The organism is Helicobacter aurati, assembly GCF_003364265.1.
Lineage (GTDB): Bacteria > Campylobacterota > Campylobacteria > Campylobacterales > Helicobacteraceae > Helicobacter_A > Helicobacter_A aurati.
The window spans coordinates 1-57,671 of sequence record NZ_NXLW01000012.1; the positions used below are offsets into that span (position 1 = coordinate 1).

Below are 57,671 nucleotides of genomic sequence, written 5' to 3' on the forward strand. Positions count from 1 at the left end.
CAACCGCTCGGATGCAAATAGTATTATCATAAGTGCGATTATCGCCCATTACCCCCACACTTCGGACATTGAGCAACACGCAAAACGCCTGCCACACTTTGTCATAATATCCCTGCTTTTGCAATTTCATTAGTATTAAAATTCTCATTATCATATATTGTTGCATGGAATTTTCAGTTTTTCTAATATCATTTTAAAATCATTCAATGAGCTTGGATTATTCTTAAGCTCTAAATATTCAATCCCTAAAGACTTCAATTGGTTTTTATTTTGAATACTTAATGTATCGGCTATAAAAATATTCGTATCTCTTGCGATCACTGCATCCGCAGATTCTGGATTACCTCTGCCCATTAGTTTGACTTCAATCCTATATTCTTTGCTTTTATCAAAGTTATAAAGCTTAAAATCTACTTCTCTATCAAAATCTAATTCCCCATTTTTTCTAAAAACTTCACTATTAATAAAATCCTTTTTAATTCCACATTTTTCACACAAAGCCAACATTAAAGGCTTTTCTACTCTTTTACCTATACTACTCCAAGCCCCACCCCTTAAAGCGATTTTCTTTGTTGCCAAAGCATTAATGACTAATAAACTCTCATTTAAGTTTAACTCTACCGAAATTCCCTTATAAGAAATCTTTAAATTAATCCCGATATTTCCACTGCTATCATCCAAAGAATCTAGCAAAGATTCTAGATAATCAATATTGGTATTCGCCACATTTAGTACGATTTCTTTTGTTGCACTCCCATAAATATTTGCAATAGTTTTTTTATTCATGCCCGCAAAAATTGCTGCTTCACTTGGTTTAATATTTGCATTATTAATGAAATGTTGTTTATACCATTCTAAATTGATGCTCCTATCATTTAATTTTACTTCTAAAATTTGCCTGAAAAAATCTAAAGCAAAATCTAAAAACTCTAAATTAATTGCATTGATAACTTCTTCTCTGTAATCCTCTCCTTTTAAAAGTTTTTCTATAGTCTTATTTATAACAATAGAATCAAATCTCATGAAAGCCTCTTTGTCTTAATTTTTCTGCATAATCCAAATTTTGCTCGCATAAAAGCGGAATCCTACCCATTATATTTGCAACCTTTCCAAATGTTCCACTTCCAGCAAATGGGTCGCATACGACATCGCCTTCAAAAGAATAATATTTCAATACTTTTTGGCAAAGTTCTTCCGGAAAAACTGCTGGGTGATTTTTATCAAATTTTGGTGTAATATACCAGCAATTTGTCGAATCTATTTCGTCATCATTCTTTAACTTTTTATCATAATCCTTAATGTTTTTATCTAGTAAAAAAGGAGAATTTTTGCGATATACCATAATGCTCTCTGTAATGCAATTTGGCTTATAGCTTAGAGGCTTTTTTGTTTGCAAATAACCTGCTATACGATTGGGTACAGAGTATTCAGGCTTTATCCAAATAATTTCATCTATAAAGTAAAATCCACTTTCACATAAAATCTTATGAAAATCGAAATGTATGGGATAGCGAATACTCTCGAACTCACGACCAACTCTTTTAGTAATTACAGGTGAAACATTAATAAGAATAAATCTACCATCTTCTAAAATCCTATAACATTGCTTCAAGGTTTCTCGCATAGAATCTAAATATTCCTGATAGCTTTTATAATCACTATAAAGCCTTGCATTATAATATGGCGGTGAGGTAAAAATGAGTTGAATTTGTTGTTCTTGTATTTTATTAAGAGTAATGCAATTGTCTCCCACAAGCAAAGAGGGTTTTAGAATCTTTCTTTGAGGTTTTAGAGCTATCTTTTTTTGTTGCCTAAATATAGAATATTCAAGCATTTTTTGCATGACTTCATTATTATAATGTTTTAAGATTCTATCTCTCAAATCTGCAAATCTTGCTTCCTCTTTTGACTTATAAAGACAAGTACGAAACATTTGATAAATAACTTCCATATAGTGATTATTAAAGGCTTCTTTAGATAAAAACTCATAAATTTTATCATTATTTTTTTGCCGACCGATAGAAGAGACTATCTCCCTTTTAATATCAATACTTAATTTCTCTTGCATAAATAGTTCCAAAAGAATAACAAAACTAGAATCTGATTTTTCAAGTCCCAATCTTTTAATAGATTCTATGGTGGGAGTATCGATAAAAAATGTTTGCGTCATTCCCTACTCCCACTCAATCGTTCCTGGGGGTTTGCTAGTAATATCATACACCACGCGGTTAATACCCTCAACCTCATTAATAATGCGGTTAGAGACAGATTCTAAAAAGCTATGGGGCAAAAAATAATTGTCTTTAAAATTCATCTTTAATGCTCTCATAATTCCTCTCTTTAAGAATTTCTGGCAATTCTTTGACGGAGGGAAATTCCTCTGTAATTTCTAAACAAAGTGTTTCAAGGAGCTTATCACCAAGTAAGTTAGCATATTTACCGCGCATTGCCTTTTCATACCAAGCAATCAAATCAGATTCTGTAATAATGCTTTGGATTCTGCTCTTCCAGCCAATTTGTGTAAGCAAGGATAGAATAACAGATTTTTCTGCTTCTTTACACACAATAATAATTCTATCGCTTTGAATATTAGACACAATGCTTTCTGCTAATTCACTATCAAGACTTAGATGCTTAATTTGTATTGCCACACCCCAATTTGCATACATATCAAGTCCTCTATCTGCTGCATTTGTTACACCAACCCTATAAATACGTGCTTGCTGTGTAGTAAAAAGATTGCTAGAATCCAAGCACATTACAGATTTTGTAAAATCTTCAAATTCTTTTAAAATATTAAGTTTGTCTTGATTGATTGAAAGGGTAATGTTTAATTCTAAAATTTGTGCTAATGTGTCAAAAAGCGAATGCGTGATAATCTCATAAACTTTATCTAAGCTGCGCTTTAATCCAGCCTCACACCAAAACAAATTAATAAAATGCGAAATCTCAAAACTTGCCTTATTTGTATTTAGGCAATATTGTAGCGCATTGTTAAGCTGTGTATATTTGCCGATAAATTTATTATAGATATAGCTTTCAACTGTTCCATTGTGTTCTCTATTAAATTTCCCTAATTCTGCTATGAGTTTAGGAGGAATTACATTGAATAAATCATCTTGGAATTTTGCCGAACTTGTAGAGATTCTGCCAAGTAGCGCAATGCAAACTTCATCTCTCCACGTTTTGCTTTTAGTTCTGTATGTTTCAAGGTTGTTTAAATCTATATCGCCAAAAATTCTATCACGGTAAAGAATCTCTGCGATTTGAATCGGTTTATAGAAGTGGATTCTTGATTTTGCAATGACTTTATCCAAAGCCTGTTTTGCTACTTTTAGCATACTTTTTCCTTACATTGTGTTGGAGCAAACTCACTCAATGCTTTGAGTATTTGTTTAGCGACTGCTTCTATGACAGGCACTGCTACACTATTACCTGTTTGTTGTTTGATTTGCGTATAGGAAACTACGATTTTATAGTCCTCAGGAAATCCTTGCAATCGCAACATTTCTCTTTCTGTTAATCGCCTCTCATTATTAACCAAAAGATAATTTGCTGAAGCTCCAGCCCTAAGAGCACAAGAAAAATGATGAGGCGTAATAGAACCACCTACATTCTCGTGGGTAATGTAAGGTTTTGCAATTTCTTTCTTCATTCTTTTCTGTCTAGATTCTTTAATATGATCCTTAACATAATATTTTTTCTCTACATTAGATTCTAAAATCTCTTTGAGTGTTTTTCTGCGATGGATTGAATATGGAAAAACAAAATCTACTTTTTCCCTAAAACCACAGATAATAATTCTCTCTCTTTTTTGTGGAAGCCCAAAATCAAGAGCGTTTAACACTTTACTATAAACACAATACCCTAAGAATTCTAAATGTGAAATAATCGTTTTAAACGTTTGTCCATTGTTGTGGGTAGTTAAGTTACGCACATTTTCTAACATAAAAGCCTTGGGTTGCTTATCTTTCAAAATGCGTTCAATCTCAAAAAATAATGTCCCTTGAGTCTCATGTTCAAACCCCTCTTTATTCCCTATAATACTAAAGGGCTGACAAGGAAAACCAGCTAACAAAATGTCAAAATTTGGGATAATTTTAGAATCTATTTTGGTAATATCGCCTTTTGGATATTCTCCAAAGTTTGCAAAATAGGTTTTAGCGGCTTCTTTATCCCATTCTGATGAAAACACGCAGATTCCACCTAGTTTTTCAAATCCTAGCCTTATCCCTCCAATTCCAGCAAATAGGTCAATGAAGGTAAAGTCTTTGAATGTGTATTCTTTTTCTTTTCTCTGCTCTAAAATCATCTTAGAAAACAAATTCATTCTCTACTCCCACTCAATCGTTCCTGGGGGTTTGCTAGTAATATCATACACCACGCGGTTAATACCCTCAACCTCATTAATAATGCGGTTAGAGACAGATTCTAAAAAGCTATGGGGTAAGTGCGAAAAAGTCGCCGTCATTCCATCGATTGCCTCAACCGCTCGGACGCAAATGGTGTTATCATAGGTGCGATTATCGCCCATTACGCCTACATTTTCAATACCAAAACAATAGTTTTTGCGGTAATAGGATGAAGTGTTCACTATTTCTTCCATACAATATGCCCATTGATATTATGCTTTTCATAAACCTTTAGCACATCTTCTAGGAAGTCTATCAATTCTTTTTCATTGGTATCTTTTGCGCTCTCTAGCATCCTTAAAAACATTTTCTTTCCTGTTTCGGTTTGTTTTAAATTTTTCTTTAAGAAATTATGCTTACTACAAAGCGTTTGCCCATTTTCTAAGGTAGCTTTACCACCTAAATCTTTGGGCTTAATATGGTCAATATGCAATTCCACACCCTCCTTTTTCCCCATTCCACAGATAACACATTGATAATTATCTCGCTCTAAAATTTGCTTTTTAAGTGTGGGGATAAAATCCTCTAAATCCTCTCGCAAAACAACAAAATCAGGATCATAGCGATAAATTCCTTTTGCAATTTTTTGCAAATAACCCTTTTGATGCAAGCTCCTAATCCCTCTATCTGGGTCCCTAAAAACTTTTCCTGTGCGACTCTGCCATTCTTTCACAACCCAATCCACAACTTCGGGGTGTGAAATATCCCTTTTGGGATTTGCTTTAAAAAATTCCATTATTAAATCAAGTTGACTACCTGCTTTATTATTCATTCAAACAATCCTTCCTCTTTTTTAATTATTTCTAAGAAACGATTTTTTGAAAGTTTGCAATAGTTAGAATCTAGCTCAATGCCTACAAACTGACGCTTATTGAGATAAGATTCTATCATCGTTGTGCCGCTTCCACTAAAAGGATCGCATACCACATCGCCCATATAAGAAAAAAGCTTAATACATCGTTTGGGTAATTCTCTAGGGAAAGGAGCGGGGTGTCCAATGCGTTTTTTAGATTCTCCATTAAAAGTCCATAGCCCATTTGTCCAAGTCATAAACTCTTCTTTGCTTATATTGCTTTGCCCTTTATGTTTTTTCTTCCACTCGCCTTTATAAAGCACGAGGATTAGTTCCACAGGAGCAATCACATAAGGAGCAGAAGCAGAGAGCCAACTTCCCCACGCAGTGCGCCTTGAAATGTTTCCCTCATTCCATATTATCGTACTGTGGTATTTCCAGCCTACTTTTTTGACAAGAGTTGTGATGTCTGCTCCTATACTTTGCTGCCCACCTTTGTTTTTATCAAGCGGAATATTAAGGCAAAATCTTGCTCCATCTTTTGCCCAAAAATAGCAGTTTTCTATCCATTGCCTACTAAATTTCAAATATTCTTTATAATCCTTAGAATCCGCATTAGAATTATATTCTATGCCTACATTATAGGGAGGAGAAGTAATAATTAAATCAAGACTTTGAGATTGCAACAATTGTCTGTTGAGCACAGAATCATTGTGTAGCATTATATTTTTATAGTTGAATATAGTATTGTTTTTCTTTAAATTATTATGTATATCATGTGCTATTGTCATTTGCATTTCTTGAATATCATATATTTTTGAGTTTTTGATTTTTTCTATTAGCATTTATATGCCTTCATTAAACTTTGCGTCATTCTCTACTCCCACTCAATGGTTCCTGGGGGTTTGCTAGTAATATCATACACCACGCGGTTAATACCCTCAACCTCATTAATAATGCGATTAGAGACAGATTCTAAAAAGCTATGGGGCAAATGTGCAAAAGTCGCCGTCATTCCATCGATTGCCTCAACCGCTCGAACGCAAATGGTGTTATCATAGGTGCGATTATCGCCCATTACCCCCACACTTCGGACATTGAGCAACACGCAAAACGCCTGCCACACTTTGTCATAATACGCAAAATCTACCATGCTATAACATTTTCAACTTTTCTTGATTTATTATTCAAACTTTCTCCTTTTTTTCGTTGCAATTCTCCATATTCACATTGAATGAGATTTTGTTGATTATATTCCTCCATCCATTTTTGGTTAATTTTTATGGCTTCCTTGCTTTCATCTATTCCTATGAATTTACGTTCTAGCAAAAATGCTTCCTTAAGAAAACCTCCACTTCCACAAAAACAATCCATGACAAGAGAATCTACATGGGAAGACATTTGGATAATGCGTTTTAGCATGACATTATTTTTTTGCGTAGGATAAATGGGATTCTGTGTGTCTTTAAATTCCCAAATATCTTGTATTTTTTTACCTCGAGAATCTTTCGCATACACCTTTTTTCTAGGCACTCCATTTTTGCTCCATTCAATCAGCCCCTCATTATTTAATCTATTAAGATCCTTAAGACTACAACGCCAATGTCGTCCTTGCGGAGGTTTTAAGCCATTCCATGCTTGCCCACTCTCGCCATTTTGTGTCACTCCTGGTGCATGAAGTGGGATAGTTGTGTAAAAGCCTTTGTCGTCTTGTTTTGTGAATCGTTTGCCTAAATCATCAAAGGAAATGTCCTCATGAATCTCATTCCAAATGTATTGACGACTTTTTGCATAGAATAGAATCATATCCTTAATATTTCCATATCCTTTTTTAGAGAAGTTTTTAGGATTACATTTGATACGCGTAATATCATTGATGAAATTCTCTCTTCCAAAAATTTCATCACATAGAATTTTGACATAATGTCCCATTTTTGTATCAATATGGATATAGAAACTCGCTCTCTCGCTCATTAATTCTTTGATTAGAATTAATCGGTAGTAGAGGAACTCTAAGTAAGATTCTAAATTAAACTTATCTTGATAGGCAACTCTTGAATCCAAGCTCGCACTCATTGTGCTACCCATTCTAAAAATATTATTTGTTCCAAAAGGAGGGTCAATATAGACTAAATCGATAGCGTTTTTAAAAGTTTTCCCCTGATTAAAGGCTTTATTCTGCAAGAGATTCTGCATTGCATTGAGATTGTCATCAAAAATAAGCAAGTTTTCTTTTGCAAAATTCCCTTGCAATTCTTTGCTAAATGAAACCTGTAAAAACTCTTTTTGAGATTGAAAATGATTAAATAAATTAAGCATTGTTACACCTGATAAAGAAAGTCTCTTAAAAGTAAAGCAGATAGAATGTTGTAATCCTTATATGTTTGCGTTAGGATTTCAAACATTTTGTTTCTGCCATGAATATAGCATACTCCATCTAAGATTGCAATTTTAATAATATCTGTATTTAAAGTCACATTGAGCAAACTCATTGCATCTTCGAGTTGAGCATTTTGATGTCCTCCAAAATCGCTCAAAAACTTTGCTTCACCAATAATTATTTTTCCATTGAATCGTGCAATAAAATCCAAGCCCTTTGAGCGTGTATAGCCTAAATTTTCCCTTGCAAATTTTTGCATAGCCAAATCGGAAGCATTCAAAATAGCATTTCCATTAGTATTTTTGAATACCTCTAGGCTAACAGGTTGGATTCCTAAAATGCCACTATTCACCCATCGCTTGAATAGCGGTCCGATTTGTCGGTTGGTTTCTTTGGGCTGTGAGATATTCTCATAAATTTTCTTGAGCCCCATTTCTCTTAATCTGCCACAGATTCTCGCTATTGTCGCTGGATTGCGTTTGATAGCAGTTCTGTCACGCCTTAAATAGGCAATATATGAATCTTTAATTGGAAACAAATCAAAATCAAGCAGAGATTCTATAATTTTTTCTTGCTGATTACAATTAAATGCTTCTTCAAAACTATTCCATTTTGTAGAGTCTATATCCCTGATATTATCGGGACTCATGGGATAGACTCTAAAAAGCTGGTCTAAATAATCTCTCTGGTTGGCTAATTCTATGCTTTGATTAAGAAAATAATTCATTCTCTACTCCCACTCAATGGTTCCTGGGGGTTTGCTAGTAATATCATACACCACGCGGTTAATACCCTCAACCTCATTAATAATGCGGTTAGAGACAGATTCTAAAAAGCTATGGGGCAAATGTGCAAAAGTCGCCGTCATTCCATCGATTGCCTCAACCGCTCGGACGCAAATGGTGTTATCATAGGTGCGATTATCGCCCATTACCCCCACACTTCGGACATTGAGCAACACGCAAAACGCCTGCCACACTTTGTCATAATACCCCTGTTTTTGCAACTCCTCTATAAAAATACAATCCGCCTCACGCAACAAATCCAAATCCCTCTTATTCACCTCTCCCATAATGCGAATGGCAAGTCCGGGTCCGGGGAAAGGGTGTCGCATTAGCATCGACTCTGGCATTCCTAGCTCCCTGCCTAACGCCCTCACTTCGTCTTTAAAAAGCTCCCGCAATGGCTCAATCAGCTCAAATTTCATCCACTCGGGCAAACCCCCGACATTATGATGGCTTTTAATCGTCTTGCTAGGTCCTTTTACGCTAACAGATTCAATCACATCAGGATAAAGCGTGCCTTGAGCTAGGAATTTTATCTCACCCTTTTGATTATGCTTTTTTGCCTCTTTTTCAAAGACTTCAATAAAAGTCTCGCCAATGATTTTACGCTTAAGCTCGGGGTCTAGCACACCTTTAAGGCGACTTAGAAATAGCTTGCTTGCATCTGCGGTAATGAGCGGGACTTTTAAGTTTTCTCTAAACATTTTCTCTACCGCCTCTCTCTCGCCCTTGCGTAAAAGCCCTGTATCGACAAACACAGGGATAAGATTCTCCCCAATGGCACGATAGAGCAAGGCGGCGACAACGCTAGAATCTACCCCGCCACTAACGGCACACAGCACTTTGCTCGGCGTCTCTTTGTCGCTTTTTGTGGAGTCTGCACTCTCAACTTCGGTCATTAGCGATGAGCTAACTCCCTTGTTTAGAGCTTGACAACCACAAAAATTGTCTAAAGATACTTCCGAGCTAGATTCTAAATGATTTTGCTCACTCACATTTTGTCTCTTTATGTTTTGCTTTTCGTCTAGTATTCTAAGGTTTTGCAAGTGTGGGTTTGTGGCTTTGCCACTGCACGCGGTAGTGCTTTCGTGGTCTTTTATGGATTTTGTGTGTGAGGCTAGACTAATGGTCTGCGAACCTGCAAAATCCACAAAATCTGCGGAATGATTGCCCGAAGCTGAATGCCTCCTAAAGCACGAATTAAGGTGGTCATTCACCATTCCCACACTTTGCATAAACGCATACATCATTGTGCTACCTACAAACTTAAAGCCTCTTTTTTGCAAATCTTTGCTAATCTTGTCTGAAAGCGGGGTTTTTGTCGGTATCTCACTCATAGACGCAAAATGATTGATGATTGGCTTACTATCTACAAAGCCCCAAATATACCTATCAAAACTCCCAAACTCGCTTTGAATCTCCAAAAACAATTTCGCATTATGGATTGCGGATTCAATTTTTGCACGATTGCGGATAATGCCCTCATTACTCATCAACTCTTGAATCTTTGCTTCATCATAGTGTGCGATAATTTTTGGGTCAAAGCCATCAAATGCTGCCCGAAATGCCTCGCGTTTTTTGAGAATGCTAATCCAGCTAAGCCCTGCTTGAAAGCCCTCTAAAACAAGCTGTTCAAAGAGTTTTTTGTCATCGTGTAGCGGCACCCCCCATTCTTTATCGTGATAATCCTCATAGAGCTTTCTTGCCACTTCGTCTTTATCTCTCGCCCAAGCGCAACGCGTTTTCCCTAGCACTTTTTCGCGTAGTTTTATAATCTCATTTTCGGCAAAGTTTCGCATATTCCAACTCGTGTCGCTTTTGCAAATATCAATGGCAAAATTTTGCAAAATCTGCCCCCCACACTCGCTATGCACGACTTCGGGGTGGAATTGCAAAGCATAGATTTGTCGCGAAAAATCCGCAATGGCACAATAATGCGTATTACCCGATTTTGCAAGCTCCACAAAGCCCTGCGGGATAGATTCTACCTTATCAGCGTGGCTCATCCACACGATAGAATCTTGCTTGATGTTTTTAAAAAATGTCTCGATAATAATTCTCTGCTCTTTTGCTTGCTTAGTTAACTGCGCGATATGGTTATCTGCCGAATCGATTAAAGAATTTAGATAAATATCGTTATGTGTGGAAGGAAGTTTTGATTGCAAGGCATAAATAAGCTGCTGTTTATCTATAACGTATAACAAATAATTCTCGTTATAAATGGCTAATTGATTGCTGTTGCGCGCAATATCATGACGATTTATTAACGTAAACCCTAGAGTTTCATAGAAATTGCAAGCCTCTCTTTCCTCCGATAAACAAGCCGTATAGAGCTTCTCCTGTGTACATATTGTTACAAAAACATCAAGTAGTGCTTTGCCCTCTACTGCAAAACTTGTATTTTGAGAGGTTAAAAAGATTTGAAAAATATCCGTCCCAAACACATCGCTTACCAAAAAACCAAGTGTTCTATTCTCTTGATCGTCTCGTTTTTGTTGTCTATTGTTATTCACACTTAAGCAATGTTTGCAATTATCGAGAATTTTTTGCATAACAGTAAGACTAGAATCTAGCATTTCTTGAGGTAGGTCATGATGTGTTTGCGTAAAATATTCATACCATATCGCACTTAGATCTAATACCTCCTTAGAATCCGTAAGATTAATTGCAGAAATTTTTAATGGACTTTCAGAATTGCGAGATTGTGTATTCTCTTGAGAAATATAAAAATGCTTATAAGCAAGAGGCATGATTCTACTTATCGTGCGAAATTCATAATAACGAACGTTCTCTTCTGCATTAACAATTTCCCTTGTCTTATCCATACCAATGCGTCTAGCAACATTCTGTGAAGCAAGATTGTCTTCTCGACAAATGCAATATATTTCCTTTGCTCGTAAATGCTTAAATGCATAATCCTTACAAGCCTGTCCTACTTCTAACGCATAACCTTTATGCCAATAATTTTTGTGAAACATATAAGAAAGTTCAAGATAAGTCGTATAACACAGCCCCGCTTGCCCAATAACTTCGCCGCTTTGTTTTTCCACGACAACCCACCAACCAATGCCAAACTTCTGGTAATTTGTCCTTTCATTCTCTATCCATTCTTGTACTCCTTCATCGCTTAAAGCCCCTTTCCATGCTTGCATTGTTTCAGAATCTTGTAGCATAGCCTTTAAAGCCAAATAATCAGATTCTTGTAATGGACGCAAAATTGTACGTGGCGTTTGCAAGCTAAAATCATTGGTTAAAGTGTTCTTGATTCTATAAACAAGTCGTTGCATTTCACGTCCGCGATAACTCCAGATTGTTTCACCAATCAGAGTCGCTTGCAACTTGCTTGCCACAGACAAAGAGGCTTCATTACCTTCTTTAATAAGGAGATAAACTTCATTTGTACGCAACACCTTAAAAGCATATTCCTTGCATCCTTCTGCAATCTCTACGCCATAGCCTTTATGCCAATGACTCTTTTTAATGATATAAGTCATACCGAGCACTTTCTTATCATGATACTTTTGTAGGCTAAGTCCAGCTTGTCCAATCATTTCGCCGCTTTGTTTTTCGATAACAGCCCAAAGTCCAAAGCCAAATCGTTTGTATCTCTCTTGTTGCGTTTCTAGCCATTCTTGCACACTTGCATCATTAAAATTATATTCCCACGCACCCATTACTTCATAATCAAAGAGCATGGCATTAAGACTAGATATATCACTCTGCTTCATTTCGCGCGCAATCAGCCTTTGTGTGTCAAAAATAGGCATATTATAAACCAAACCAAAATGACGCATAAGATTCGGAACTTTCGCTCGAAAATGCACAAGCGGGAAATCTCTGCCTTGTCTATCTTTCGCGCTACGTGAATAAAGATAAAATCCCATAGAATGATAAAACTTAATCGCATCGGAATTTTCCTCATTGCAATCTAACAATACTTCCTCATAGTCTCCCAATCTCGTTTCTAGGGCATGCCGCATTAAAGCCTTACCAATGCCACTTTTAAACGCACTCGGTCGCACAAAAAGCATTTCAATCTTATTCCCCAACAATCCAATAAATCCTAAACTCGTTCTGTAATCGCTAGCGAGGATAATGTGCAATGATGGTAATAATTCCCTTATATCCCGTTCTATCTCTACAATATGCTCTTGTCGCAGAAAGTGGTGTGTTGCATTAACAGAATCTCTCCATATCGTTACGATTTGTTCTGTTATTTCATCAGTGAGCGTTAACACTCCAACAGGAGCGTTAGATTCCCTTTCGTCATCAGACTTTGATGTAACGGCATGGAATCTCTGAAATTCTAAGGAAGCTTTTTCATTCTTTTCATGTGATGGAATAAGGGCTAAACTCTGCCAATCGTTAGCCGTCATTATATAGACAAAATGCGGCATAGCGACATTACCACGCGACGTGTGTATCTTCCCAACAATTCGCATTTCCAGACGTTTTGCTACGTTTTGTGGCGCAATTTTATCTGTTGCAATCAGGCTAATAAGAAGCGGTAAGCCCAATATTTCAAAAGCATATTCCATACAAAGTCTGGCAGATTCTGTCGCGTAACCCTTATGCCAATGTTCTTTCTTGAAAATGTAGCTTAATTCAGGGAAAAAGCCTTTTTTACTTTGTAGAAGTTCGTAGATTTGTTGTTTTTTGTGGGGATTAGAAAAATAATTATCTCGCGTGATAGATTCCAAAATGCTAGAGATTCTCTCCTCTTGAGAATCTCTAGACGTGCTAGATTGTTGTTTAGAAACGTTTGTTGCATGGAGACGTGAATCCACTTGTTGTAAGGTGATTCCACATTGTCCAATCATTTCGCCGCTTTGTTTTTCTATAACAGCCCAAAGTCCAAAGCCATAATCTTGATAAGATTGTATTTGATTGTTAAGCCATGCCCTTGTCTCTTCTTCGCCTAATGGTCTGCCCCAAGCACTCATTAGGTTACTATCTTGTAACATCGGCTTTATATCTTTCCAATCAGAAAGAGAAAGTTTGCGCAAATAGAGATTAGCACTCGCGCGCAATAATTCACTTTCTTGAAGCTCTTGCTTATAACGGCTTGGCGAATAACTGAAATCAAGATTCGATGAAGCTCGTTGCTCATACTCTACATTTGGCATTTGTATTTGCAATGTGGCTTTACCAAATTCTTGCGCTCGCGCCTGTGTTACTTTCCCACCAAAAAAATCAGCAATGTATTGCATGCCGTAACAAATTCCTAATATTGGAATATTAAGGGCAAATATTCTAGAATCTGGTTTATACGCATCTTTCCCATAAATACTAGCAGGTCCACCACTTAAAATAATTCCTCGCGGATTCTTTGCTTTAATAGAATCTATACTCGCAGAATAAGGAACAATTTCCGTATAGATTCCGAGCTCGCGCAATCTCCTTGCAATAAGTTGAGTGTATTGAGAACCAAAGTCAAGGACCAAGATTTGAGTTTGATGGACACAACCAATAGTATTATTCATCATTTCTCCTTTATGAAATAACATTGTTACATTATATGCAATTATATCTTTGATTTAAACTACGTTTAGAAAATTAAAGTGTCTTGTAAGTGCCTACGTATTACTTAAGTGTATTTCAGTAAATCATGAAGAAAAGACAACTCGTAACATTCCTATTCGTTGTTGCGTCAGTGGTAGTTACTTCACTCCAAAAGAAACTATTTTCTTTAATCCTTCGCTCACAGTCATGTCGGATTTCTTAATCTTGTCTTTATGGATTCTAAAGAGCAATCCAGAAGTTGGCGGCGCAAAGGGGCAAAATACCCAGAAATAATCTTTTTCTTCTCGCGTGATAAATCCAATAATTTCATTGTTTCCTATCTCCACAAACGCAACGCCTAAATATTTTTCCTTTGAATTCCCACTTATCATGGTAATCAAATCTTTCAGGGTATGATAGACGCTCCCAATAAACGGAATCTTTGAAACAAACCATTCTCCCACTTTGATGAAAATGGCGTTTTGATTTTTTTCGAATCTATAACCTAAATAGAAAATCATTAATAACATAAAAACAAGCAATCCGCAACTAACAAGAATGCTCGGAAATTGCGTGTCAATTTCTTCATTAGCGAACATCTCCACAGCAAAAGATACAGCAAGGCTAAGTAATGTCCAAAGAGAATCAAGCACACCAAAGAGAAAATACAGCAGCCAAATCACAAGGGCGAACGGCAAAATAACCATAATCCCCTTACCGAATATGCGAAACAGACCTGACATAATAGTTTCCTTAACGTTAAAATAAATCACTTGCAAGACATGATTCTAAAAGGGCAATCGCTGGTTGCCCTACAAGTCTCTTTGCTGTCGCTCTTAGTTCATTACAAAATCTATACATTGCGGCAGTATAACAAAAAAGATTCTATTCGCTTTTGTACTGCAACATTCCCTAAGATAAATATACAAGCACCCAAATCAATGCCGCCTTTTTTCCCCAACAATGCTAAACGTAAACTTTGCATAAAGAGGCTAGGCTTTATTTTTGATTCTAATCTTTGACTAAAATCATGAATGAACGTTTTGTAGGCTTGCGCATTATCGCCACAAAAAGATTCTAAATGCTTAGAAAAATCTTTAAGAGAATCCACAAGTGTTGTTGCATGCTGCGCTGTAAAAAGTTTATGGAACATTGATTCATCATACACTGCTCCTTTTTCTTGATTGAGATTGCTCGCTAACGGAGCATAGAGTATTTCTATAATCCCCTTTTGAAAGTCGCATAAAGTATTGACTCTAGTTTTTACTTCGCATAACAAAACAGACGCTCTTTCTTTGGAATCACGCATTAGTTCATGCAATTCACTAAGGTTGAGTAAAGCGGCTAAGGTTTGTTCATCAAGCGTTTTAATATGCTCACTATTTAACCAATACAACTTTGAGAAATTGCAAGCCGAAGCCTTGCTATTAATCTTTTCAGGATAGAAACATTCAAGCATTTCTTGCAGACTAAAAATCTCTTTGTCCCCGTCACTATAACCCAATCTAAACAAAAAATTCAGTAAAGCTTCAGGAAGGATTCCAGCTCGTTTGTATTCTAAAACCGAGAGTGCGCCATCTCTTTTGCTAAGTTTTTGCCCCTTTTCATTGCAAATCATAGGAATGTGATAAAATCTAGGTATCGCAAACCCCAAAGCTTCGTAGATAATGAGCTGCTTAGGCGTATTAGAAATATGATCATCGCCACGCAATAAATCCGTAATATTACTTAGCGCATCATCAATAGCAACGACAAAATTATAAGTGGGCGTTCCATCATTTCGCAAAATCACAAAATCATTAATTTCACTTGCCGCAAAGCTAATCTTGCCCTTAATCCCATCAACAAAGCTTATTTCTCCTTGTAGCGGTGCTTTAATGCGCACACAAGGCTTTACATCCGCTGGAATCTCCCCCGTATAATCACGATATTTACGTGTAAGCTCTGTATGATTGCCACTTCTCTCTTCCCGCATAGCCTGCAATTCATCGGGGGAAAGATAACAAAAGTAGGCTTTCTTAGAATCTAAGAGCTTCTTCGCGTATTCTTGATAGATTTCTAATCTTTGACTTTGATACCATACAGGCTCATCATATTCTAAACCAACCCACTCGAAAGCCTCTAGGATTCCCTGTAATGCCTCTTGAGTGTTGCGTCTCGTATCTGTGTCTTCGATTCTTAAGAGAAACTTTCCTTTTTTTGCCCTCGCATGCAAATAACTATAAAGTGCCGTTCGTAATCCCCCTATGTGTAAATGTCCAGTAGGAGATGGGGCAAATCTTGTAACAATCATGCAATACCTTTCAACAAATTTTAAGACAATATTATACTCTGAAATTGCAGTTGGAGAGAATTGCATTGATTCTTAGAATCAAATCTTTTTACAAGGCTATATATTATTGTGGTGGGTTGATTTACGGTATTTCCTAATACTCAAATAATTCAATCAATCTTGATAATTAGCTGTATTTCTAGTAATTGTTTATGGTATTGCTTGTTTAGAATCTGTAACTTAATATCAGATTTGTATTCTCGTTTTGAAATTATTTCATTAAAACTTGCTTTTCATACTTCATTGCATAACTCATTCATCATAAAGCTTATAGACAATTTCTAGCCTATAATCTTGCTGTTATTTCTACTAAAAACCGCAAACGAATTGCGACTTTTAAACTTAAGTGAAACATTAATTCAAGATTCTATCGTTGCTTATTGTAGAATCTCGCGCAATCTATGCAACCTTGCCTGATAAGCCTTCCTAGCCATAAGTGCCTCTTCCATATTTACACTTTTAAATCGAACTTTATGATTGGGAGGTAATTGTCCCATAGTATCTAAATCACAACTAATCACCGTGCAATACATTGCAAACCCGCCGCCGCTTGGAGCATCGCGTAAAAGCACGATAGGTTCATTCCCGCCTGGTGCTTGCATAGAGCCCACAGGATAACACGCATCAGGGATATTACTCGGATCGCTGCCTGCCCCAAAAGGCTGTGGAAGATTCTTGTATTGGAACTTTCGCCCAGTTTTAAAGCGATAGCCTGTCCTATCTGCTTCACTTGAAACCACAAAAGTATCTTCAAACAAACCTCGCACAGATTCTTCTGTAAGCTTATAATCCTGCAATCCCATAATCACACGTAACGTTTCTTCTGGTTGCAATGTAACTTTAAATTCATTAGGGAGACACTTCCCAACTTGTGGAATAGCCTCAAAACTTCCAATAGGCAATGAATCATTTACTTGGAGTTTCCTTCCTTTATATCCACCAATGCCGCCAAGCGGATAAGTCGAGCGAGAACCCATCACAACAGGCACATCAATACCGCCCTTAACACAAATATAGGCTCTTGCCCCGCCACGTAAAAAATCAAAACTTAGTTTGCCACCTGCTGGAATCTCAATCACACTATACGCGGCTTGTTTTTCTCCATTAACAATAGGCGTCATTTGCGCGCCTGTAATCGCAACATAACTCTTTTCACTAAACTCAAGTACTGGTCCCATAAGCGAGACTTCAAGTGCGGCTGCATTTTCGTCATTTCCGAGCAAAAGATTCCCTGCCTTAAATGAAAGCTGATCGAGCGCGCCGCCCGGCGGAATACCCAAATGATAATATCCATATCTACCAGAATCCTCAACATAAGTCGCTAGCCCGGGCTGAATAACTTTGATACTAGCCATGTAGCACCTCCAAAAGTTGTTTGTTGTATTGTGTTGGGTTGCTTTTCCATTCATTAAGCGAGAAAGTTGTGTTACGTATTTTTAAGCTGAATGTGCCATTTTCAACTTCACTTACGGCTTGACGATAAGCATTCTCATCGCACGGTGTAAACTTAATAATATCCCCCGGATTAAGAAACACCATAGAATCCTTGAAATAAGAAAGTTTTTGTTGCGGATCCCATACAGGGGCTGGAGTGATGCCCATCATCTGATAGCCGCCCCCTCCCTGTACAGCATAGATACAGCCAAAACATCCACCATGTCCAATTGTGAGCTTTGGCGTATCTGTACGTGCAATGAGATATTTTGGAACTTCGATTTGCCTTTGCCTCTCGACAAGCTGATACAACCAAGGAAGCCCTGCTACAAAACCTATCATACTGACAAACCAAGGGCTTTCTGAATGTGCTTTAATAAAGCTTTGCACAGAATCATAGCCATTAATCTTAGTAGCATATTCAATATCTGTCATATTAGAATCAAAGTTAGAATTAGCAGCGCGAACTTGATGGTTATTACGGAATCTCATAAGAGTTTCATGCGTTATAGAATCCTGATACCACACAGGAAACTCAATAATCCTTGTCTTAATCTCCGCATTATCTGCATTCACTTCTTGTTCAAGCTCCTTTAGTAGGCTAAGTGCTTTTTGATAATGTAAAATGTCTGGATTGAAACGAATCATAAAAGACGCATTTGCCGGACAAATCTCTGTAATTCCTGCAATATTTTGTTCTTTTAGTTTGTTACAAATTGCCATAGCTTGGAAAAATGCTTCCAAGCTCATGCCATCCTCGCTGATTTCAACATAAAGAAATTCATCTCCGCCGAAAGTATATTTAAACATGCTAACCTCCTTAATTACGATTTTGTCGCGCCATCCACGATTCTAAGAAATTAATGTGATACCGTCCATTCATTACGTCGGAATCTTGAAATAAATCTTTGAAAAGCGGCAATGTTGTTTTGATACCTTCGATTCGAATTTGTTTCAACGCGCGATTCATTCTTGCAATAGCCATTTCTCGACTCTCATCATAAACAATCATTTTTGCTAGCAGAGAATCATAAAATGGCGGAACGACACGACCATTAAACAACATTGTATCAATGCGGATTCCCGCTCCTGTTGGATAGAATACTTCACTGATTTTGCCCGGACTTGGAAAGAAATTATTGTTCGGATCTTCTGCATTGATGCGAACTTCGATAGAGCTACCTCTTATCGCAATATCTTCTTGATTAAAACGCAAAGCTTCTCCATCGGCGATACGTAACATTTCACGTACCAAATCCACACCTGTAATCATTTCTGTGATGGCATGCTCGACTTGAATTCTCGTATTCATTTCGAGAAAATAAAATTTCTTTCTCTCTTCATCATAGAGAAACTCTAATGTTCCAGCCCCTTTATATTTCACAAGCTTCGCAAGTTTTAGTGCACTTTGACACAATTCCTCACGAGTCGCACTATCTAAGGTAGGGCTTGGAGCTTCTTCGACAATCTTCTGCCTTCTTCTCTGCAAGGAGCATTCTCTATCGTAAAGATGAATCACATTTTCGCCATCTCCTAAGACTTGCACTTCAATATGCCTTGCCTTTGGGAGATAAGCCTCAAGATACACTCCGCCATTTCCAAAGGCGGCTTTGGCTTCAGCACTTGCGATATTAAACTGCATTTGTAATTCATTGGAATCTTGTACAATGCGAATGCCCTTTCCACCACCGCCAGCTATTGCTTTAATGGCTATCGGATAGCCGATTATTTCTGCCGCATGCAATGCCTCTTCAAGATTCCAAAGCACATCACTGCCCAAAATAGTCGGCACTCCCGCTTCTTTTGCCTGTAAAATCGCTTGCGATTTATCTCCCATTGTCTCAATAATCTCACTACTTGGTCCAACAAAAATAAGCCCAGATTCTGTAACTTTACGCGCAAATTTCGAATTTTCACTCAAAAAGCCGTATCCCGGATGAATAGCGTCTGCTCCTACTTTTTTCGCTGCATCAATGATTTTATCCATATCAAGATAGCTTTTATACGCCAAACTCTCTCCAATATGTACTGCTTCATCTGCACACTGCGAGGCAAGATTCCCTTTATCTGCGTCAGTATAAATAGCTACCGTGTTCATACCTAATTCTTGTGCTGCTTGAATAATTCTGACAGCTATTTCGCCGCGATTAGCAATTAAGACTTTTTGTATATTTGTCGGTTTGTACATATTTATTGCTCCTTATCTTAGAATCTTATTGCTCTTGCTGCCCATTAATCTCAACTTTACAAAGGACAAAGGAAATTCATAGGGAATTATAGATTTCGGTTATAGAATCTATCAATTCCCTATGAATTTAGAATCTTAATATTCGCCCTATATTTATAATTCACACATCACGTAACAAGAGCTCATTCTTATTGTCCTGAAATGCGACAAGTAAGCAATTTGGCACTTATTTACTAGGTTTAAGCAATAAATACCGTGAAGCCTCACGGCATTCGAGAATGAATAGCCTATTCTTTATGCAATCCTATTCAAATGAAAACGAATGATTCTAAACTGCCTACTCAACTATAAACAATACATCACCGGGATTCACAAACTGCTCATTATCTACTTTAATTGCAACAATGCTGCCTTTGTAGCCTGCCTTAATTTCATTAAAAGTTTTCATTACCTCAACTAAACACACAGTAGTGTCTTCGTCCACTTTGCTACCAACCTCTACAAAGGGTGCTGCATCTGGATTGGGTTTGCGATAAAATGTACCTGGTATTGGACTTAAAATTTCTGCCATGATATTCTCCTTAATTGATATAACTACGATGTGTGAACGACTGGTTTCGTAATCTCTATACCGTTCTTCGTGAGCAATTCTCTTGTAGCTTGAATAAGGCTTAATGCCCCTGCGGTATCACTATGAATACAAACAGAATCAAAATCTACTTCAATAATTTTGCCCGTAACAGACACCACAACGCCCTCTTTACAAGCTTTCAAAACCTTACTGGCTACTTCATCTGGAGTGTAAGCCCTCGCTCTACGAACCATAACAAGCTCTCCATTATCGCCATAGTCTCTATCGCCATAAAATTCCCGTACATACGGCTGCTTGAGCTCTTTGGCTACTTCATAAGTCACTGTGCTTTGCATGCAATAAATAGGAAGTGTAGAATCGATTCTTTGTAAAGTTTTAATAAGCAGCTCCGAAAATTCCCTATCTTTTGAAGCATGAATATACAACGAACCGTGCGGTTTAAAATGATGTAATTCTCCGCCTTCAAGCGTAATAAATTCGCGCAATGCTCCAAGTTGATAAAGACAATCATTAACCAATTCATCAGCCCTTGCAACAATATGTCGCCTACCAAATCCTACTAAATCGCGAAATCCAGGATGCACGCCAATAGCCACATTATTTACAATAGCGTGTTGTATGGAATGTCGCATAATATTCGGGTCGCTCGCATGGAAACCCGCTGCAATATTGCAACTACTAATTAAAGGCATGATTTCATCATCAACACCATCACCAATAATCCACGCGCCAAAACATTCCCCCATATCGCTATTGAGGTCAATTTGCGTTTTCATTAGAAATCCTTTACTTGTGATATTCATTTGACATATAGTTTCGTTTTAATTTACAATAAGAGTGAGATAAGAAATACAAAAAATATTGTTACATAGAAATTGTTTTTCAAAAATTTGAACACATATTCAAAAATATAGAATTTTTAACCACAATATATAGCAAATAAAGAATAAATTTCTACATTATCATAATGTATAATAAAGTAACAATGCTAAAAAAAAAGAACAATTATCCAAATGAATTACAAAGAAAATACGATTAAAAGCGCAAACGAGTATTTAATCGCTTATGTTAGAATCAAGTATTTGAGACGGGAGATTATGTATGGGAAGAGCTTTTGAATACAGAAGAGCCGCAAAAGAAAAACGATGGGATAAAATGAGCAAAGTTTTCCCCAAACTTGCTGCAGCCATTACATTAGCCGCAAAACAAGGCGGAATAGATCCAGAAATGAATGCGAAACTCCGCACAGCTATTGCTAATGCAAAAGCGCAGAATATGCCAAAAGACAACATAGAATCTGCCATTAAAAGAGCGACTGCAAAAGAAGGGAATTTTATTGAAACATCATACGAAGGCAAGGGAGCAAACGGCGTATTAATTTTTATTGAATGCGCAACCGATAATCCTACAAGGACGGTAGCAAATATCAAAAGTTACTTTAATAAAACGCAGGGCGCGAGCTTGCTTACAAATGGTGCTATTGAGTTTATGTTTGAACGCAAAGGTGAATTTCATATTGACTTAAACGGTCAAGATAGAGATTCTATCGAGCTTAATCTTATTGATTATGGTTTGGATTCTCTACAAAAATATCAAGGCGAAACAGATGAAGAATCTTCGAATAAACATAGATACATTGCGTATTGTCAATATGAAGATTTTGGGCAACTCGCTGCAGGATTAGAATCTCTAGGCATTGCCCCACTTTCAGCAAAGCTCGTACGTATTCCCACCTCTCCTATCACTCTTACAGAAGAACAAATCATAGAGCTAGAAAAGCTACTCGACAAGATTGAGGATGATTCTGATGTACAAGCAGTTTATACTAATCTCGCCTAATTGCTTACAAAACGTTAGTGGTATTATTGTACAACTGTTGTCATAATTGTCGTTGTAGAATCTTGAAACTTCTTCTTAATGTTGCAATAAGAAATGTACTAATTCCTAAAAGTAAGGCATAGCATGTTCAAGCAAATTCTTCCTCTTTTAAGTATTCTTGTTTTCCGATTTCTGGGGCTCTTTATCGTTTTACCTGTTATTTCTTTGCTGATTTCTACTATGCCTGATGCTAACGCAATAACTATTGGAATCGTCATAGGCGCGCCCTACTTGTTTCAAGTGCTTTGTCAGCCGTTCTTTGGTCGTTGGAGCGACAAATACGGTAGGAAGCCTATACTTATTCTAGGCTTAATCATTTTCTTGATTGGTTCAATTATTTGCATGCTAGAGAATTCTATCTATTACCTTATAATCGGGCGATGTATTCAAGGTATGGGAGCTATTGGGGGGATTTTGACTGCGTTAGTAGCGGATTATGTGCCAGAAGAAAAACGAACAAACGCTATGGCACTGATGGGAATTGGAATCTTCATTAGCTTCATTACGGCAATGATACTAGGAGCAATCATAGGCACATCGCATGGGCTTAATGCTCTTTTTGGACTTACCGTAACAGTAACTCTTATTTCACTTGGCATTGCGATATTTTTTGTAAAGTCTCCACCAAAAATCCTCTATTCCTATTCGCAAGATTCACAACACTACATGAATAACGAAATGAAAAGAAGTATTGTCATTATGGGTATAAGTAATTTCCTTGAAAAATTCCTCATGATTTTTACTTTTGCAATAACTCCTATTATTCTGAATCAATATTTAGAAAAAACAGACTTCTGGAAAGTGTATATTTTGGGTATTTGTATCGCGATGATAGGACTGGGACCATCTTCTGTATTAAGTGAAAAAAGAGGGAAATCATTACAAATTTTGCTTATAAGCATCATGCTCTTCTTGATATGCTATATCGGCATGGGACTCTATATTGATTCGGTAACGATATTTATCATTTGCTTAGTGTTTTTCTTTGTAGCATTTTCCATACAAGAAGCACTTTTGCAAAGCCTAGTAAGCAAATACGCGAAAGCCCGATCTCGCGGGGCAGTCATTGGCGATTTTAGCGCAGCTGGATTTGCTGGAAGCTTTGTGGGTGCAATGGTTGGAGGCATGTTTCATGATTATCAAATTATTGAAGAATGGCACGGCTATTTTTCAATAATCCTAGTGATATGTTTGTTATTGTGGGGAATCACTGTGAAATTTTGGTTAGCCAATCCACATAACGCAAAAACACTCTATGTTCATACATCAGAGATAAAAATCCCAAATGATACCATAGAATCAGCCTTGCAAAATGAACACATTATAGAGTGGTATCGCAACATGAATGAAAATACGATAGTTATTAAATACCGCATTGACAAAATAGATTCTGAAGAAATCCTGCAATCACTAGGCTCAACCAAAGAAAAATATTCTCAAAATCCTACGGATAAAGTGCCGCATTCTTAATATATTCCAATAAACTTGTAGCATAAGAGCCGCTTGGCAGTGTAAACTCTAAAATCGCTTGGGCTTCTCGTGGCATATAAGAGACTTTCATGCTATCTGGATACACCCATGCGTATCGCCTCGTGCCCTGTGCTTGAATATAATGCGCAAAACGAGATTCTATAATTCCAGCTTGCCCTGTCGCAAAAAGGGATTTAGTGGTATTTTTTGATACAGAATGCCCAAGAGAATCAGCAAGATCTGCCTCTTTAGAATCTTCACCAATATTCATAGATTCCCGCCCGCTTAGTAATCCCGTGATAGCGATTTGGGACTGCTCCAATCGTTCAATATCGCTTATCATCGTAGCAAAAGAGCCATGAGCATCTCGGAGAGATTCTCCTCTTGCTTGCCCTAACACAAAGAATCTGCCAAACGGATAATGCTTGCAAATATCCCCTATGAGCGGCTTTAATCGCAAAGTAGAGGCATGAAGCACTTTGAGTACTTGCAGTGGCAATTCTAATTGATACTCTTGCTGCAAGGCGACTTTTGCTTCCTGTGGATTAAGGGAGGAAATAATCGCGCTGATTTTCAAACGAGATTCCAACCAAAGATTAAAATAGTGACTTTGCAAGCTGGAAATAAGGAACTTTTGTTTTTTTGTTTGTTTATTAGGGGGCTTTGTAATGGACTTCGCAAGCAAATAATTAGCACCAAAAATTCCAAATCGCTGGAATCCAAAGAAATTGGGGAATCCAAATCGCTTTGCTTGTAGCGCTTCACTCTGCAATCTTGTGAAGTGGTAAGGGGACACCTTTTTTAGTCGAATAAAGAACTTATTGCCGCGTAGATGTCCAATTTTTAGTTTATTATTATGCAGGGTTGATTCTATGATTTTGATATTTTTATGAATGACGTGAGGAATGTTGCTAGAGACTTTTGACGGGAGAGAGAGAAACTGATAACTAAGAGCGTGTTTATCTTTCAAGCCCGCATATCCAATGTCTCTTTGTGGAATCTGTAAGACATTCGCAAGAATCTCAATAGCTTCAAAAGTACTAAGATTTTTCTTGCGAATTTTTATTATAGTGTGTTCCCCGCTTCCTTGAAATTCGTATAAAGGGATTTCCTCTACAATAAAATCACGAGAATTATGAGCGAAAACAAAATCAATTGGTGGATATGATTTACCGTAATACATCATACCTGCTCCTTAATAAATGAGTAATTATAGCATTCAAGGTCATATTTATAATATCATTGACGGGTAGTTTATAAGTAGTTTTGTTATAATCAAGGGCTATATCTCTTGTAAGGATCATTATGTATCTGCTTGAATTTTACTTGCTATTTTGGGGGATTTCATTTATCTGCGTTATACCAACTCTAATCGTTGGTGCTATCTATATCATCATTAGCAATAAACCTGCTACAAACAAAGAAGAATTTACTATTGACACTATGCTTGGCATTATCAAGAATATACAAAACAAAGAAGCTTTCAATGCAGCGTTAAATCAATTCAAAAGTAAATATAAAGTCTTTAATGATCAAAAAAAATTCGATACATGGATAAACTGCATTAAAGAATTAACAAATACAAGTTACTGGGATACTGACGCTATCGCAAAGTTTGGACAAGAATTAGAGGATGCGAATAGCGCACATGCAAAAAATATTTCTGTTGCTATTGCTACTGTACTAAAAACTAAAGAAAAAAAATGATTATTTGCAAGGAATGTTATGAAAGAATTAGCAATTTATCCGGGGACATTTGACCCCCTAACAAATGGACATGTAGACATTATTAGAAGAAGTGCTACAATGTTTAAACAAGTGATTATAGCGGTTGCAAAATCAGAATCTAAAAACCCTCTTTATGCTCTCAATGAACGCGAAACAATGGTGAAACTAGCACTAAAGGAATATGGATTCAATAACGCATCATGTTTATGTTTCGATAATCTCTTGGCGGATTTTGCTAAAGAATTGGGCGCAACTGTAATTATACGTGGACTCCGCGTGGTAAGTGATTTTGAATACGAACTACAAATGGGTTATGCTAATGCTTCCCTTAATGACTCGCTTGATACTATTTATTTTATGCCTACGTTGCAAAATGCCTTTATTAGCTCTTCTATCGTCCGCAGTATCATTATGCACAAGGGTAGATTCAATCACCTTGTGCCTGAAAGTATCCATAATTATATTAAGGGCAAATAATGCGTTACTTTGTTATTGAAGGAATCGATACAAGTGGCAAAAGCACACAATGGAATCTATTGCGAAAAAAATCCTCTCATGCTTACCTTATAGATTCTTTTTTGCAAGATTCTATGTCTACTATACCTCCTGAAAGCACCGTCTTTATACAAGAACCAAGTAATACTCCTCTTGGGAATACAATACGTGATATTATTTTACATAAGCAGATTCTCAATAACTCGCGAGCTATGTTTTTGCTATTCTTAGCACAAAGAGCTGAATTGCTTGCTCATTGCAAATCCCTGCCTAATATTGTCATTTCTGATAGAAGTCTTATTTCTGGAATCTCCTATGCCACGGATATTGATATAGAGCAGGCTCTCATGCTCAATCTTTTCGCAACACACAATATACTTCCACAAAAAATTGTTTTTTTAGAACTAAGTCTTGAGGCTCTACAACAACGTCTCACACAAAAAAATACTAGCAATACACAACAGCAAATAGATAATATAGAATCAAAAGGTGCAGCCTATCTCTATCAGATTCAAAGGCGACTCAAAGAAACGCTAAAGATAATTACACATTATGCACAAAATAATCAAAGGCAAATAGAGATTTGTTCTCTTGATGCAACGGAACCACAAAACATATTACATGAAGAAATCTCTAATTTTTTCAAAATATATTGAATCATAAGAATAACAATGTATTGCATTATATGCCATAGGCTAAAATTCAACATCATTTGTCAAAAGTGCCTTAACTCATTGTGGCATATAGAATCCAAAAGGCAGCTTGACAACGGATTAAAGGTCTTTAGCTCATTTGCATTTAGTGAATTAAAAACTCTATTGCATACAAAAGACAATAGCATTGGTAGCAGAGTGTTTAAGCGATTAGGAACTTATGGGGTAACAAGATTCTTTGATACCCATAAGAATCTCTTAGAATTAGACAGAAGTGATGTTGCTATTGTTTGTGTGCGCAATAAGCATATTGGGCTTTATTCGCATAGTGCTATTCTTGCGCATTGTTTCAAACAATTCCGCTTCAAAGTGTTTTACAATGTTTTAATAACGGGCAACAATATTCGTTTCATGCAGTTAAGTCTTCAGGAGAGGAAAAGAGCGAGCAGGGAGTTTTACTTTGTTGATTCTGCGCTCAAGGGTAGAACGTCGATTATTTTAGTGGACGATGTGATTACAACAGGACAGACATTGTTTGAAGCAAGCCATATTATTAATTCTTCAAAGATTCATGTACTATGCGCATGGACACTCTGCGATGCACGATTTTAATTATAGCATGTTGTAAAAATATGTTATAATACGGGCTTATTTTTTGCATTTTATATAAGGAATACAAGATGGCAACAGTAATTAGACTAACAAGAATGGGTAGGAAAAAGAAACCTTTTTATCGAATTGTTGTAACTGATTCTCGCAAGAGAAGAGATGGCGGCTGGATAGAATCATTGGGTATTTATAATCCTGTTACGAATCCAGCGGTGATAAGAATCAACAAAGAAAGATTAGAATATTGGAAAGGTGTGGGCGCAAAAATGAGCGAGCGAGTAGCATTGTTAAGCAAACAATAGCTAGAGAGAAAATACGTGAATAGAGTCTAATATGCACAATACTTCGGTTGAAAAATTCCTTGAGATATATCTTAAAAAGATTGTGAAATATCCTGAACACATTGCTATTAAACGTGAATTAGGTAAAAAATCTGATTATATGCTTTGCATAGAAGCGGCAGAAAAAGATGTCGGTAAGATAATTGGTAAAGACGGTAAAATGATTAGTGCATTAAAAAATGTAATCGCGGCAGTTAAGGCAAAGGATAACGTCTCCTATGAACTAATTGTTATACCGAAAGAAATCTAATCTTTATGAATTATTATCATCGTGATAAATATTTATGCAAAGTTGTATGTTAACCAAACAAATACCTGCTTGTAAATCTCTTGTTATTAATTCTAGCGAGCTTGTTTTAGTAGCTTCTCTAGGTAAAGCCGTCGGATTGCATGGCGGTATTAGGGCGTTTGTAGTAACAGACTTTCCAGAAATTTTTAGTAAAAATACACGTTTTTATCTTTCTAATCACTACATTACCTCTGAAGATTCTATCTCTTGCATGCTTGTTACTCTTACAAACTATCACGCGCAGAAACAACTGCTTTTTTTTCAAGAAATCACGCAAAGAGAACAAGCCGAGTTATTCCGGAATACTGCAATGTACACTACGATTGCAGAAACCAGAAAGCTATGTTCATTGCAGGAACATGAATTTTTCTATTTCGATATTATTGGAATGCAGATCATAGAGGATGAAGAAACGTTAGGCGAAGTAAAAGATATTCAGAAGATTGCAAACACTTACTATTTTATTGTCGATAACAACTTCCTAATCCCCTACATTGACCGTTATATAATCAGAATCGATAAAAACACTAAACAAATTTTTACACGGGATGCGAGATTCTTACGTAGCTAACTATTTCATACAAACATCTTATTGAAATTTGAGGAAACACAGCATTATGTTTATAGACAATGTAGAAATCTTTATACAATCAGGTAATGGTGGTGCTGGAGCAGTAAGCTTCAGAAGAGAAAAGTTTGTTTTACAAGGCGGTCCTGACGGAGGCGACGGAGGCGACGGAGGCGACGTTTATATAGCAGTAGATAAAAACACAAGCACTTTAGCCAAATTTCGCGGGCACAAAAATTATATAGCACAGAATGGAGCACAAGGTGGTGCGAAAAAATGCCATGGTAAAAAAGGCAAGGATATTGTACTTTATATCCCACCAGGGACACAAATCATTGACGCACACACAAAAGTACTGCTATTTGATTTGGTACATGATGGAGAAAAAATAAAGATTCTGCATGGTGGCAAAGGAGGCTTAGGCAATGCGAGATTCAAAAATTCCATTAACCAACGTCCCAATTACGCGCAAAAAGGCATAGCGGGCAGCAGCTTAAGAGTCATTCTAGAATTAAAGCTCATAGCCGACATTGCTCTAGTCGGATTCCCTAATGCAGGAAAATCTAGTTTAATAGCACGGCTGACTAATTCAAAACCAAAGATAGCCAACTATGAGTTTAGCACGCTTGTTCCTAACTTGGGAGTAGTAGATATTAACGACTTTTCATCTTACACTATCGCAGATATTCCGGGTCTTATACAAGGTGCAAGTAAGGGTAAGGGGCTTGGCTTGCAATTCCTACGTCATATTGAACGCACGAGGATTCTATTGTTTGTGCTTGATATTTCACGTTTTATAGAATCCACTTTTATAGAATCCGACAAGGAAAATTCTTGCGAATCTACGCATCTCATCACACAATTCACCATTCTATTTGAAGAATTACAACAATATTCCCAACTCCTCGCCCACAAACATTATGGTATCGCCTTAAGTAAAAGTGATATAGCACTCTTACAGTCCTTTCATCAATTTAACTTCATGGATTATCACGTATGCTCCTTACAAACAAAAGCCTATATTGCTCCTTGCTTGGAACATTATATCCATGTTGGCTATACACATAGCCCTAACAGCTCCATGCAGGAAACACACATGCAAACACAGCAACAAAGCAAAAAAACAATGCTAGATTGTGCGCCACTTTTTATCCTGCCTTTTTCTTCTGTAAGCGGGCTAAATCTCGAATCATTGCGCAATTTACTTTTTTATGCTTTAGAATACACTTCAAGCAAACAACAAGAATTTCCATAGAATCACTAATGCGATAAATTCTTTTGAAATTTTTGTTGTGCTACAATGTATAACATAAATACCCGAAAGTAAAAAAATGGCAGAAGAAGAAAAAACCCACGCCCCTTCCCAACGTAAGATAGAAAAAGCAAGAGAAGAAGGTAGTATTGCAAAAAGCCCCGATCTAGTGGGCTTTGCTGGGCTTATTGTCGGGCTTTTTTTGCTATTTATTATCTTCCCCTTTTGGGTGCATAATTTGCAATTACTTTATATAGAATGCACTAAATTATTCCGTATAGATTTCACTATTAATAATATATTCACGCTTTCTATTACAACTTTTAAAGTCGTATTTTTATGTGTATTGCCCTTTTTTCTTGCATTGATAATAGCTGGGATTATAGGTAACGTTGCACAATTCGGTTTCTTACTTAGTTTTAAAATCATTCAACCAAAACTTGACAAAATTAACCCAATTAAAGGTGCAAAGAATCTTTTTTCACTAAAAAAATTACTCGATGGCTTGATGATTACTCTCAAAGTAGGTATTGCCTTTACCATAGGATTCTTTATCTTTATAGGATTCTTAGACGAAGTAGCGGGTATATCTTTGGCACCACTGCATGAGCAGCTTAAATGGCTATATCAAAAGGCTCTTATTCTGATTAGCTCTTTGCTCGCAGTCTTTTTGGTAATGGCAATAATAGATTTCCTTATCAAACGTTATCAATACATTAAAAGCCTCAGAATGAGCAAGCAAGAGCTTAAAGACGAATTTAAACAACAAGAAGGTAACCAAGAAATAAAAGCAAAAATCAGACAAATCATGATGAAAAACGCCATGAATAAAATGATGAGTGCTATTCCAACAGCAAATGTTGTTGTTACAAACCCCACACATTACGCGGTAGCGTTACGTTTTGATAGCGATAAAGAATCTGCTCCTGTGGTAGTAGCCAAAGGAATAGATCATCTTGCCATACGCATTAAAGGCATAGCGAGGGAAAATGATATACTGGTGGTTGAAAATCCGCCTTTAGCCCGAGAGCTTTATCGTTTAGTTGATGTAGATAGAATGATACCGCAAGAATTATTTAGTGCTGTCGTTGAACTATTTCAGTATGTTGCTATCCTTGAGAGGAAAAGAGGAAAAGAACCAGAATTTATGCGGAAAGCGCAGCAAAGAACAGGAAACATTACCCACAATAAAAGCTCCACTTTAGAGGGCTAAGGCAAGGAATCATAATGGCATGCCTTTACCTCAACGACAAAAGAATCTTTAATCATCTGATTTTTTGCATACTATTGATCTTGAATTGCCTCTTACTCTTGTGGTTTATCGCACAAACAAGCATCTATTCACAAGAGGCAATACGATTTTTCCATTTTCAAGATTCTCACGCAAATTTAGGCAGAGAATTTAGTGCTGCTTTTTGCTACAAATTAGCCTTCATAGGGGTAAGCATTGTTCAATGGTTGGGAATTCATGCAATTTATAATGATTTTGGACTACGTGCACCTTTTCTGCTTTTACATATCTGTAATTGTGTTTTATTATACATTATTGCCCTAAAAATGCTAAGAAAGGCTCAAGATAGTTTGCTTTGCGTGGGAATCTTTATGCTTATTCCAGGTATAAGTGTGAGCGCATTGGTTGTGTCAAATACTAGCGTACTTATTTTTTTATCCTTGCTTATTATCTATTGGCAGGTTATACACAACCGTATAGCCTATCCACTTTTTGTTGTGGCGATTTTTCTAGATTCTGGTGGAAGCATTCTTTGTCTGGCATTGTTTTTTTATGCTCTTTATTACCGTAAGAATAAGACAATTATTTTTGCGATTCTATGTTTTGGAATCAACATGTATCTTTTTGCCCCTATTTATGGCGTGCCGAAATCTTATTTTTTAGACACAATTGGATTTCTGGCTATTATCTTTACGCCTGTATTTTTCGTGTATTACTGTGCCTATTTATATTTCTATACATTGCACAATACTCCTAGCTTTGTTAATGTTATTGCCTTTATTGGTTTTATTTTTGTTTTGTTGCTGTCTATCAGACAGCCTATTAAAGCCGATAGCTTTATCCCATTCTTAGTCGTTGGTATTCCTGTTTTTGTCGATAAAATGCAAACTGAATTGCGAGTGCGATTGCCGCAATTTAGAATCAAATATCTCATACGTATAGGATGTATTGCTTCATTCCTTATATTTGGAAACATTATATTGTTTGGCAACAAACTTACTTACTATTTTAGTAATGAACACAACTTTGCTTATCCGTTTTATGCAGCAAAAGAAATCGCCAAAGAGCTTTATGCCAAAAATATTACTCATATTCAAGTAGAGGGCAATCTAGGCATAAGACTTGCCTTTTATGGAATCAATACAGATTCTACTGCCCCTTATCAACTAATCCAAATTCGTAACGGCAATATCAATATTGTCTATGGCAAACACACTGTTGCACAATATGGCATTATTAGGCAATAATCAAAAGATTTTAAGGTAATATTCTTCTATTTCATTCAACATGAAAAGGAGGAAAAATGGTTCTAGGAGCAATGAGCGCGCTAATTACGCCCTTTAAAAATGGGAAAGTTGACACACAAGCTTATGAAGCATTAATAAAAAGACAAATACAATACGGTATGGACGCATGCGTACCTGCTGGCACAACAGGCGAAAGCGCAACTATGAGTCATGCTGAACATAAAGAATGTATTGAAATCGCGGTGCAAACCTGCAGAAATACAAAAGCAAAAGTGCTTGCAGGCGCAGGAAGCAATAATACAATAGAAGCTATTGAACTCGCGCAATTTGCGCAGAAATGCGGTGCCGATGCAATACTCTCTGTCGTCCCTTACTACAATAAACCCACACAGCAAGGTCTCTATCTACACTATAAAGCCATCGCAGAATCTGTGGATATTCCGATTATGCTTTATAATGTGCCATCAAGGACGGGAGTGGGTCTTGAAGTCGAAACAATTATCAAACTCTATCAAGATATAAAAAATATTTATGGCATTAAAGAGGCTAGCGGTTCTATTGAACATGTGTGTGCAATGTTGCACGTAGATTCAAGTCTCAAAGTACTAAGCGGAGATGATTCCTTAAATTACAGCATATTATCTTTAGGTGGGCAAGGCGTAATATCTGTAACAGGGAATCTTTTCCCTCAAGATATTGTAAGCCTTTATCGATTCGCAATGAAAGGTGATTTCACAAGTAGTTTAGCTGTTTCTAATAAACTTTATGGTATAAATAAGGCTTTATTTCATCAAAGTAATCCTATCCCCATTAAAGCGGCAATGTTTCTGCATGGATTAATTCCTACGCTTGAGTATCGCTTGCCATTATGCGAACCCAGCAGGGAATGTATGAAATTAATTGAAAAAGCTTTAGAAAAATACGAGGTACAAAAATGAATAATAGTTTAACAAACACAACAGATTATATGAAAGGTAAAACACTTGTTATTAGCGGCGCAACGAGGGGCATAGGTAAGGCAATACTCTATAAATTCGCACAAAATAGTGTGAATATCGCTTTCACTTACAATAAAAACGAAGAAGAAGCGCAAAAAATTGCACAAGATGTAGAATCAAAATACCATATTAAAGCAAAGTATTATCCACTCAATGTCTTAGAACCAGAGCAATATATAGGTTTATATGAGCAAATCGATAAAGACTTCGAAAGAGTAGATTTTTTTATCTCAAATGCTATTATTTATGGGCGAAGTGTCGTTGGTGGTTTTGCTCCTTTTATGCGCTTAAAACCCAAAGGATTAAACAACATTTATACAGCAACTGTCTTGGCGTTTGTTGTCGGAGCACAGGAAGCTGTAAAAAGAATGCAAAAAGTCGGTGGCGGCAATATTGTAAGTCTTAGCTCCACAGGGAATCTCGTCTATATGCCAAACTATGCTGGACACGGAAATTCCAAAAATGCTGTCGAAACAATGGTTAAATACGCTGCGCAAGATTTGGGCGAATACAACATTCGAGTTAACGCAGTAAGTGGAGGACCTATCGATACGGATGCTTTACGTGCATTTCCAGACTACGAAGAAGTTAAGGCAAAAGTAGAATCGCAAAGCCCACTCAAAAGAATGGGGACCCCTCGAGATTTAGCTGGAGCAGCATTTTTCCTCTGTGATAATACCCAGAGCGCATGGCTTACAGGACAAACTATTGTGATTGATGGTGGCACAACCTTTGTGTGATTAAGCAATAAACAAGCATTCGGATAGCTAAGTGATGGCAGAATCTTTATGGAGTGCTTGCTTCGAAAAGCTAACATTAATGTTAGCAAAACTTGATTCTCTATGTGCATGTTATTGCTATTTTCCTAAAATAAGACAACAACAAATTGCTGATTCTATCCCGCAATCTCTAAAAACTCACAACGATTCTTTCTACGACCATCATTCTTCGCATAATTTGCAACAAACGTCATTGCAACCAAATAAAAAACATATAGCCAATCTCTCTACTCTCATGCAACAAAATACTTTCCATTTTCCCCACAATGCCGCTTCACCTGTCTATTATTTGAATAGACTGCTACGTCGCAAGATACGTATTCTCTCACTCGATATATTGCAGCATAAGGAATTGGTTATACAGAAACAAGAATTACGTGAAAGAGAACAAAATGAGATACTTATAGCAAAAGCTAAACAAGCAAAAATTCCTCTAGCAACTCACGAATGTCAATTCATAATGAAGTCTATCGATAAAACCAATGTATATTTTGAAACATTCTTTGTAGATTCTTACGCGCTTTGCAAAGAATCTTTAAAATCCAAAGAAAAGATGTATTTTATCAATCCCTTTGATATCTTCAGCAAACTTACTGTGCTATTCCCTGATTTACATCAATATACAATTATTCTGCAGGACAAAGAAAAACATGCTTTAGCGCACTACAATCATGGTACTCTCCGCTTTTGTATAATAGTAGAGAAGAAAATAGCCTTACAAAATTACTTTCATTTACTTGATTCACTAGGGGAAGTTATCGTTTGTAATTTAAGCACACAATCATTCGTGGCTAATAATTTTCTTCCTTTAGAATCTTTACTCTCTGATGCTCTACATTCTTTAGAAGAGCATAATTTTGAAAAGCTTGATTCGCATGCTTGCCTAAAAATATTAGTGATTAATTACTGTTATACGGTTGGCGGATTGTCTTTAAGACGTCTATTATTCATTCCTAAACATTTCTATATTCTGCAGTATAAGATTGCCCTTTGTGTTATTGTTGGCTTGCTATTTATATTTATAAGTACTATACATTCTTTATATTTTAATTACCAACAACAAAAAGATCTCGAACATACAACGAAACTTCATTATGAGGCAATAGAAAACCTCTACCACAAGAAAAAAACCTATCCTTCGGCATATCACAAAATTTATCAAAGCATACAAAAGCACAAAAGCCTGAACTTTTCAATCCAGCAACATTACAATTTTCAAACAAAGCAGTGGGAATAATCCCGCAAATAGCGGGAATGGGAGTTTGTTGTGAAGTGAATAGTGAGAATATATTAGAGTGCAATAGGAATGCTTTATTGCTTAATGTTCTATTGCTGTACTAGCTCCGATTCCTGTTTTCGCTCTGAAATCAAAGCTTTCGAATCCTTCTTTATCAATTTTCGCTCTCGGGCTTTTATCGGTAATAGAAAAAAACCACAAGAGAAAAAATGTTAGGGGAATAGAAAATATCGCTGGATGATCATAAGGGAAAATAGCCTTTTCAAAACCAAATGTCTTTACCCACATACTAGGGCTTAGTATAACAAAACTTACCACCGCAATCAATCCTAATAACCCACCTAAAAATACTCCTCTAGTTGTCAAGCCTTTCCAATAAATACAAAGCAAAATGATAGGAAAGTTTACACTCCCTGCAATGCCAAACACGAGCCCTACAATGAAAGCGACATTCTGACTTTCAAAGAGAAAACCCAACACAATCGCAATAACACCTAACACTACCGCAGAAATCTTACTGACTTTTATTTGCGTTTTGCTATCGACTTCTCCTTTTTTCAACGTAGTGGTATATAAATCATGGGCTATTGCGCCTGCTCCGCTTATGCAAAGCCCAGCAACAACAGCTAAAATCGTAGCAAAAGCAACTGCAGAGATAAAACCTAACAAAACATTGCCACCTAGAATCTCTGAAAGGATAATTACGACCATATTAGTAGCACCCGTAAAATTACCATCTGCATCAACATACTTTGGATCTCCAAGCACAAAGGCTATGGCACCAAAACCCAAAATAAATGTCAAAATAAAAAAGTAACCTATAAAACCCGTAGCATAGAAGGCAGATTTCCTAGCCTCTCTAGCATCTTTTACGGTAAAAAAGCGCATAAGGATATGAGGGAGTCCAGCAGTCCCGAAAGTAACGGCTAATCCTAAAGAAAAAGTCGCAATAGGATCCTTGAAAAATACCCCCGCTTTCATTATCGCGTCGCCTTTTGGATGATTATTAATCGCTAAATCAAAATAATATTTCAAATCAAACTTTGAAAGATAAAGTATCATCAAAGCCATTAAACTCGTGCCTCCTAAAAGCAAAGTCGCTTTGATTATTTGCACCCAAGTAGTCGCGTGCATCCCACCAAAAACAACATAACACACCATTAAGATTCCAACAAAAATAACGGCTAAAGCATACGGCAAACCAAATAATGTCTGTATAAGCTGTCCCGCTCCTACCATCTGTGCTATTAAATAGAACACAACGATAACAAGAGTGCTAAGAGCTGCAATGATTCGGATAGGCTTTTCCTCTAATCTTAACGCAATAACATCTGTAAAAGTGAATTTGCCGAGATTCCTAAATCGCTCGGCAATCAAAAATAGTATCACTGGCCAAGCAATAGTCCAACCTACTGGATAAATCAACGCGTCAAATCCATAAGAAAAAATTAGCGCAGTTAAGCCTAAAAAGGCAGCGGCGCTCATATAATCCCCAGAAATAGCAAGTCCATTTTGGAAACCAGAGATCCCGCCGCCCGCAGTAAAAAACGCTGCTGCTGATTGAGTTCGTTTATTTGAATAATAAGTAATTAGCAATGTAACCAACACAAAAGCTATAAATAAAATAACGGCTGTAAGATTTAACTCATTTCTTACTATCTCCTGCTCACCGCTATCAAAAGCCGCACCAAAAACAGCGTCACACAAAAATAATAAAGATATATTGAATCGCCATATCATAATTTTCTCCTTAAATAAGACCGCTTTTTTTCATTTTTTTAATAATTTCTTCTTGCTTAGAATCTAAAAACATATTTGCTACAAATCCATAAATCCCCGTGCTTACAACTCCCAATAAAATGGCACAGATTCCAAAGATAATGCCCAAAGTAATAGGAGAATCAGCCACGCTTAACCCCAAAAAATCGGGAAAAAATCCCACCAAAGTTAGAAAACTAAAATAGCAACCTAAAACAATCACAGTAAGAAAAACACAAAAGCGCATTTTAAACCGCATAAATTCTTCAAATTCATGAAAGGCGGCTTGCTGCTCCTTACTCATATTCTGCAATAGAAAATTAGTCTTTGACATTTCTTACCTCCTCAATACATAGTTATATTCATTATATATAAAAAAACAATAAATTCTCTAATTTTTATAAAAAACTACTAATTTAGTTTATTAATTCAATTAAATATTAATAAATAATGAATTTTTTGTATAAAAAACCTACAAATATTAACAATAATATTACATTTATTGTAATTATTGTATAGATATTGAGAATTCCCACTATATATGTATAATCAAAGCTTATTATGTGCAATTTATGTGCATAATTTAACATTTGTTTACAATTATGATTAATATAGGCTCTTGTTCCCATTAAGAAATAAGTTTATATTGTTGAGCTAGAATCATGTTACTTAGATTGCTATCTTGTGATAATCCATACAAGTAATCTACACAAGCCTGAATGTAAAGGGATCCGCATGTTAGAATTATTAGAATTTTATGATGTCTTTAAAGCTATCCATATTATCGCCGTTATTTCATGGATGGCGGCTTTATTGTATTTGCCAAGATTATTTGTTTATCATGTGAGAGAGAAAAGTAACCAGCCATTTAAAAAAGTAGTTGAAGTACAAGAGAGGCGATTGTATTATGGTATCGGCTACCCAGCCATGCTATTAACCATTATTAGTGGAACACTTATGCTCACAGCAGATCTACATCTTTTTTCAACCGGTGGTTGGCTACACGCAAAACTTACTTTCGTGGCACTTTTGATTATTTTTCACTTTTTTTGTGGATTTTATCGCAAGGCTCTCTTATCAAACAACTATAAAAGCACGTTATTTTTTAGGGTTTTTAATGAAATTCCTACCCTATTAATGATAGGAATCGTGATAATGGCTGTCGTAAAGCCTTTTTAATTCTTTAATCGCCTCAATGTCATAAATATTTCTACTAAATTCATGCTACAATTTATTTTCAAAGCCTTGAGCTAAGGATAGTCATGCTTTATAGAATTCTTATTTGCATTGTAGTAATTTGCAATACTTCTGTATGGGCAAAAGAACATTTTATCTCCCCACTCCCGATTCCAACCCAAGAAATTGTAGAACTAGATTTGAGAAAATGCAACAAAAGCTGTTTGAATAAACTCTTTGACAATGGTTTATACTTTAGCTTTTTAGCGAAATACCGAGACAATCGCGATAAAACTTTGCGAGATAAATTTCAACTTGCTGCAAAACTCTTAGATTCTACAATATTGCCCACACAGAAAACACAAGCTGCCGTACGTATAGCGTTACTTATTCCACAAAAAAATATTGGTCGCTATTCTGTAAGCAGTGCAGATTCTATTCTTACCTATTTAATCGCAAAAGGAGGAGATTTTGAATTTAATGTTTTTGATTCGCAAAATGAAGAATCCCCTAACCTTCAAAAAACATACGCGCAAATACAAGAGCAAGATTTCAATTACATAATAGCCATTCTCACTAATAAGGGATTGGAAAATCTCATAAACAGCACAGAAATTACTATACCCGTTTTCGTCCCCACGTTAAATAAAGTGCACATATCCCCCTCTTTGAATACACAAAATATCCTTTTTGGCGGCATAGACTATAATAAACAAATCACAATGTTGCTTGACCTAGCGCATAATAAAAAGGCAAAAATTGTTAGTTATAACGATGATGGATTAGTTGGTAAGATGCTAGGTAACCTCGTCGCAGCACAATCCGAAGATATTTTTATTGCAGAAACAATCGATTCTAAAAAGGCAACAAAATTCACCGAATCTATTAACAAAATAAAAAAACACCTGAAAGAAAGTATAATAATTTTAAATACATCAGTTACAAAAAGTGGATTAATTATTCCACAAATTGGCAATACTTCGAACATGCCAATAGCTTTTCTTTCCACACAAATGAATTATAATCCATATCTTTTGCGACTTATCCCCAAAGAAGATTCTACAAAGATCTTTGTCGTAAGCGCAATTAATCAAATCAACAATAAACTACTTGCTTTTAGTGATTTACTTAGTGCTGACTTGCAATATGATTGGGTTAATTATGCCACAGCTTTGGCAGTGGATATTTTGCTAACAACCAACACAAAAGGAGGAATAAGATTCTTCTCTGAAAAATTGCAAGGCAATCAAGTGCTTTATTACGATAGATTCTATGGTGTAAAAGATTCTCATTTTGTACCCGTTAAGCTACGTTAAATCATGTTAAATTTGCTTAACCCTTAAATCAAGTTTATTTCTCAAGAGAGAAAATAATTCGTGCTGGAGCATCTTTTTTGCCTACAACATTTGCATAATCACCATTTCCACTCAAAACAATTTCATTTCCTTTTAACGTGTTCGGCTTACCGACTTCTTGCACCACTGCATCATCATAGAATCTATACTCATCTTTTACAACGTTATACACTAGCCTCTTGCTTTTACCGTGCAATTCACGTTTATCATCAGTAATTAACGTAAAACGAACATTGCCTTTTGCTTCGTATGAAATAGGCTTTCTCTCTTTATCGGTATAAACCACCACTGTATCTGCAGTCAGAGTATCATTGCCTTTTTTTATTTTAACGGCACCAGTAATTGTCGTCGTATTGCCCACACTCTTGAAATGTTCAGCTACGATGTCAATCGTATTTTTGCTGCTTTTCGCATAACCCATCATGAAACAACAAAGTATCAAAAAAAACCTATAAAGCATTATCATGCCTTGTATTAACTTTTATGTGCAAAACGTGTAATTTGCGAATGGATGTGTTTCGCGATAATTGTATCGGATTTTTTGTCATAAAATATATCCTTGCCCATTGTAATGCTTTGTTGATCTTGGATTCTAAACTCTCCTTTACCGCTAAAGGCTTCGGTTACAATATTATATGTTCCTGCCTGTGAAAAAAAATAGATAAAAGGAGCATTGCTATATTCTACGCCTTTTGGAAATTCATAAATATCCTCCTTATGTATAGCTTCCTGCCCTTTTAGATTTTCTATGGAATCTTCACTAAGTCTACACATCTCAAAATCTTGATAAACCTCTCTATTAGCGTATCGTTTAGCTACCGCGCCTTTCATATCAATATTGACAGACTTTTTTCCTATTTCATACAACCTCCAATTATGAAGCTCAATAATAGGCAAATCTTCCTTTGTGCTCTTGTAATTACTCACAGAAACCTCAAAAAGGAAAGAGGAAGTAAATGTAAACAATAATAAAAACATAAAAAAAACTACAATAACATCACAACGTGCGAGTAAATTTCTTAATGCCTGCATGCTATCCCTTGTCATTCTTGCTATTTATTCCGAAATTGTATTACATTTTGTAATAAAATCTTAGCCTTTTGCTATACTTGTAGCTTATTTCTTATTTTATTACTTTTAATGCAAGGACAAATTATGTCAAGTCCAAAACGCACTATTAAATCCATGAATGCCCTTTTTATCGGTATGTCATTTCTCTTTATTGGCAATTCTTTAATTGTAAGTTCAGTAGGTGTGATTCTGAAAGATTCGGGTATGGGTGAAATCGCTATCGGCGCAATTAGTTCATGCTTTTTTATTGGTGCGCTTATGGCAACTATTGGTGGACACAGAATCATTTCACGTGTAGGGCATATCCGTTCTTTTGGGATTTTTGCAGCACTTTTCGCAATCGCTAGCCTATTACATAGTCTTTCCCAAAACCTATATTTATGGGCACTCTTTCGATTATTGCTTGGCTTTTGCTATTATGGTGTACTTATGGTTATTGAATCTTGGCTCAATGAAAAAGCAAAAAACTCTGTTCGTTCGCGCGTATTAAGCTTTTATGAAGTTGTATATTATTTGGCTTCCGGTCTCGGTGTGCTTATTATCGCGTTGGATTTAGAAAGGCATTCCGTTTTTACCGTTAGCGCATGTCTGATTATGTTCTCCACTCTGCCTTTATATTTAATACGAATAAAAGAGCCTGTACTCCCACAAAAAACGCCAATTTCCCTACCAAAGATTTTTGACATTGCCCCTCTAGCTCTTGTAACAAGCTTTATTGCTGGCATGCTTGTGAATGGGTTTTTCTCTATGGCTTCTGTTTTTATTCTATTGCAAGATTTTAATGCACAAAATGTGTCCTATTTCATTGCGTCAGCTATGCTTGGCGGCTTTTTAGCGCAAACAAGTATTGGTTTTGTTTCAGACAAATTGGGGAGGAAATTAGCGATTATGCTATGTGCCGGACTTGGTTTTTGTGTGATGCTGCTTTTTGTAATATGTGATTTGTCATTGATCGCACAATGTGTTTTAGCTGTATTTTTAGGAGCTGGGATATTTTGCCTTTATGCTCTTGCACTTGCTAGAGCAAATGATATGCTTACAGATAAAGGTAAAACCGTAGAATTAGGTAGAGCCGTGCTTTTTTGCTATTCATTAGGTTCTCTTTTTGCTCCGCTGCTTTTAGGCATTCTTATGAAAAACTTTGGATTCCATGGATTTAGTTGGTTTTATTTAGTGTGTTTAGGATTCTGCTTCCTCTTTGCTATCAATAAACCAAATATTCTTAAAAGTAAAAAATATAAAAGCACACCTGGAAATATGGCTATTCTCAATGAATCATAAAGTATCGCTCTATAAACTCTGCTTTCTACCAAAACACTCTCTTATCCCCTCTCCAATAAAAACCAAAGATGACAACACCAACGCCATGCTTACAAATCCCGTGATTCCTAAATGTAGAGATTGCAAGTTATTCTTCCCTTGATTAAGTAATTCGCCCAAACTCGCACTTCCTAATGACATGCCAAAGCCTAAGAAATCCAATGTTGCAAGTGTTGTAATGCTGCCTATAATTAAAAATGGCAAGTATGTAACAGTAGCAATCAAAGCGTTAGGTAAAATATGCACAAAAGCAATGTATAGATTCCCAAATCCCAATGACTTTGCGGCTTTAATATAATCATAATTACGAGTACGTAAAAACTCTGTCCGCACCACGTTAGCAATACTAGTCCAGCTAAAAAACAAAATAATACTTAAAATAATCCAAAAGGTTGGAACAACCACGCTAGAAATAATAATGATTAAAAAAAGCGTAGGCACAGCCCCCCATATCTCACTTATCCTTTGCCCAAACAAATCTATCGCACCGCCATAATATCCCTGCAATCCGCCAATAATAATCCCCAATAGAATGGTGCAAACACTAAGTATGATTCCAAACAACAATGAAGTTCGCAATCCATAAAGCAACCTAGAAGCTACATCTCTACCTTGATCGTCAGTGCCTAAAAAATGTCTTGAATCTGGCGGGCTAGGAGGAATCCCATCAAGCTCCCAATCAATGCTATCAGGAGCATAATTAATCAACGGATAAATCACAAAAGAATCTTTAAAGAGATTGCGCACAAAAGGATCTTTGTAATCTGGATAAGTGTCGAAATCCCCTCCAAAAACACGTTCGGGATAATCTTTGAAAATCGGAAAATACCATGTAGAATCCTTATGAATAATAAGCGGTTTTTCATTCGCTATTATCGGAGCTAAAAGGCTTATAATTGTGATAAATACAAAGAAAAATAAGCAGTATCTTGCACGTTTGAGTGCATAAAAAGTCCGCCAACGTAGTAACCATATATTCATAGTGATTCCTAGCTTCTTACTAAAGTAAGATTCTATCAAAAAAATTACCTATAATGAGTAAGTTAGAGAATCAAACAATACATATAGAGCGATTTTTAGATAGAATAAATAAGTAATCCAAATTTTTAATACTTTCGCATATAAGGAAAAATATGAAAAAAGTTCTTTTGCTTGGTGCAGGTTATGGAAACATGGGGCTTTTAACAAGTATTAATCCAGAGGTTTTTTCACAAGCACAATGGCAGCTTATAAACAACAATCCTTATCATTATAAAACCATCGCATTACATGATGTCGCTTCAGGCAAACATGATAAAAGTGTACTCTTTCCGCTTAAAGATTGCCTACATGAAAAGATTACTTTCATTGAGGATACAATAACACATATTGATTCGCAAGGAGCGTATGGTAGGCAAACCTATGATTATGATTATCTCGTTATAGGGTTAGGATTTAGCTCGGATAATTTTGGTATCAAAGGTGTTACAGAATACACACATAGCATTACTTCCTATCAAAGCGCAAGAGCTATCGCGCAAGAGATTCTCACACGGCTGCAATCCTACTTGCAAACAAAAGATGAGAATGATTTAGCCTTTATCGTTTGTGGTGGTGGATTTACGGGAATAGAATTTGTAGGCTCACTTGCACAAGAGATTCATAGGCAATGCGATAATCTAGGTATAGATTTTGGTAAAGTCAAAATCTCTTGCATTGAAGCAATGCCAAAGATTCTTCCTATGTTTAGCGAGAATCTTATGCAGCTAGGCTTGCAAAGACTAAAGGAACTAGGCATAGAAGTGCTCACTAATTCTAAGATTCTAGAATGCAAACAAGGAATCGTAGTCATTGAGCAATCTGGCGTGCAAAATGAAATACAAGCCAACACGATTATATGGACGGCTGGAGTCAAAGGGAATGAAGTTATCGCAAACTCACCATTCTTTAAAAGCGGCAGAAGTAAAGTCGAAGTAAACGAATACTTACAAGCAATCAATCAAGAGCACGATATGTCTAATATTTTTATTATTGGCGATTGTGCCGCCTTAAAAGACCCACAAAGTGGGAGATTCTATCCGCCTACTGCACAAATTGCTAAAAAACAAGGGGAATATGTGGCTACAATCTTGGAATCCCTTTTGCAATCAAACAAGGAAAATACACGACAAGAGAGAGGCACTTTACCTAGCTTTAATTTCACACCGCAAGGGAGCTTATGCTCGATAGGCGCAGGTTACGCCATAGGCATGGTAGGCAATAAAGAGCTCAAAGGCTGCATTGCTAATGCAGCCAAATGGTTCGTAGAATCTATGTGGAGTTATCAACTAGAAGGTTTTTCAGGTGTGTTCAAAGCAGACTAGGCACTTCTTTACAGCCAAATGGCAACAAGAACGTAGGAAATAATAATGAGAGATTCATGCGGGTGATAGCCTTTTTCTTGATTCTAACTTGTCCTATATTTTCTGCTAATGAAGTTATCAATCCAGATAAAACATGGAAAAATCCCGATGTCTCTGCTATTTTAAAAAGAAATACATCGAAGCTTGAAGCTTACTACCAACAAGTCGATAAACAATCTCGCGAGAAAGATTTCGTAAGATTCAATAGCAAAAAAATTATTTCGCATACACAATACGCTAAAATCTCATATCGTGAAATGCACAAATACCGCAGTTATATTATCTTATCAGCATTCTATATTGATTGGGTGGGTGGACATAATCAGCTAGATGGGGTAACTGTCGGCGGTATTTTAGCAAATGAGCGAGGAGACAAAAACCCAAAAGTAAGGTATTTTAAATTTGCGCAACGTTACTATTCAACGTTACATGAACTAGGCAAAGGGAAGAAAATATTTTCTTATTGTGCGGCACCCTACTTAACTAGCTGTATTTTAATAGGCATTAATGAAAAATGGTAATGCCAAAATATAATCACGTAATGAACTAAACAACTACCCATCAATTGCTAGCTATTGACTGCTCTTACAAGTAGTCGCAAGGCGAATTTCGCTATTCTAAGGAGTAAAACCTATGTCTTTACAAATAACACATAAAATATTCCTTTGTTTATCTCTTTTTGCATATCTTTCTCAAACACAACTCCTTGCCAAGCAACATGCGCCTAAACAACAAAGAAATGAATTTAGCCGTAATAACGAAATAATCGATCCGCTCCCAAATATCTTTTCAGAAAACACCGTTTCACTAGACAATCAACGTCCAGATTCACAACAGGACTTGTTTCAAACTAATGCGTTGTTTTTTTTTCAAGCAGGGTTTGGAGTAGGATTACAGGGCTTTGAGACTTCTGCGGATGGAATCGTGCAAGTCCGCATTATTCCCACAATCGCTGTTGCCTTAGGATACAACCAATATTTTCACATCAATGAAATATCATTTGGACTAAAGTTTATGGTAAGTTATGAACTCGGGTTATTTCCATCAGGAGAGAATACACTTGTATACAAAAGTGGCGGCGCGTATGCAGTAATTTATGCGGGGTTTCGCCAAATCCTGCCCTACTTGGGGTTAGGATATGACATCTTAGAATCAGGGAAAACCTTTTTACCTGCATTTGATGCGAGCACTCGTAGCTTTGAGCAAGGACATTCTTATCTCTATGGAGCAGTGTTTACATTTGATAAAAATCACGGTATCGATCTCTCTTTCAGGCATTCGAAATTCTATAATTTTTTCCCACGAATATTAGTTAATTATGAATTTAGATTCTAATTTATCATTAAATATAGAGGGACAAGCAACAGAATCTTACCAACAAGTAGCATTCTTGCATTGCAGGACTTTAAAATGGCAAGTCCCTTTTATCATGTTGAGCGTTAACATGCGGGAGCGGTGGCGAGTAACACGAACGAAGTTCTTGCCCATACTTGCACAATTCCCGCAGGGATAAATATCCCTTTAGAATCCTTAAGAATTCTTCGCAATGCTTGAGACATGACGATGCGGGGGTTTGAGATTCTTCGGGCATAAAGCCCTAAGACATGACAAGAATCATTGTCATACTGAGCTTGCGGAACAAGTGAAGTATCTCTGTTGTTTTGCAGGGATTCTTCGCAATGCTTGAGACATGACAAAGTTATTCTCATGTTGAAAGAGCGAAGTATCTTTATGGAAATTCTCTATTTGTCATGCTGAATGAATATGAGAAGCATCTCTTTAATTGTGTGTTGTGGGATTCTCTATTTGTTATTCTGAACTGCTAAACCCCTGCTTACAGGTGAAACATCTCTTGAACATCAAAAGTTTTTATTCTTTATGAAGAATTAAACAAAGAATCTAAAGATATAATATAGCAACACCCATAAAGGAAAATTATGCAGTTACAAGCCAAACTTAAAGGAAAACTAATACGATATTTGGATAATGGTATAGAATTTCTGGGAATCCTAAAATCAGATTCTAAGAATAAAGATTCTATGGTTATGCCTCTTGATATAACAAATAATATGAATGAATTTATTTTGCATTTTGAAAAATTAAAGGGGTGTTTGCAGGCAAATAATCCGCTTATTCCCCTTGAAAACGTTACGCTTCTCTCGCCCATTAAAAGCCCCTTACAAGATATTATTTGTTTGGGCATTAATTATATGGATCACGCCAAAGAATCAATGCGTTTTAAGAAGGAGTCGTTTGATGGCAAGAGAGAGCAGGCTGTGTATTTTGGCAAACGCGTGAATGAATGCGCCAATCCAAACGCAAGTTTTTACATTAATAACAAGACTAGCCAGCTTGACTATGAGGTTGAGCTAGTGGTGATTATAGGCAGGGATTGTATGAATGCAACAAGGGAAAATGCGATGAATTTTGTGTTTGGTTATAGTATTGCTAATGATATTTCTGCGCGCGATTTGCAGCTAAAGCATAAACAATGGTATGCGGGCAAAAGCCTTGAGGGCAGCTTCCCTTTGGGTCCTTGTATTGTATTGCGAGATTCCCTTAACCCCCATAATCTTGCCATTAAAAGCTATGTAAATGGAGAATTGCGCCAACAAAGCAGCACGTCTAAGCTAATCTTTGACATTCCTCATGTGATTTGTGAACTCTCAAGCTATTTTACGCTTAAGGCAGGAAGCATTATTTCAATGGGCACTCCTAGCGGGGTTGGAATGGGGTTTGAGCCACCAAGATTCCTTCAAGCAGGCGATATTGTCAAATGCGAGATAGAAAACATAGGCACATTACAAACTTTCATTAACGTATAAATCGCAATTATCAATAGAACACTTCTAAATATTATGTAAATAGCAGCTCTTGAGATTTATCTTAGCCCTCTGATTTCCCTTGTGTTGCCTTAAACTCTAAGATTTGATAATAGAAATTATTCAATCGTACTTTGTGCTTCTTTAGAATGATGATGCGGGGGTTTGAGATTCTTCAGCCTTGCGTTGCAATGCTTGAGACACGACAAGTTTCCTTTTTGAATCTTAAATTCAATCATTGCCTACTTCCCAAGCGAGACATTCGCCCACACATATTTTAAAGTCTTGCAAAGTAGGCTTCGTATTTATCACCTTATGCTGTGCATAAGTCCAGTTCTTGCTCTCTAAATGAATCGCGTCCTGCATGAAATACTCTTTGTAATAATGCAAATACCTGCGACTTCCATAAGGCACAATATTAATAAGCTACTCATAACGTGCTTTAGGGTTGTCTGTGTCTTTGAGATTCGTGTTTGCCTTTGCCTTTTTGCGCGACATTTAATTGCTCTTTAATTTACAAATTCCTTTCTAGCGATACCTTTGAGAGACACAAATAATTCAATGAAAAATGTAAGGATTTGATTCCAAATTCGCATTGTAATTTTCTAAGCTTTTGTAGTATTTTTGCTATGCTAAAGTTTATATCCCATCAAAAATTACTACATTCTACTCATTTTTATCATCTTGGACTAAAAACTTGCCTTTGTTTTTGTGGATAATGCTTTGAGTTTTAGATTCTAAGACTCGTTGCGCGACCAAAGGAAAAATATGATGCAAAAGCAATCTCTTGACATCTCGCACACCATAGCGAATATCATATTGCTCCATTAAGCTATTTTTAACATCATCGCTTAGAATGATAGTATGAGAAGTGCGTTCTTGAAGTAACTTAATCTCCAAATCAATAATATCAAGAAGCTGTTGCTTTGGAATGCTTTGATAATAAATCACAGAATCAATGCGATTGATAAATTCAGGTAAAAATTTCTTTTCTAGGGCTTTTTGAATGATTTTTTGCTCTTTTTGGGGGCTGCATTTTTTGGACTTTTGTTGATAGCTAAAAAGCTCTTTAACGCCCAAATTGCTTGTCATAAGGATAATAGAATTTCTAAAATTAATCGTTTTTACCCCAGAGGTAAGCCTAAGCTCCCCGCTATCAAGCACATCAAGCAAGGCAATCAAAACCTCATTACTTGCCTTCTCAAGCTCATCAAACAGCACCACAGAAGGGGTTGAATAACTCCCAGCAATGAGATTAGCATCAAACATCGTATTCCCCTCTTTGCTCCCCACATAGCCCGGTGGCGCACCAATAAGCGAGGCAGCATAATGCTCTTGGGAGAGGGTATTCATATCAATGCGGCAAAGATTGTTTTCATTGCCACTAATGGCTTTGGCTAGAAGTCTCGCCGTTGATGTTTTGCCAACTCCTGTGGGTCCTAGCAACAAGGCTACACCTAGCGGCTTTTGGGAGTCGCTTAGTTCGGCTTTGATGATTTGTAGCATTTGCTCAATCTGCCCTAAGACTTTGTCTTGCCCGATGATATTGGCTCTAAGCTGTTGCATAACAGATTTGATAGAGAAATCAAACCTGCTTCTAAAGCCGTATCCCTTATCACTTGGGTTTGACACCTGTGGCTCTGACGCATTAGGAGTGGCTTTGGATTCTTTATTTTGCTCTTTTAAAGCCTCTAGCTTATCGGTGATAAAAGGCACAGGCTATCTCTCTTTTTCTTTGCCCTGATGTGGCAAATTCCCCACAGGGCATTCCGCCACACCGATAGTTTGACGCGTAAAGCTTTCGACATTTTCTTGCGCCTTTTTTGCGTCCATTACCCATTGCTTATAGAAGTCAAAGGGGCAATCCGCCACGCCCTTATCGCCATCACCGCTGTTAAAGATCCCGCTATATCCGCGATGAAGTAATTTAAAGAGGTGATTTTGGCTTTGGTCGTATTTGCGTGCGTTTCGGATTTCGTGCAAAGAAAGCTGTGCGTATTGAATCCCATTTTCTTCCTCGCCACATTCTCCTAATGTCCTGCCATCAAAGCCGATAATGTTAGAATGTCCAAAATAAGTATAAACCCCATCAAAGCCTGTTGCATTAGCCACAGCAATGTAGCAATTATTCGCCCACGCCATAGCCTTTACCATAGTAACTTGCTGCTCTTTACTAGGATACATATAGCCCTGACATCGGATAATAAGCTCTGCTCCTTTCATCGCACAATCCCGCCAAATCTCTGGATAGTTCCCATCATCGCAAATAATCAAAGAAACCTTAATGCCCTTAGGTCCTTCCACCACATAGGTCTTATCCCCCGGATACCAACCCTCAATAGGACACCACGGCATAATTTTGCGATATTTTTGCACAATCTCCCCTTCATCATTAATGAGAATCAAAGTGTTATAAGGGGATTTTTGGGGATGTTGCTCGTGCTTTTCTCCTGTTAGCGAAAACACACCCCAAACTTTGGCTTCCTTACAAGCTTGAGAAAAGATTCTCGTTTCATCTCCGGGGATACTCGCTGCTGTATCAAACATTTCTTGCCTGTCATACATAATTCCCATCGTGCTGTATTCTGGGAAAATAATTAAATCTAAGCCCGGGATTCCTTGCTTAATCCCTTTAATCATACTTGCAATGTTTTTGCAGTTTTCTAACACTTCCGCTCTTGTGTGCAATCGTGGCATTTTGTAATTAACAACTGCAACGCCCACAGTATCGGGGCTACTTGAAATATCACCATGTCTCATATTCGCTCCTTTATTGAGGTTTTCTCTAATTTAGCACAAGTAAAATGAAATAAGTACTCCCTTTCATCAAAATACAAGGGCAAACCATACAAAAAGTTACTAAAATACTCATAGATAATCTCTCTTGGAAATCTAAAATGAGAGATAATGTTACAAAATTTCCGGGAAAGAAATAAAGAATGAAGAAATAATGAATTATGGTACGCCCAAGAGGATTCGAACCTCTGACCTACGGCTTAGAATAAGGGTATTATAAGGGGATTTTTGGGGATGTTGCTCGTGATTTTTGCCTGTTTTAGAAAGCCGTTGCTCTATTTATCTTATTGGGCTTGACACAATAGCTCTTGCCTCGCAAAGATTCTTATCGCTTTTCACTTGGCATATACCATTGTGTCAATTTTCTCATGGAGAGCTTATCGCGACATTGTATTTCATTATTCTTTAATTTTGTAAAATTTCTCTTCTAGCTACTTCTCTCGCTTTCGCCAATGCCTCACTAATCTTAGAAACATCACGTCCGCCTGCAGTGGCAAAATGATCTTGTCCTCCACCATTCCCGCCTAAGACTTTTGCGACTTCTTTAACCCATATTCCAGCCTTTAATTGCGCATTCTTAACTCCGGCCGTAATCGTAACTTTACCTTTAGATTCTGTAAGTAGCAAAATAGCGACTTTATCATTTACGTTTTTCGCGTTATCAACGGCTTCTTTTATTTCATTTGATTGAGCATTATCAAACTGCGAGACAATGAGTCGCACACCATTTATCTCCTCAAAGTCAAAACTTGTTGTGCTTTGTTGTGCTCTTTTTGCCCTGTTTTTACATTCTAACAATTGATTTTTGAGCTTCTCAATGCCCTGTATAATGTTTTGCACTCTTAAGCTTTCTCTTGCCATGCTAAGTTCTTGAAGTATGCTTTTACCGTATCGGTAAGCTGCCGCACCGCACACTGCTTCAATGCGGCGCACGCCACTGCTTACACCGCTCTCTTTGACAATATAAAAACTACCAATTTGCGCGGTATTTTGCACGTGGATTCCGCCGCATAACTCAACAGAATCACCAAAACAAACAACACGTACATTCTGTCCATATTTTTCACCAAAAAGTGCTATTGCTCCTTTTGCTTTTGCTGTTTGTATGTCAGTTATTTCACAAATCTGTGGATTACTTGCGCAAACCTCTGCATTGACAAGCGACTCAATACTCTCTATTTCTTCGCTACTCAATGCTTTAGAATGTGAGAAATCAAAGCGAAGTCTATGAGATTCTACAAGGCTTCCCGCTTGAGTGATATGCGTGCCTAGAATCTCACGTAAAGCAAAATGCAGTAAATGCGTAGCAGAGTGATGTTTTGCGATTTCTAAACGTGCGTCATCCACTTGCGCGAATACTTTTTGATTCACACTCAAGGTTTGTAAGGGCAAAATTTTAGAAAGATTGAAATCAAAAAACTTCTGTGTGTCCAACACATCTGCACATTTTTCATATCGCCTATCGTCTTTTATGTTGTCGTCTGCATGGCTCTGCTTCACAAAAAACAATCCTCCTCTATCGCCAATAGGTCCGCCTGATTCGGGATAAAAAGGTGTTTTATCAAGCATAACCCATCCTTCCTGCCCTCGCTCAAGGCTTTCCACTTGCTCAAAATCACTATCAAGTAGCGCATTAATTTGACAGCTTTCATTCATTGTTTCATAGCCTACAAATTCATTCTTATCAAAGTTATTGATTAAAGAATTAAAATTAGCATCTTGTATCTTGTCGCCGCTACCTTTCCAGCTTGCCTTGCCTCTATTCCTTTGCTTGTCCATGCAAGATTCAAAGCTTTGCATATCCACTTTGATATGATGCGCCCTTAACATATCTTGTGTCAAATCAAGCGGGAAACCATAAGTGTCATAAAGCTTAAACGCCACTTCTCCATTAAAAAGCTGCTCTTTATGTAACCTAATAGAATCTAGTTCCTTATGAAACAAACTCATGCCGCTCTCAATCGTCTCAAAGAATCGCTTCTCTTCCTCCTTGCATTGTTCCATAATTATGTCTTTGCGTTCCAATAAATAGGTATAAGTTTTGCCCATAGATTCGCATACCACAGCAATTATTTGATACAAGAAAGGCTCTCTTAATCCAAGCAAATAGCCATGCCGCACAGCTCTACGTAAGATTCTACGAAGCACATATCCACGTCCTTCTCTATCAAAATTTGCTCCTTGTGCGAGGAGAAAAGCAACGCTACGTGCATGGTCGGCAATAACGCGAAAGGAAGCTTGCGTTGCTCGTCTTGCCTTACGTTTGTCCTCTGATAAATTGTTATTGTCTAAAAGCTCTTTGTCTGTAAAATAGAGTTTTTGTTTTTTGCGCTGTGCAGAGCTTGATTCTCTGTCTTTTTGCAATCCATAACCAACCCCCCAAACAACTAAACTTTCGATTTCATCAATAATAGGGCGAAACAAACTTGTATCAAAGTTATTCAACTCTCCCTCTAGCAGTGCCACTACACGTTCTAACCCCATACCTGTATCAATGCTAGGCTTAGGCAAGGGCGTACGAATGCCGTCTTTTTGCTCATATTGCATAAAAACTAGATTCCATATTTCTAAGAATCTATCACCATCCCCGCCGAAATAATCTTCACTCGAATGAAAGTACTGCGCTCCTTGGTCAACATAAATCTCACTACAAGGTCCACAAGGTCCTGTATCTCCCATTTGCCAGAAATTATCTTTGTCCCCCATGCGCTTAATGCGACTAGGCTCAATGTACTTACACCATAACTCGAACGCTTCATCATCGCTTTCATGAATAGTTACATACAGCACACTTTTATCAAAGCCCAGAATCTGCGTTACAAACTCCCATGCGTAAGCAATAGCATCTTTCTTGAAATAGTCTCCAAAGCTGAAATTCCCTAACATTTCAAAAAGTGTATGATGGCGGGCTGTGTAACCAACATTCTCCAAATCATTGTGCTTACCGCCTGCGCGAATACATAGCTGCGAACTTGTAGCACGGGGAGGATTGGGAGTTGGAATCTTGCCTATAAAAACATCTTTAAACTGCACCATTCCCGCATTAGTAAATAACAAACTAGAATCATCGGGCACAAGCGGCATAGAATCATGGATTGTATGTCCTTTACTATGGAAAAAATCTTTATACATTTTTCTAATATCCATTATATTCCTTTCATAATTAATATCATTACACTGCGAGAATTTGTTGAATATCCTCTTTAGACAATTTTTCTTTCTCAAGCAACATATTGGCAACAATAGAAATACACTGCTTGTGTGATTGCATAAAATCTCTATGTTCATTATAAGCTTGTGTCAAAATCTCTAATATATCTTCTTGTGTACCAATGATTGTAACTCCCATACCATAATCTCTACACATAGTCATTGCCATCTGCTTTGCCCTTGCTAAATCGTATTTAGCAATATTGGCAGATTCTAATCCCTCTATTTCTAAGGCAATATTTCCACTTAATGCAACTTTGATATAAGTGATAATTTCACTTTTAAGCGCGCACTCTGGAATATTGTCAGACATGTCTTGTTGTGTATTAGTATAGGCAATTAAAGAAACTTTTTCAAAATCTGGCAATAACCAATATTGCGAAATTGCTTTGCCTGCGTTATAAATGGCGATAATACGTTTTTGCTCTTTTGAGAGCGCGCTTTGTTTCTTTGTCCCAAAGATAATCTTATCACTCATGATAATAATGTCCTCTGTAAGAATGCGATTTCTCTGATTACGTAACGCATGAAGTGCTGCTTCATTAATCAAAGAGGCAATATCTGCTCCACTAAATCCTACACAAAGCTTTGCAATTTCTGAAATATTGACATCGTGTGTACGATTTTGTAAATAAACTTTTAGAATCTCTTCTCGCTCTTTTATATCTGGTAAATCTACAAAGATTCGTCTATCAAAGCGACCGCTCCTAAGCAACGCGCTATCAATATTTTCAACTTGGTTTGTAGCTGCAATAACAATAATACCACTTTGTTCGCTAAATCCATCCATTTGCGTAAGAAGTTCATTTAATGTAGATTCCCACTCTTGGTGATTATCAAGACCGCGTGTTTTGCCTATTGCATCAATCTCGTCGATAAAAATAATAGCAGGTGCACTTGCTCTAGCCCTCGCAAAAAGTTCACGAACTCTTTGTGCGCCAATACCTACATACATTTGCACAAACGAAGAACCACTTTGATAAAAAAATGGGACTCCAGATTCTCCGGCAACTGCCTTAGCTATCATAGTTTTACCGACGCCAGGAGGTCCCGCAAGTAATACGCCCTTAGGAAGATATATCCCTAAATCTTGATATTTTTTGGGATTCTTAAGATAATCAATGATTTCTAAAAATTCATCTTTTACTTCTGTAATGCCCGCTACATCTCTAAAACGAATAGTGCTAGTCATTGGGGCAATGCAGAGAGACATGTCGTTATATTGGCTTGCTTTTTCTTGTAAATATTCCATATTGGAATGTGCTTGCAGCGTCCCTTCATAGCGAATTGTTTGTTCACTTTGCATAGATTCTCTTCGCTTATAGATAACAAACCACATCACAAGAGCAACAAAACCTAGTAAAAAAATCAACAAACAATAAAAGGCTTTTTCCGTATAGCTTACTTTCTCTTGAATGGTAGGAATATTGGGTTTGGAGAAAAAGGGCTCGGCAAGTTCAGTTTTTTGCTTGGCGCATACTATTGTGTTGTTGTTAATTTCCTTACATAGAGAATCTTTAAAATCCCGATCCTTCTTTGCAATGTCAGTAACTACAAATGCATCGTCAAAAAGCAATAGAGATTCTAAATTATCTTGCAAAAATGAATGTAACGGCAAAGCATATATTTGATTATTCTGTGTATGAAAGAAAAGTGCCTTAGAATCTAAAAAAACCTCGCTTATCTGTTCTTTTTTGAGAAACTCTTGTAATTGGGCTTTAGAAACTTCTATGCTTTTGTCCTGCAAAATCAGCAAGGCAAGCATAATAACAATCGTCCAAGCAAGCCCAAGAACAATAATCAACTTTTTAGTATCCATAAAGTTTCCACAATTTATAATCCTATATGGCTACAATTATACACTTAAAATAAAAATAGGGATTTGACTAATTATAGAACGATTGTTGGTTGCTAATTTGCTTCTCCTTACTATACAGCTTAAGAAGTAAGTCTCTGTTATGTTGAGAATCTACATAAGAAATAGGCTCTAAGTTAAAATTCTCGATAGCGAAAATCTTAAAGCCCTTTTGTACTAAGAAATCATAGTGTGTTGTATGTGGATTGAGATATACCTTCTTCCCTAATGCTAGTAAAACAAAAATATTTCCCATAGCTTGCTGTTCTTTATGATTAAAAATGGCTATATCAACACTCTGCAAAAAATTTTGATATTCAGAAAACGGCATAAAAGATTCTAAAACAGTGAAATTCTCTCCAAAAAGATCTTTTCCTGTTGTTTTAACACGTTGCGCATAATCCATATTTCCATAAGAAAGCGGCGCATAAATCTTGAAGTTTTTATCTGGCAGCTTACTAAGCATATTGAGTGCTTCCTCATGATAATTAGTTGGCGCAGCAGAATTACCCACTTGAATGATAATAGTTTCTCCATGCGTTTTAAAGGGAATATCTTTATAGCCTTCATAAAAGGATACATACATGAATGGCTCGAGCATCTTAGCTTTTGCGCCATACCATTTCACTGCTAAATCATAATCACCATACACAACAGGGATAATAAAGCCAAATCTCTTAATAATAAAACGTCGATATTTTTCCTTTTTCTTATACCATGGGTCCTGCTTATCTCCATTGATATATTCAAATAAATCGCCGCCCCAAATCGCATAATGACACTTCTTAAGATTCCAAAACAAAAAACACAACACGCGATTTGCTCTATGTTCCCATAACCCGTGTATAAAAACCTTATCTGCTTTTTGTATGTGCCAAGCAAGATATAAATCTCTTAAAAAAACATTAGGGAATCTTTCCCATAATAAAACAATATTCTTCCGTTTTGGCAAAGGATACCATTCTAAATATCTTTCGTCACCATAGATTAGAAATGTATGATCGTCTGGATTCAAATACGTCTCAATAAATTCAATATAAGGGGGGATAAATTTATCTAGCCACATAATATGACATATTTTCTTCATGGGTATTTCCTCGTTAATAAGAAAGTTTGTGCACCCACAAAGAAAGAAAATAAATGGATTTGCTTAGAGAGAATCAATAATAAAACGTAACACTTTATTATTTTTGCGTGAGAATAAAAATAGAGATAAAAACACAGAAAGGCTAGATGGCTATAAGTCAAACTTTTATTGGAATGAATATTAGAGAGGGTTTTGTAAAGTAAATTTGTAAGAATAGAATCATCATTGATAAGACAACGATTAATGAAGCAATAGTTATAGGTTAGCGGTGTTGCCCCCCCCCCCCCGTATCTGTTATTGCTGATATATTGTTAGAAAGCAATTCTTGAGCAGCTTGTTGCAAAATTTGAAGTAATTGAGGGTAATACGTTAAAATATTATTTAGCTGCACATCGTTATATCCCTCATCGCAATTTACGCGCCACAAGGCAGTATCCTGTGTAGCCCAATCCGTAATAAAAAACTGGTGGTAATTATTTGCAACAACATGAATCTTTGTGCCTTGTAAGAGTGCCATTGCCCATAACCATATATCATCTCCCAAAGGGCATAAACGTGTAAAAAGATTAGAATCTAAGACATCTTGATATAAAGAATTTGGCGGATAAAGTACGCCACCTAAACCATTGGCTAAGTAAAGAAATGACGTGGAATCTTGCAAAGAATCTGTATGTATTACACTACTCCATTGTGTGTAAGGTATCAAACTGCCATGGGAATCTAAACTCAATCGACTAGCTAGATGACAATGGATAGAACGGGGATTCTCTCTATAAGCAAAAACAAGCTTCTCTAGCCAATCACGAGGATACAAGGCGTCGTCATCGGCAATAACAATTGCACAATCCTTGTATGCTTCTAAAGCATGAATAATTTTCTTATAAGGCTTCAGATTGCCGCTACACCAAACTATCTCTAAACCAAATCGCCGCAAACAAACAAGTGAATGCGGTAAATCTTGCAGGCGATTCGGAAATTCATCGCTACTTAACCATAATATGATTTTATCGGGCTTATAGGTTTGAGTGAGCAATGAATAAACAGTATAGTAGACTTGATAGATTCTTTGAGGATATGAAGTTAATGAAACGATTAACTGCGGTTTTTCTCCTTTATGTTGTGGAGGTTGCACTCCTAACACACCGGCGCGTAAAAATGTGTCAATGTTCTTTTGCAAGGCTTGTAAACGATATTTTGTAAATCGCTTGTTTTGGAATCTCTGAATCTTCCTAGCAAAAAAATTACGCAACGTCTTTGGTATTCGTTTCTCATAAAATGCTTTATAATAGATTTTTTCAACATCTGCTGTGATAGAAAAACTTGCACGGTATTTACGTAACCAATCCCGACATGCAAATATCTTTCTATGCAAACTTGGGAATACCATACGAAAAGCCAATTTGAATGGCAATGTGCATTGATATTGCAACCATAAGGATTTGATAAGACGTTCGCAATCGACTTGCGTTAAAACAATGGGCTGCTGCCTAATAAACGTCATAATTGATTCTTGAAGCCATAAGCTCGCTAAATTATATTCATTGCTTTGCGCATAATAAGAAGAAATATAGTACAAACTTCTTACGCTATTGGCTATTCTATCCTCATCAGCCAACGAAGAATATACACCTCCTGCATGCAGACGAT

The 57,671-nt window shown here is 36.8% G+C and carries 52 protein-coding genes and 6 pseudogenes (1 of these 58 running past the window's edge); 22 read left to right on the top strand and 36 right to left on the bottom strand.

Features of this window, described 5'->3' with window-relative positions; all coding sequences use genetic code 11:
- From CQA66_RS06425 to pxpA, 22 genes and pseudogenes are all read right to left on the bottom strand, one after another.
- Positions 1–115, bottom strand: a pseudogene (locus CQA66_RS06425) (GMP synthase (glutamine-hydrolyzing)); the annotation flags it as partial.
- 35 nt (positions 116–150) lie between these two features.
- A complete protein-coding gene (locus CQA66_RS06430) occupies positions 151–1,023 on the bottom strand; it encodes a CfrBI family restriction endonuclease (protein ID WP_104762387.1) in 873 nt (290 codons plus the stop codon).
- Entirely contained in the window at positions 1,013–2,170 is a 1,158-nt protein-coding gene (locus CQA66_RS06435; protein ID WP_104762386.1) for a DNA-methyltransferase, read from the bottom strand. The genes CQA66_RS06430 and CQA66_RS06435 overlap by 11 nt, the downstream gene beginning before the upstream one ends.
- Before the next feature lie 3 nt (positions 2,171–2,173).
- A pseudogene (locus CQA66_RS06440) lies at positions 2,174–2,293 on the bottom strand (GMP synthase (glutamine-hydrolyzing)); the annotation flags it as partial.
- A 10-nt stretch (positions 2,294–2,303) separates the two neighbouring features.
- Positions 2,304–3,341 (bottom strand): HaeII family restriction endonuclease, encoded by a 1,038-nt coding sequence (locus CQA66_RS06445; RefSeq protein ID WP_104762385.1) that lies wholly within the window; start codon positions 3,339–3,341, stop codon positions 2,304–2,306.
- On the bottom strand, positions 3,335–4,330 hold the full coding sequence (locus tag CQA66_RS06450) for a DNA cytosine methyltransferase (RefSeq protein WP_199770192.1): 996 nt from the start codon (positions 4,328–4,330) through the stop codon (positions 3,335–3,337). The genes CQA66_RS06445 and CQA66_RS06450 overlap by 7 nt, the downstream gene beginning before the upstream one ends.
- A gap of 3 nt (positions 4,331–4,333) precedes the next feature.
- A pseudogene (locus tag CQA66_RS06455) lies at positions 4,334–4,552 on the bottom strand (GMP synthase (glutamine-hydrolyzing)); the annotation flags it as partial.
- A gap of 41 nt (positions 4,553–4,593) precedes the next feature.
- Entirely contained in the window at positions 4,594–5,184 is a 591-nt protein-coding gene (locus CQA66_RS06460) for an HNH endonuclease (protein ID WP_104722663.1), read from the bottom strand.
- On the bottom strand, positions 5,181–5,927 hold the full coding sequence (locus tag CQA66_RS06465) for a DNA-methyltransferase (RefSeq protein WP_233704118.1): 747 nt from the start codon (positions 5,925–5,927) through the stop codon (positions 5,181–5,183). The genes CQA66_RS06460 and CQA66_RS06465 overlap by 4 nt, the downstream gene beginning before the upstream one ends.
- Before the next feature lie 155 nt (positions 5,928–6,082).
- Positions 6,083–6,346, bottom strand: a pseudogene (locus CQA66_RS06470) (GMP synthase (glutamine-hydrolyzing)); the annotation flags it as partial.
- A 5-nt stretch (positions 6,347–6,351) separates the two neighbouring features.
- Positions 6,352–7,524, bottom strand: a complete 1,173-nt coding sequence (locus tag CQA66_RS06475) for a site-specific DNA-methyltransferase (RefSeq protein WP_104762384.1) — start codon at positions 7,522–7,524, stop codon at positions 6,352–6,354.
- Positions 7,525–7,526: 2 nt separating this feature from the next.
- Positions 7,527–8,312: a restriction endonuclease gene (locus CQA66_RS06480; protein ID WP_104762383.1), complete on the bottom strand. Its 786-nt coding sequence runs from the start codon at positions 8,310–8,312 to the stop codon at positions 7,527–7,529.
- Between the two features lie 3 nt (positions 8,313–8,315).
- Positions 8,316–9,590: a glutamine-hydrolyzing GMP synthase gene (gene guaA / locus CQA66_RS09750; RefSeq protein ID WP_483401383.1), complete on the bottom strand. Its 1,275-nt coding sequence runs from the start codon at positions 9,588–9,590 to the stop codon at positions 8,316–8,318.
- Positions 9,570–13,496: pseudogene (locus tag CQA66_RS06485) on the bottom strand (GNAT family N-acetyltransferase); the annotation flags it as partial. The pseudogene CQA66_RS06485 and the gene guaA, both read right to left, overlap by 21 nt.
- Positions 13,476–13,853: pseudogene (locus tag CQA66_RS09755) on the bottom strand (glutamine amidotransferase-related protein); the annotation flags it as partial. The pseudogenes CQA66_RS06485 and CQA66_RS09755, both read right to left, overlap by 21 nt.
- A gap of 177 nt (positions 13,854–14,030) precedes the next feature.
- Positions 14,031–14,615, bottom strand: a complete 585-nt coding sequence (locus tag CQA66_RS06490) for a DUF502 domain-containing protein (protein ID WP_104762381.1) — start codon at positions 14,613–14,615, stop codon at positions 14,031–14,033.
- Between the two features lie 110 nt (positions 14,616–14,725).
- Complete coding sequence (gene gltX / locus CQA66_RS06495; protein WP_104762380.1) at positions 14,726–16,165, bottom strand: glutamate--tRNA ligase; 1,440 nt, start codon at positions 16,163–16,165, stop codon at positions 14,726–14,728.
- Positions 16,166–16,581: 416 nt separating this feature from the next.
- On the bottom strand, positions 16,582–17,559 hold the full coding sequence (locus CQA66_RS06500; protein ID WP_115582573.1) for a 5-oxoprolinase subunit C family protein: 978 nt from the start codon (positions 17,557–17,559) through the stop codon (positions 16,582–16,584).
- Complete coding sequence (locus CQA66_RS06505; protein ID WP_104762378.1) at positions 17,552–18,448, bottom strand: 5-oxoprolinase subunit B family protein; 897 nt, start codon at positions 18,446–18,448, stop codon at positions 17,552–17,554. The genes CQA66_RS06500 and CQA66_RS06505 overlap by 8 nt, the downstream gene beginning before the upstream one ends.
- A 10-nt stretch (positions 18,449–18,458) precedes the next feature.
- Positions 18,459–19,826, bottom strand: coding sequence for an acetyl-CoA carboxylase biotin carboxylase subunit (locus CQA66_RS06510; RefSeq protein ID WP_104762377.1), 1,368 nt, complete (start codon positions 19,824–19,826; stop codon positions 18,459–18,461).
- Positions 19,827–20,163: 337 nt separating this feature from the next.
- Positions 20,164–20,397: an acetyl-CoA carboxylase gene (locus CQA66_RS06515; protein WP_104762376.1), complete on the bottom strand. Its 234-nt coding sequence runs from the start codon at positions 20,395–20,397 to the stop codon at positions 20,164–20,166.
- 23 nt (positions 20,398–20,420) lie between these two features.
- The gene (gene pxpA, locus CQA66_RS06520; RefSeq protein ID WP_104762375.1) at positions 20,421–21,194 is read right to left on the bottom strand and encodes a 5-oxoprolinase subunit PxpA; all 774 of its coding nucleotides are present in this window, start codon (positions 21,192–21,194) and stop codon (positions 20,421–20,423) included.
- A 325-nt stretch (positions 21,195–21,519) separates the two neighbouring features.
- On the opposite strand from pxpA, the gene CQA66_RS06525 reads away from it, so the two are divergent.
- Together CQA66_RS06525 and CQA66_RS06530 are read left to right on the top strand one after the other, a co-directional pair.
- Complete coding sequence (locus CQA66_RS06525) at positions 21,520–22,257, top strand: YebC/PmpR family DNA-binding transcriptional regulator (RefSeq protein WP_104762374.1); 738 nt, start codon at positions 21,520–21,522, stop codon at positions 22,255–22,257.
- A 123-nt stretch (positions 22,258–22,380) separates the two neighbouring features.
- Positions 22,381–23,766: an MFS transporter gene (locus tag CQA66_RS06530; RefSeq protein WP_104762373.1), complete on the top strand. Its 1,386-nt coding sequence runs from the start codon at positions 22,381–22,383 to the stop codon at positions 23,764–23,766.
- Here the strand turns inward: CQA66_RS06530 and truD are convergent.
- Complete coding sequence (truD, locus tag CQA66_RS06535; protein WP_104762372.1) at positions 23,741–24,952, bottom strand: tRNA pseudouridine(13) synthase TruD; 1,212 nt, start codon at positions 24,950–24,952, stop codon at positions 23,741–23,743. The two genes, CQA66_RS06530 and truD, sit on opposite strands and share 26 nt — an antisense overlap.
- Positions 24,953–25,071: 119 nt before the next feature.
- Between truD and CQA66_RS06540 the strand changes: the two genes are divergently transcribed.
- From CQA66_RS06540 to CQA66_RS06600, 13 genes are all read left to right on the top strand, one after another.
- Positions 25,072–25,473, top strand: a complete 402-nt coding sequence (locus CQA66_RS06540; protein ID WP_104762371.1) for a hypothetical protein — start codon at positions 25,072–25,074, stop codon at positions 25,471–25,473.
- A gap of 18 nt (positions 25,474–25,491) precedes the next feature.
- Positions 25,492–25,971: a pantetheine-phosphate adenylyltransferase gene (gene coaD / locus CQA66_RS06545; RefSeq protein ID WP_104762370.1), complete on the top strand. Its 480-nt coding sequence runs from the start codon at positions 25,492–25,494 to the stop codon at positions 25,969–25,971.
- Complete coding sequence (tmk, locus tag CQA66_RS06550) at positions 25,971–26,645, top strand: dTMP kinase (RefSeq protein ID WP_104762369.1); 675 nt, start codon at positions 25,971–25,973, stop codon at positions 26,643–26,645. The genes coaD and tmk overlap by 1 nt, the downstream gene beginning before the upstream one ends.
- A gap of 15 nt (positions 26,646–26,660) precedes the next feature.
- Positions 26,661–27,254, top strand: coding sequence for a ComF family protein (locus tag CQA66_RS06555; protein ID WP_104762368.1), 594 nt, complete (start codon positions 26,661–26,663; stop codon positions 27,252–27,254).
- 68 nt (positions 27,255–27,322) lie between these two features.
- Positions 27,323–27,553 carry a 30S ribosomal protein S16 gene (rpsP, locus tag CQA66_RS06560; RefSeq protein WP_104762367.1) on the top strand — a complete coding sequence of 77 codons (231 nt, stop codon included), beginning with the start codon at positions 27,323–27,325 and terminating at the stop codon, positions 27,551–27,553.
- 31 nt (positions 27,554–27,584) lie between these two features.
- Complete coding sequence (locus CQA66_RS06565) at positions 27,585–27,842, top strand: KH domain-containing protein (protein ID WP_104762366.1); 258 nt, start codon at positions 27,585–27,587, stop codon at positions 27,840–27,842.
- 46 nt (positions 27,843–27,888) lie between these two features.
- Complete coding sequence (gene rimM, locus CQA66_RS06570) at positions 27,889–28,452, top strand: ribosome maturation factor RimM (protein ID WP_104762365.1); 564 nt, start codon at positions 27,889–27,891, stop codon at positions 28,450–28,452.
- A gap of 46 nt (positions 28,453–28,498) precedes the next feature.
- A complete protein-coding gene (gene obgE / locus CQA66_RS06575; protein WP_104762364.1) occupies positions 28,499–29,704 on the top strand; it encodes a GTPase ObgE in 1,206 nt (401 codons plus the stop codon).
- A gap of 76 nt (positions 29,705–29,780) precedes the next feature.
- On the top strand, positions 29,781–30,914 hold the full coding sequence (flhB, locus tag CQA66_RS06580) for a flagellar biosynthesis protein FlhB (protein ID WP_104762363.1): 1,134 nt from the start codon (positions 29,781–29,783) through the stop codon (positions 30,912–30,914).
- A gap of 14 nt (positions 30,915–30,928) precedes the next feature.
- Positions 30,929–32,179, top strand: a complete 1,251-nt coding sequence (locus CQA66_RS06585; protein WP_104762362.1) for a hypothetical protein — start codon at positions 30,929–30,931, stop codon at positions 32,177–32,179.
- Positions 32,180–32,235: 56 nt separating this feature from the next.
- Complete coding sequence (gene dapA, locus CQA66_RS06590; RefSeq protein WP_104762361.1) at positions 32,236–33,117, top strand: 4-hydroxy-tetrahydrodipicolinate synthase; 882 nt, start codon at positions 32,236–32,238, stop codon at positions 33,115–33,117.
- 29 nt (positions 33,118–33,146) lie between these two features.
- The gene (locus tag CQA66_RS06595) at positions 33,147–33,917 is read left to right on the top strand and encodes an enoyl-ACP reductase (protein ID WP_181882251.1); all 771 of its coding nucleotides are present in this window, start codon (positions 33,147–33,149) and stop codon (positions 33,915–33,917) included.
- A 79-nt stretch (positions 33,918–33,996) separates the two neighbouring features.
- Positions 33,997–35,193 carry a hypothetical protein gene (locus CQA66_RS06600; RefSeq protein ID WP_104762359.1) on the top strand — a complete coding sequence of 399 codons (1,197 nt, stop codon included), beginning with the start codon at positions 33,997–33,999 and terminating at the stop codon, positions 35,191–35,193.
- Between the two features lie 81 nt (positions 35,194–35,274).
- Here CQA66_RS06600 and actP read toward each other — a convergent pair whose 3' ends face one another.
- The gene (actP, locus tag CQA66_RS06605; RefSeq protein WP_104762358.1) at positions 35,275–36,933 is read right to left on the bottom strand and encodes a cation/acetate symporter ActP; all 1,659 of its coding nucleotides are present in this window, start codon (positions 36,931–36,933) and stop codon (positions 35,275–35,277) included.
- A 10-nt stretch (positions 36,934–36,943) separates the two neighbouring features.
- Positions 36,944–37,285, bottom strand: a complete 342-nt coding sequence (locus tag CQA66_RS06610) for a DUF485 domain-containing protein (protein ID WP_104762357.1) — start codon at positions 37,283–37,285, stop codon at positions 36,944–36,946.
- 401 nt (positions 37,286–37,686) lie between these two features.
- On the opposite strand from CQA66_RS06610, the gene hemJ reads away from it, so the two are divergent.
- Entirely contained in the window at positions 37,687–38,130 is a 444-nt protein-coding gene (hemJ, locus tag CQA66_RS06615; RefSeq protein ID WP_104763679.1) for a protoporphyrinogen oxidase HemJ, read from the top strand.
- Between the two features lie 83 nt (positions 38,131–38,213).
- A complete protein-coding gene (locus CQA66_RS06620) occupies positions 38,214–39,443 on the top strand; it encodes a hypothetical protein (protein ID WP_104763678.1) in 1,230 nt (409 codons plus the stop codon).
- 34 nt (positions 39,444–39,477) lie between these two features.
- On the opposite strand, the gene lptA is transcribed toward CQA66_RS06620, so the two are convergent.
- Positions 39,478–39,942 (bottom strand): lipopolysaccharide transport periplasmic protein LptA, encoded by a 465-nt coding sequence (gene lptA, locus CQA66_RS06625; RefSeq protein WP_104763677.1) that lies wholly within the window; start codon positions 39,940–39,942, stop codon positions 39,478–39,480.
- Between the two features lie 14 nt (positions 39,943–39,956).
- Positions 39,957–40,514: a hypothetical protein gene (locus tag CQA66_RS06630; protein ID WP_104763676.1), complete on the bottom strand. Its 558-nt coding sequence runs from the start codon at positions 40,512–40,514 to the stop codon at positions 39,957–39,959.
- Between the two features lie 123 nt (positions 40,515–40,637).
- Here CQA66_RS06630 and CQA66_RS06635 point away from each other — a divergent pair, with 123 nt between their 5' ends.
- A complete protein-coding gene (locus CQA66_RS06635) occupies positions 40,638–41,834 on the top strand; it encodes an MFS transporter (RefSeq protein WP_233707793.1) in 1,197 nt (398 codons plus the stop codon).
- A 9-nt stretch (positions 41,835–41,843) separates the two neighbouring features.
- Here the strand turns inward: CQA66_RS06635 and CQA66_RS06640 are convergent, their stop codons facing one another.
- Positions 41,844–42,854, bottom strand: a complete 1,011-nt coding sequence (locus CQA66_RS06640; RefSeq protein ID WP_104763675.1) for an ABC transporter permease — start codon at positions 42,852–42,854, stop codon at positions 41,844–41,846.
- Between the two features lie 152 nt (positions 42,855–43,006).
- On the opposite strand from CQA66_RS06640, the gene CQA66_RS06645 reads away from it, so the two are divergent.
- From CQA66_RS06645 to CQA66_RS06655, 3 genes are all read left to right on the top strand, one after another.
- Positions 43,007–44,215 (top strand): NAD(P)/FAD-dependent oxidoreductase, encoded by a 1,209-nt coding sequence (locus CQA66_RS06645; RefSeq protein ID WP_104763674.1) that lies wholly within the window; start codon positions 43,007–43,009, stop codon positions 44,213–44,215.
- A 56-nt stretch (positions 44,216–44,271) separates the two neighbouring features.
- Positions 44,272–44,775, top strand: coding sequence for a hypothetical protein (locus CQA66_RS06650; RefSeq protein ID WP_104763673.1), 504 nt, complete (start codon positions 44,272–44,274; stop codon positions 44,773–44,775).
- 112 nt (positions 44,776–44,887) lie between these two features.
- Positions 44,888–45,589 carry a hypothetical protein gene (locus CQA66_RS06655; protein WP_104763672.1) on the top strand — a complete coding sequence of 234 codons (702 nt, stop codon included), beginning with the start codon at positions 44,888–44,890 and terminating at the stop codon, positions 45,587–45,589.
- A gap of 104 nt (positions 45,590–45,693) precedes the next feature.
- On the opposite strand, the gene CQA66_RS09160 is transcribed toward CQA66_RS06655, so the two are convergent.
- Positions 45,694–45,951, bottom strand: a complete 258-nt coding sequence (locus CQA66_RS09160; RefSeq protein WP_147289213.1) for a hypothetical protein — start codon at positions 45,949–45,951, stop codon at positions 45,694–45,696.
- A gap of 240 nt (positions 45,952–46,191) precedes the next feature.
- Between CQA66_RS09160 and CQA66_RS06660 the strand changes: the two genes are divergently transcribed.
- Positions 46,192–47,079, top strand: a complete 888-nt coding sequence (locus CQA66_RS06660; RefSeq protein WP_104763671.1) for a fumarylacetoacetate hydrolase family protein — start codon at positions 46,192–46,194, stop codon at positions 47,077–47,079.
- A 228-nt stretch (positions 47,080–47,307) separates the two neighbouring features.
- On the opposite strand, the gene CQA66_RS09605 is transcribed toward CQA66_RS06660, so the two are convergent.
- From CQA66_RS09605 to CQA66_RS06690, 7 genes are all read right to left on the bottom strand, one after another.
- A complete protein-coding gene (locus tag CQA66_RS09605; RefSeq protein WP_267892949.1) occupies positions 47,308–47,442 on the bottom strand; it encodes a hypothetical protein in 135 nt (44 codons plus the stop codon).
- A 300-nt stretch (positions 47,443–47,742) separates the two neighbouring features.
- Positions 47,743–48,792, bottom strand: a complete 1,050-nt coding sequence (locus tag CQA66_RS06665) for an AAA family ATPase (RefSeq protein ID WP_104763670.1) — start codon at positions 48,790–48,792, stop codon at positions 47,743–47,745.
- Between the two features lie 3 nt (positions 48,793–48,795).
- Positions 48,796–49,836: an aliphatic amidase gene (locus CQA66_RS06670; protein WP_104763669.1), complete on the bottom strand. Its 1,041-nt coding sequence runs from the start codon at positions 49,834–49,836 to the stop codon at positions 48,796–48,798.
- A gap of 441 nt (positions 49,837–50,277) precedes the next feature.
- Entirely contained in the window at positions 50,278–53,019 is a 2,742-nt protein-coding gene (alaS, locus tag CQA66_RS06675; protein ID WP_104763668.1) for an alanine--tRNA ligase, read from the bottom strand.
- Between the two features lie 25 nt (positions 53,020–53,044).
- Entirely contained in the window at positions 53,045–54,901 is a 1,857-nt protein-coding gene (locus CQA66_RS06680) for an AAA family ATPase (protein WP_233707792.1), read from the bottom strand.
- 67 nt (positions 54,902–54,968) lie between these two features.
- Positions 54,969–56,024 carry a TDP-N-acetylfucosamine:lipid II N-acetylfucosaminyltransferase family protein gene (locus CQA66_RS06685; protein ID WP_104763667.1) on the bottom strand — a complete coding sequence of 352 codons (1,056 nt, stop codon included), beginning with the start codon at positions 56,022–56,024 and terminating at the stop codon, positions 54,969–54,971.
- Positions 56,025–56,286: 262 nt separating this feature from the next.
- On the bottom strand, positions 56,287–57,671 hold the 3' portion of the coding sequence (locus CQA66_RS06690) for a glycosyltransferase family 2 protein (RefSeq protein ID WP_115582574.1). Its footprint extends 802 nt past the window's final position; 1,385 of the gene's 2,187 nt are visible here — the last part of the coding sequence; the start codon falls outside the window, past its right edge; its stop codon occupies positions 56,287–56,289.

Bases quoted from the DNA above. Each gene is read 5' to 3' on its own strand.
- CQA66_RS06430 (WP_104762387.1), bottom strand. From the start codon at position 1,023: ATGAGATTTGATTCTATTGTTATAAATAAGACTATAGAAAAACTTTTA.
- CQA66_RS06435 (WP_104762386.1), bottom strand. From the start codon at position 2,170: ATGACGCAAACATTTTTTATCGATACTCCCACCATAGAATCTATTAAA.
- CQA66_RS06445 (WP_104762385.1), bottom strand. From the start codon at position 3,341: ATGCTAAAAGTAGCAAAACAGGCTTTGGATAAAGTCATTGCAAAATCA.
- CQA66_RS06450 (WP_199770192.1), bottom strand. From the start codon at position 4,330: ATGAATTTGTTTTCTAAGATGATTTTAGAGCAGAGAAAAGAAAAAGAA.
- CQA66_RS06460 (WP_104722663.1), bottom strand. From the start codon at position 5,184: ATGAATAATAAAGCAGGTAGTCAACTTGATTTAATAATGGAATTTTTT.
- CQA66_RS06465 (WP_233704118.1), bottom strand. From the start codon at position 5,927: ATGCTACACAATGATTCTGTGCTCAACAGACAATTGTTGCAATCTCAA.
- CQA66_RS06475 (WP_104762384.1), bottom strand. From the start codon at position 7,524: ATGCTTAATTTATTTAATCATTTTCAATCTCAAAAAGAGTTTTTACAG.
- CQA66_RS06480 (WP_104762383.1), bottom strand. From the start codon at position 8,312: ATGAATTATTTTCTTAATCAAAGCATAGAATTAGCCAACCAGAGAGAT.
- guaA (WP_483401383.1), bottom strand. From the start codon at position 9,590: ATGGTGAATGACCACCTTAATTCGTGCTTTAGGAGGCATTCAGCTTCG.
- CQA66_RS06490 (WP_104762381.1), bottom strand. From the start codon at position 14,615: ATGTCAGGTCTGTTTCGCATATTCGGTAAGGGGATTATGGTTATTTTG.
- gltX (WP_104762380.1), bottom strand. From the start codon at position 16,165: ATGATTGTTACAAGATTTGCCCCATCTCCTACTGGACATTTACACATA.
- CQA66_RS06500 (WP_115582573.1), bottom strand. From the start codon at position 17,559: ATGGCTAGTATCAAAGTTATTCAGCCCGGGCTAGCGACTTATGTTGAG.
- CQA66_RS06505 (WP_104762378.1), bottom strand. From the start codon at position 18,448: ATGTTTAAATATACTTTCGGCGGAGATGAATTTCTTTATGTTGAAATC.
- CQA66_RS06510 (WP_104762377.1), bottom strand. From the start codon at position 19,826: ATGTACAAACCGACAAATATACAAAAAGTCTTAATTGCTAATCGCGGC.
- CQA66_RS06515 (WP_104762376.1), bottom strand. From the start codon at position 20,397: ATGGCAGAAATTTTAAGTCCAATACCAGGTACATTTTATCGCAAACCC.
- pxpA (WP_104762375.1), bottom strand. From the start codon at position 21,194: ATGAAAACGCAAATTGACCTCAATAGCGATATGGGGGAATGTTTTGGC.
- CQA66_RS06525 (WP_104762374.1), top strand. From the start codon at position 21,520: ATGGGAAGAGCTTTTGAATACAGAAGAGCCGCAAAAGAAAAACGATGG.
- CQA66_RS06530 (WP_104762373.1), top strand. From the start codon at position 22,381: ATGTTCAAGCAAATTCTTCCTCTTTTAAGTATTCTTGTTTTCCGATTT.
- truD (WP_104762372.1), bottom strand. From the start codon at position 24,952: ATGATGTATTACGGTAAATCATATCCACCAATTGATTTTGTTTTCGCT.
- CQA66_RS06540 (WP_104762371.1), top strand. From the start codon at position 25,072: ATGTATCTGCTTGAATTTTACTTGCTATTTTGGGGGATTTCATTTATC.
- coaD (WP_104762370.1), top strand. From the start codon at position 25,492: ATGAAAGAATTAGCAATTTATCCGGGGACATTTGACCCCCTAACAAAT.
- tmk (WP_104762369.1), top strand. From the start codon at position 25,971: ATGCGTTACTTTGTTATTGAAGGAATCGATACAAGTGGCAAAAGCACA.
- CQA66_RS06555 (WP_104762368.1), top strand. From the start codon at position 26,661: ATGTATTGCATTATATGCCATAGGCTAAAATTCAACATCATTTGTCAA.
- rpsP (WP_104762367.1), top strand. From the start codon at position 27,323: ATGGCAACAGTAATTAGACTAACAAGAATGGGTAGGAAAAAGAAACCT.
- CQA66_RS06565 (WP_104762366.1), top strand. From the start codon at position 27,585: ATGCACAATACTTCGGTTGAAAAATTCCTTGAGATATATCTTAAAAAG.
- rimM (WP_104762365.1), top strand. From the start codon at position 27,889: ATGTTAACCAAACAAATACCTGCTTGTAAATCTCTTGTTATTAATTCT.
- obgE (WP_104762364.1), top strand. From the start codon at position 28,499: ATGTTTATAGACAATGTAGAAATCTTTATACAATCAGGTAATGGTGGT.
- flhB (WP_104762363.1), top strand. From the start codon at position 29,781: ATGGCAGAAGAAGAAAAAACCCACGCCCCTTCCCAACGTAAGATAGAA.
- CQA66_RS06585 (WP_104762362.1), top strand. From the start codon at position 30,929: ATGGCATGCCTTTACCTCAACGACAAAAGAATCTTTAATCATCTGATT.
- dapA (WP_104762361.1), top strand. From the start codon at position 32,236: ATGGTTCTAGGAGCAATGAGCGCGCTAATTACGCCCTTTAAAAATGGG.
- CQA66_RS06595 (WP_181882251.1), top strand. From the start codon at position 33,147: ATGAAAGGTAAAACACTTGTTATTAGCGGCGCAACGAGGGGCATAGGT.
- CQA66_RS06600 (WP_104762359.1), top strand. From the start codon at position 33,997: ATGTTAGCAAAACTTGATTCTCTATGTGCATGTTATTGCTATTTTCCT.
- actP (WP_104762358.1), bottom strand. From the start codon at position 36,933: ATGATATGGCGATTCAATATATCTTTATTATTTTTGTGTGACGCTGTT.
- CQA66_RS06610 (WP_104762357.1), bottom strand. From the start codon at position 37,285: ATGTCAAAGACTAATTTTCTATTGCAGAATATGAGTAAGGAGCAGCAA.
- hemJ (WP_104763679.1), top strand. From the start codon at position 37,687: ATGTTAGAATTATTAGAATTTTATGATGTCTTTAAAGCTATCCATATT.
- CQA66_RS06620 (WP_104763678.1), top strand. From the start codon at position 38,214: ATGCTTTATAGAATTCTTATTTGCATTGTAGTAATTTGCAATACTTCT.
- lptA (WP_104763677.1), bottom strand. From the start codon at position 39,942: ATGCTTTATAGGTTTTTTTTGATACTTTGTTGTTTCATGATGGGTTAT.
- CQA66_RS06630 (WP_104763676.1), bottom strand. From the start codon at position 40,514: ATGCAGGCATTAAGAAATTTACTCGCACGTTGTGATGTTATTGTAGTT.
- CQA66_RS06635 (WP_233707793.1), top strand. From the start codon at position 40,638: ATGTCAAGTCCAAAACGCACTATTAAATCCATGAATGCCCTTTTTATC.
- CQA66_RS06640 (WP_104763675.1), bottom strand. From the start codon at position 42,854: ATGAATATATGGTTACTACGTTGGCGGACTTTTTATGCACTCAAACGT.
- CQA66_RS06645 (WP_104763674.1), top strand. From the start codon at position 43,007: ATGAAAAAAGTTCTTTTGCTTGGTGCAGGTTATGGAAACATGGGGCTT.
- CQA66_RS06650 (WP_104763673.1), top strand. From the start codon at position 44,272: ATGCGGGTGATAGCCTTTTTCTTGATTCTAACTTGTCCTATATTTTCT.
- CQA66_RS06655 (WP_104763672.1), top strand. From the start codon at position 44,888: ATGTCTTTACAAATAACACATAAAATATTCCTTTGTTTATCTCTTTTT.
- CQA66_RS06660 (WP_104763671.1), top strand. From the start codon at position 46,192: ATGCAGTTACAAGCCAAACTTAAAGGAAAACTAATACGATATTTGGAT.
- CQA66_RS09605 (WP_267892949.1), bottom strand. From the start codon at position 47,442: ATGCAGGACGCGATTCATTTAGAGAGCAAGAACTGGACTTATGCACAG.
- CQA66_RS06670 (WP_104763669.1), bottom strand. From the start codon at position 49,836: ATGAGACATGGTGATATTTCAAGTAGCCCCGATACTGTGGGCGTTGCA.
- alaS (WP_104763668.1), bottom strand. From the start codon at position 53,019: ATGGATATTAGAAAAATGTATAAAGATTTTTTCCATAGTAAAGGACAT.
- CQA66_RS06680 (WP_233707792.1), bottom strand. From the start codon at position 54,901: ATGGATACTAAAAAGTTGATTATTGTTCTTGGGCTTGCTTGGACGATT.
- CQA66_RS06685 (WP_104763667.1), bottom strand. From the start codon at position 56,024: ATGAAGAAAATATGTCATATTATGTGGCTAGATAAATTTATCCCCCCT.